Below are 57,013 nucleotides of genomic sequence, written 5' to 3'. Positions count from 1 at the left end.
CGTGGCAAGACGCCCAGCACCTGGTCGGCTTCATCTACCCAGGTGACCAGCTCACGGTCGGAAGCCGCCCGGTGGGCGGCCTCGTCAGGGCTGATAGCCATCATCAACCCTGCGACAGCAGCTGACGCAGGTCGATCACTGCGGCGTTGGCCCGGGAAATGTAGTTGGCCATGACCAGCGAGTGGTTGGCCCACATGCCGAAGCCGCTGCCATTGAGCACCATCGGGCTCCACAGGGCTTCCTGCGAGGCTTCCAGCTCACGGATGATCTGGCGCACGCTGACCGTGGCGTTCTTCTTCGCCAGCACGTCGGCGAAGTCCACCTCGATCGCGCGCAGCAGGTGCGACAGCGCCCAGGCCTGGCCACGGGCCTCGTAGAACACGTTGTCGATCTGCAGCCACGGGGTTTCCACCAGTTCCTCGTCGACCTGCGGCGCCTGGCCGGCGACCACCGACTCGGTCTTCAGCGTGCTGTTGAGCTTGACCCGGCCGACACTCGCCGACAGGCGCTGCGACAGCGAGCCCAGGCGGGTGGCCACGTCACCCAGCCAGTTGTTCAGGTTGTCGGCACGGGTATAGAAGATCGCGCCCTTGTCGCCAGCCGCCAGACGGGTCTGGTAGCGGCTCAGCGACTTGATGCCCTCTTCGAACTCCGATTCGCTCGATGGCAGGATCCAGCTCTTGTTGTCGAAGTTGAAGCGCGGCTCGGCCTTGGCCAGGTCGGCGTCTTCGGTGGACTGCGACTGCGAGCGGGCGAAGTCCTTGCGCAGGGCACGGGACAGGTCGCGCACCTGAACCAGCACGCCGTACTCCCAGCTGGGCATGTTGTCCATCCACAACCCTGGCGGGAAGCGGTCGTTGGAGATGTAGCCACCTGGCTTGTTCAGCAGGGTACCGGCCACGGTCTTGAGGGTTTCGAGGGTGGTGTAGCCCACCACCATCTGCTGGCCGGTACGCTCGGCGGCGGCCTGGGCGTTCTGCTGCACCGGGAACAGCACCGGCTCCTGGCTCCAGTACCAGCCCAGGCCGATGCACACCAGCAGGTACAACCCGATGAGGGTCCCCAGTGCACGGCTCCAGAGGCCGCCAAGGTAGCTACGAGCGGCGGCGCCACGGCCGTCGACACGCTCACGGGGCTCGGCTTGGGCCTCGCGGTTTTTCCAGTCCAGCATGGCTTTGTCCTTAATCAGTCACGACGGTTCAGGGGCTTGGACCACAGGCCTGTGCCAGGGTGCCACGGCAAGCCCGCGTCGCAGCACTATAAAGCAGACACCGCCTTATGCATAAGCGACCAATCGGTCGGCAACTGAATATTCGTTCTGCCCGCTTTGTTGACGCACAGCACTCGCGCACCGGGAAAGAACTGCTAGCATAGAGCCATCATCGCCCCTGCACCTCCCACCCTACAAAGTAGCCAGGTCATGAGCCAAGCAGTCGAGCCGAGCCCGCAGTGCCCCGTCCAACAGCTGACGCGTAGCGGCCTGCGCAAGGATGACCCGCTTGACCAACTGCTGCGGCCGCCGCTGCGCAAGCCGGTGTACATCCTGCTGCAGGACCACGAACGAGCCCAGCGCCTGGCCCAGCAACTGGAATTCTTTGGCCTGGTGGTACAGGCGCTGGACAGCGCGGCGGCCTTTCACGCCTCGATCGAGGAATACCCACCCTCGGCCATCATCATGGATGTCGACTTCACCGGCGCTGGGCAGGGCCTGCTGCTGGCGGCCCAGGTGCAGCAGGGGCTGGCCCGGCACATTCCGCTGCTGTTCTTCAGCCACCATGAAACCGACACCCCGACCCGCCTGGCCGCCGTACGCGCCGGCGCGCAGGACTTTCTCACCGGCACCCTGGAAGCCTCCAGCCTGCTGGAAAAGGTCGAGCGGCTGACCAATGCCGCCCCGCACGACCCCTTGCGCGTGCTGATCATCGACGACTCGCGCACCCAGGCCCTGTATACCGAGCGCGTGCTGGCCGGCGCCGGCATGCTCACCCGCAGCCTGACCGATCCGATCCGCACCATGGCCGAGCTGGCCGACTTCCAGCCCGACCTGATCATCCTCGACCTGTACATGCCCGCCTGCACCGGCCCCGAGCTGGCCAAGGTCATCCGCCACAGCGACCGCTATGTGAGCGTGCCGATCATTTACCTGTCTGCCGAGGACGACCTGGACAAGCAGCTGGATGCCATGAGTGAAGGCGGGGATGACTTCCTGACCAAGCCGTTTCGCTCACGCCAGCTGATCACCACCGTGCGCAACCGGGCCGCCCGTGCCCGGCACCTGAAGTCGCGCATGGTGCGTGACAGCCTGACCGGGCTGTACAACCACACGCACATCCTGCAACTGCTTGAAGATTGCAGCTTCCGCGCCCGCCGTGAGCAACAACCGTTGAGCTTCGCCATGCTCGACATCGACCACTTCAAGAAGATCAACGACCGCCACGGCCACCCGATGGGCGACCGGGTAATCAAGAGCTTGGCCTTGTTCCTCAAGCAGCGCCTGCGCAAGACCGACTTCATTGGCCGCTATGGTGGTGAAGAGTTCGCCATCGTCATGCCCAATACCGCGCTGGACGCGGCGCACAAGGTACTGGACGAAATCCGTCGGCGCTTTGCCGAGATTCTCTACCCGGCCCAGCCGCAGGATCTACGGTGCACCTTCAGTGCCGGGGTGGTCCAGCTGGACGAGGGGCTGGATGCACTGACCATGGCAAGCGCGGCAGACGAGGCGCTGTACCGGGCCAAGCATGCGGGGCGTAATTGCGTGGTGCGGGTAGAGCCCTGAGTGGTTCATCGCCTGTACCGGCCTCTTCGCGGGCTTGCCCGCTCCCACAGGGATTACGCTGCATTCAGGTCTGGTAGATATCCTGTGGGAGCGGGCGAGCCCGCGAAGAGGCCAGCACAGGCAATATAGATACAGGCACAGTGCCACTTTTTCTCTGGCACCAGCCCCTTTCGTCATCACTCCGTCATACAACCGCCATAACTTCAGCCACCGACTCTCCCTCCCGCAGGAAGCTCGTGGCTATGCGCCTGAAGTGGCTGACCAATTTCAACACCCTGTTGCTGGTAACCGTGTGTATCGCCCTGGGCGCGACCCTGTGGTGGTCGCAACGGGCCCTGGAGCGCCCCTATCAATTGATGGAGCACTACCTGGGCCTGTCCCAGCAGTTCCAGCACCAGGCAGCCGGCAACATCCAGGCCTACCTGGCCAGCGGCGATGCCCTGCGCCACGCGGCAGCCATGGAAGCCAACCAGCAGCTGCAAGCGGCGCTGGCCGAATGGCCCGACGAACTGGCCGACAAACTGCGCCCCAGCCTGGACAGCCTGCAAGCCTTCACCACCGAGGAACTGCTGGCCGCCGGCAAGCTGGCAGGCGACCCACAGGCGTTGCTGCTGCAAGCCGAGCGGGAGCTGGGGGCCAACTTCGAACAGCTGGCCGGCTATGCTCGCAACAGCGGCAACGCCGACGCCAACCGCTACCTGCTGCCCCTGCTGGACGCCACCGTGCACCTCGGTCGCCTGTCATTGGCACGGGACAAGCTGGTCAGCAGCAGTCGCCCGGAACTGGCCGATGAAGTTGAACGTGAACTTCAGCTTATTCGCACCCAGGCCCAGATCATCGACAGCCTGCCGCTGCTTGGGGTAACCCGTGCTGCCGAATCCGGCGCCGACGACTTCGCGTCCATGATGGGCCTGGAGACCCAAGCCAGCACCCAGCAGGAAGACGTCGCCATTGGCTTGAAGCGTGAGTTGCAAAGCCTGCTCAGCCGCTACCCGGCAGAGCTGCAACGCACCCGCGACCAGATCGAGCGCCGAGCCGCCCTGGCCGCCAGCACCGGGCAGCGTCTGCAGGCGGTGCAGCAGGCCATTGCGGCACTGGAGCCGGAGGTACGCAGCCAGCACGCGACGATTGCCGCCGAAGTGCGCATCATCCAGAGCCTGATGATTGCCCTGATCCTGCTGATCGCGCTGCTGATCGACACCCTGCAACGGCGCCTGGCGCGTACCCTGACCGGCCTGGCCCCGGCCCTGTCGCGCTGGGCCGAAGGCGACTTCGCCAAGGCCATCGCCCTGGGCAAGACCAACCGCGAACTGCACGACATCCAGGATTCGCTCAACCGCCTGCGCCAGTATCTGGTTGATCTGGTCGGCACCATCCGCCACAACGCCGAACAGGTGGCTGGCAGCAGCCACGCCCTTGCCGGCATGAGCGCCGCTCTGCACGACGGCGCCGAACGCCAGGCTGGCGACACCGGGCAGATCCGCGATGCCCTGGGTGAGCTGGAAGCGACCATCCAGCAGGTGGCCGGTGATGCCAGCGCAGCCGCCGACGCCAGCCGCGATGCCGGCCGCGCGGTGGAACAGGGGCAGGCGGTGATTGGCCAGAGCCTTTCGGGCTTGCGCGAACTGGTCGATGAGGTGCAGGGCAATGCCCGCATGATCGAGCAACTGGCGGAAGAGTCGGCCACGATCGGTGGCGTGCTGACGGTGATTCGCTCGATTGCCGAGCAGACCAACCTGCTGGCCCTGAACGCCGCAATCGAGGCGGCGCGTGCCGGCGAGATGGGCCGCGGTTTTGCCGTGGTGGCCGACGAGGTGCGTTCACTGGCGCAGCGCACCACCGGCGCAACCGGCGAGATCCAGGCGCTGATCGACCGCCTGCAGCAGGCCGCCAGAAGTTCTGTGGCCGGGATGCGTGCGCAGCTCGAACATGCCGAGGCCACCGCCAGCCAGGCCCAGGCCGCGGACGGCGCGCTGGACGAGATCGTCTGCGCCATTCGCACCATCGCCGATACCGCAGTGCGGATTGCCGACGTCACGGCACAGCAGAGTGGCGCGGTGAGCGAAATCCGCGACCACAGCCAACGGATCCACGCGCTGGGCGAGGACAACCTGCAGCGCATTGGCGAGGGGCGCGAGCAAGGCGAGCAGCTGTTGAGTCTGGGCGGTGAACTGAACCGGGCGGTACGGGCCTTCAGAGTCTAGGTGGCTTGTACCGGCCTCTTCGCAAGCATGCCCGCGAAGAGGCCGGTACAGGCTGCACATGAGCCAGCGGCCATGTGTCGCCCCCGCCACCGGCATGGCCCCAACCTGCACCAACTCCGCTATCATGCCCGGCACGTTCGACCTCGCGAGTCCGCCATGCGCCGCCTGTTTTTCCTGCTGTTCCTGCTGCTGGCCAGCCCCGCCTTCGCCACGGGCCTGCTCGACAACCGCCCCAGCGCCACCCTCGGCGCCGCTTCGTTGTCCAACAATGCCGACTTCCTGCCGGTGCACGAAGCGTTCAAGCTCAACCTGGTCCAGGCCGATGTGCAGACCATCAAGCTGCGCTTCGTCGCCACCGACGGCTATTACCTGTACCGCCACCGCTTCCAGTTCCGTACGGAACCGGCCGACGTCGCCCTGGGCACACCGAACATTCCCAAGGGCGAAGCCAAGCACGATGAATTCTTCGGCGATGTCGAGGTATACCACGGCGTGCTCGACATCGAATTGCCGCGCAACGACCCACGCGCCTTCACCTTGCTGGTGGGCTACCAGGGCTGTGCCGACAAAGGCCTTTGCTACCCACCGGAAACCGCACGCCTGAGCATCGATGGCGAAGCCGGCGCGAGTACACCGGCCAGCGCCGAACACGGCTGGAGCTGGAAGTCGTTGCTGCTGTTCTTCCTTGCCGGGGTCGGCCTCACCTTCACCCCCTGCGTGCTGCCCATGCTGCCGATCCTCTCCGGCGTGGTGCTGCGCGGCCAGGCCGGCGGCCTTCGCGGCCTGGCACTGTCGCTGGCCTACGTGCTGCCGATGGCGGCCAGCTTTGCCGTCCTCGGCGCCCTGATGGGCCTGTTCGGCGCCGGCCTGAACCTGCAGGCACGCCTGCAATCGGCCTGGGTACTGGTGCCCTTCGCACTGTTCTTCGTGGTGTTCGCCCTGGCCATGTTCGGCCTGTTCGAGCTGAAGCTGCCGCAGGCCCTCAACCAGCGCCTGAACAATGTCGCCAACCACACCCGCGGTGGCTCGCTGTTGGGCGCAGCGATTCTTGGCGTGCTCTCCAGCCTGCTGGTTTCGCCGTGCGTTTCAGCGCCCTTGGCCGGTGCGTTGCTGTATATCAGCGCCAGCGGCGACGCCCTGGGCGGTGCCCTCAAGCTGTTCGCCCTGGGCCTGGGCATGGGCGCACCGCTGCTGCTGGTGGCCACCGGCGGCGCGGCCTGGCTGCCGAAAAGCGGCCCCTGGCTGAACACGGTGAAAAACGCCATCGGCGTGTTGCTGCTGGGCCTGGCCATCGGCCTGCTCAGCCGAGTGCTGCCGGGGCCGCTGACCTTGCTGCTGGTCGGTTTCCTGGCCGCCGGGGTGGCGCTGTTCCTGGGCGCCCTGGAGTTCGAGGTCAAGTCCCCCCGCCAGCGCCTGGCGCAACTGCTCGGCCTGGCTTTGCTGGTGTATGCCGTGGCCTGCTGGTACGGCGCGCTCAGCGGCCAGGGCGACCCGCTGCGCCCGCTGCCACCGCCGGCCCTTGCCAGTGCTGGCGGCAAACCGGCGGCAGCGGCGGATAGCTGGCACACCGTGACCACCCCGGCTGCACTGGACGCCGCCCTGGCCCAGGCCAAGACTGCCGGTCAACCGGTACTCCTGGACTGGTATGCCGACTGGTGCATCAGTTGCAAGGTGATCGAGCGCGAAGTGCTGACCGCGCCGCAGGTGCAAGCACAACTGGCCGGTTTCAAGCTGCTGCGTTTCGACATCACCGCCAGCAATGCCGAACAACGCGCACTACTCGACCGCTACCAACTGTTCGGCCCCCCTGCCCTGTTGTTCTTCGCTGCGAACGGCAGCGAAATTACCGCTGATCGGGTCATTGGCGAGCTAAACGCCAGTGAATTTGCGCAAATTCTTACACGCGTACGCGGCAGAGTCGGTCTATAACTTCTCGCGCGCGGTAGAAAAACCAAAATCAGTGACTGGATCGAGCTATCTGGTCACATATTTCGCGCGAATCTCGGACAACGTGCTGCCTATTGCCGGGAACTGGACACTTGCGGTCGCTTTACGGCACACTCGCCGCGCTGTGTCGAATTGCCCTACAAATCCAAGGAATCGCAGATGGCAACGCTACTGGTGCTCCACGGCCCCAACCTCAACCTGCTCGGTACCCGCGAGCCTGGCCACTACGGCGCCGTGACCCTGGCCCAGATCAACCAGGACCTGGAGCAACGTGCCCGCGCCGCCGGCCATCATCTGCAATACCTGCAGAGCAATGCCGAGTACGAACTGATCGACCGTATTCACGCCGCACGCAACGAGGGTGTGGACTTCATCCTGATCAATCCGGCTGCTTTCACGCACACAAGCGTTGCATTACGTGACGCGTTGCTTGCGGTGAGCATCCCATTCATCGAAGTGCACCTGTCCAACGTGCACAAACGCGAACCGTTCCGCCACCACTCCTACTTTTCCGATGTTGCCGTAGGGGTGATCTGCGGCCTGGGCGCCAGCGGTTATCGCCTGGCTCTGGAGTCTGCACTGGAACAACTGGCTGCCAACGCACAGCCCAAATGATGAAAACCCTGGCCTCGGTGGGCCAGGGTTCGAGAGAAACGTTTCAGATACGTTTTTTTATATTTCGCCCCCTGACCGAACCTTTGGGAGTTGATGATTAATGGATATCCGTAAAGTCAAGAAACTGATCGAACTGCTGGAAGAGTCTGGCATCGACGAACTGGAGATCAAGGAAGGCGAAGAGTCGGTCCGTATCAGCCGCCACAGCAAGACCCCAGCCGCCCAGCAGTACTTCGCACCGGCCCCGGTAGCCGCTGCGCCTGCCGCTGCCCCGGTTGCCGCTGCTGCTGCCCCGGCCGCCGAAGCCGCTGCTGCTGCGCCAGCCCTGAAAGGCACCGTGATCCGCTCGCCGATGGTCGGCACCTTCTACCGCAAGCCTTCGCCAACTTCGCCGAACTTCGCTGAAGTGGGCCAGAGCGTGAAAAAAGGCGACACCCTGTGCATCGTCGAAGCCATGAAGATGATGAACCACATCGAAGCCGATGTTGGCGGTGTCATCGACGCCATCCTGGTAGAAGACGGCCAGCCGGTTGAGTTCGACCAGCCGCTGTTCACCATCGTTTGAATCGCGGAGAGCCAACGATGTCTGGGAAGCTCGAAAAAGTCCTGATCGCCAACCGTGGGGAAATTGCCCTGCGGATCCTGCGTGCCTGCAAAGAGCTGGGTATCAAGACCGTCGCCGTGCACTCCACTGCCGACCGTGAACTGATGCACCTGGGCCTGGCAGACGAGTCGGTCTGCATCGGCCCTGCATCGTCCAAGGATTCCTACCTGCATATCCCGGCGATCATCGCTGCCGCCGAAGTTACCGGCGCCACCGCGATCCACCCGGGCTACGGCTTCCTGGCGGAAAACGCCGACTTCGCCGAGCAGGTGGAAAAATCCGGTTTCGCCTTCATCGGCCCGAAAGCCGACACCATTCGCCTGATGGGCGACAAGGTTTCGGCCAAGGACGCGATGATCAAGTCGGGCGTACCGACCGTACCGGGCTCCGATGGCCCGCTGCCGGAAGACGAAGAAGTCGCCCTGGCGATTGCCCGTGACGTCGGCTACCCGGTGATCATCAAGGCCGCCGGTGGCGGCGGTGGTCGCGGCATGCGCGTGGTGCACAAGGAAGAGGACCTGATCGCCTCGGCCAAGCTCACCCGTACCGAAGCCGGTGCTGCCTTCGGCAACCCGATGGTCTACCTGGAGAAGTTCCTGACCAACCCACGCCACGTGGAAGTGCAGGTCCTGTCCGACGGCCAGGGCAACGCCGTGCACCTGGGCGACCGTGACTGCTCGCTGCAGCGCCGTCACCAGAAGGTACTGGAAGAAGCGCCAGCCCCGGGCATCGATGAGAAAGCCCGTCAGGAAGTGTTCAAGCGCTGTGTCGATGCGTGCATCGAGATCGGCTACCGTGGTGCGGGTACCTTCGAGTTCCTGTACGAGAACGGCCGCTTCTACTTCATCGAGATGAACACCCGCGTGCAGGTTGAGCACCCGGTGTCGGAGATGGTGACCGGTATCGACATCGTCAAGGAGATGCTGAGCATCGCCGCTGGCAACAAGCTGTCGTTCCGCCAGGAAGACGTGGTTATTCGTGGCCACGCGCTGGAATGCCGTATCAACGCCGAAGACCCGAAGAAGTTCATCCCGAGCCCTGGCAAGGTGAAGCACTTCCACGCCCCGGGTGGCAACGGCGTACGCGTCGATTCGCACCTGTACAGCGGTTACTCGGTTCCGCCGAACTACGACTCGCTGATCGGCAAGCTGATCACCTACGGCAAGGACCGCGACGAAGCCATGGCGCGCATGCGCAATGCCCTGGACGAGATCGTCGTCGACGGCATCAAGACCAACATCCCGCTGCACCGCGACCTGGTGCGTGATGAAGGTTTCTGCAAAGGCGGCGTCAACATTCACTACCTCGAGCACAAACTGGCCAACCAGGAGTGATCGTGTAGTGTGATGCACCAGAACCCCGGACTTGTTCCGGGGTTTTTTATTGTCCGTCTTCAGGGATGTCACAGGCGCTGAAAATGTCGCGGCGACCCCCTGTCAGCCCTCACTCAATCCCCTTCATCCTCGGCATCTCGATCCGGTGCTCATGCACCCGTCGATACAAAGTGGCCCGTGATATGCCCAAGGCCCGCGCCGCTTCCGCCGGTTTCCAGCGATGCCGTATCAAGGCATCGAGCAGCAACTGCCGGGCAGGGCTCGATACCCCCGCGTCAGCCGCCGGCACGGCATCACCCCGCACCTCCAGCGGCAGACTCTCCAGACACACTTGGCCGCCCTCACTGACCGCACAGGCATAACGCAGCACCTGCCGCAGCTGGCGCAGGTTACCCGGCCAGCGGTACAGCAACAGCGCCTGCAGCGCATCATCCGCCAATACCACCTCGACCCCGCAGGCTGCGGCTTCCTCAGCCAGCAGCTGGTGGATCAACCCCAGCCGGTCCTCGCGCTCTCGCAACGGTGGCAGCTCGAAGCGGGCATTGGCCAGGCGGAAATAGAGGTCCTCACGGAAACGCCCCTCCTTGACCATTGCCGCCAGGTCACGATGGGTCGCGCAGATCACCTGGATGTCCACCCGCTCCCGCCGCGCAGCGCCCAGCGGTGCCACCTCGCCTTCGGCCAGTACGCGCAACAGGCGGGTCTGCAGGTTCACTGGCATGTCGCCAATCTCGTCGAGGAACAACGTGCCACCGTCGGCCTGCTGCAACAGCCCTTGCATGCCCTTGCTGGAAGCCCCGGTGAACGCCCCGGCGACATACCCAAACAGTTCGCTCTCGATCAGGCTTTCCGGAATGGCCGCGCAGTTGAGAGTGACGAACGGGCCGTCACGGCGCAGGCTCTGCTGGTGCAACTGGCGGGCGAACACCTCTTTGCCGGCCCCGGTCTCGCCCTGCACCAGCACCGCCAGGTTGCAGTCCTTGACCCGCGTGGCCAGCCGCAGGTGCTGCTCGATGCGGGCGTCCTGGGCCTGGCGCAAGGGCTGCGCGCGCTGGCGCTGCTGTGGCGCGCTGACCCGGCCATACAGCCCACCCAGCCCCGGCAGGCGCTGGGCCGATGCGCCATTGACCCGGCGCAGCTGGTCGATGTCGAACAACTCGCCAATGTGCTCGGGCAACCGCCCCAAGCGCTCCACCAGGCGCTGCCGTGCCAGGCTGTTGATGGCCTGCAGGCGGCCATCGGCATCCCAGGCCAGCAGGTAGTCGGGCTGGCTTTCCACATAGCCCGGCGTGCCATGGGCGCGCATCACCCAATGGCCCTGGGCACTGTGCATGAAGAAGGCGTTTTCGATCTCGCGCGCGGTCTGCTCGACCAACTGGCGGATCAGGTGCTGGCTGCGGCGGTCGTCCGGTGACTGCAAGGCCGACACATCGACCACGCCCAGCAACTCGCCGAGCGGGTCGAACACCGGCGCCGCGGTACAGGTGAGGCCGATGAATGCAGCGCGGAAATGGTCACGCTTGTGCACCGTGACCGGCGCCTTGCTGGTGAGCACCGCCGCCACCCCGCAGGTGCCCTCCTCACCCTCCGACCAGCAAGTGCCCAGGTACAACCCGGCCTTGCGGCAGTCGTTGCGGATGGCCGACTCGACCCGGTAGTCGATGGTGCGCCCCTGGGCGTCGGTGAGCAGTACGCAGTAATCGGCCCCACGCACCCGCTCATGCAGGCGCGCAACAGCATCGCTGGCGATGCGCAGGAACAGCTCGGCCCGTTCGCGGCACTCGTTGAGCAGGCTCTGGGAAAGAATACGCGGCCCCTGCTGGGAAGCGGGGTCGAGACGGTACAGCTCCATGGAACGGCGCCATGAATCGAGGATCAGCGGTGGCACCGGCGCCTGCGGCAGGCGATCGGCATTCTTCAGTACCCTGCTGACGCAATCGACATGGGCTCGGGAGTTCGCGGCAAGCATTCAGGCCCTCCGGTTCTCGTTGCTGTTTTTATCGTTGTCCGGCCATTAAGCGCCTCCGGGCATGCCCCGACAAGCACTGAGTGATTACCGGCCGGCCTGAGACGCAGCGTCTCAGCGTCTCGGCCAAGCCATTGCACGGCTGGCACCCGGCGTCTCGCCGGCGCGGCCATGCACGCCGGCCTTGGCGCGACGAAAACGCTCTGGCCCGGCCATTCCAGGCAACTTCAAGAAAACTGGCACCGCGCTTGCTCCGGCACTGGCAAACAAGAAACGAGGTGCGCCATGCCGCTACCCGCCCCGACTGTCGGGATCATTGCCAACCCTGCCTCTGGCCGCGACCTGCGCCGCCTGACTGCCAATGCCGGGCTCTATTCGAGCACCGACAAGGCCTCGGCGATCCAGCGCCTGCTCGCCGCCTTCGGTGCCACCGGTATCGGCCAGGTGCTGCTGCCCAGCGACATGACCGGCATCGCCGCTGCCGTGCTCAAGGCCAGCCAGGGCCCGGTCGCCCTTGACCAGCACTGGCCCACCCTCGAGATCCTCGACCTGCCGCTGACCCAGACCGTTGCCGATACCCGTCTGGCCACCCGACACATGGTCGACCGCGGCGTAGCGATGATCGCCGTGCTCGGTGGCGATGGCACGCACAAGGCGGTCGCCGCCGAAGCCGGCGACGTGCCGCTGCTGACCCTGTCCACCGGCACCAACAATGCCTTCCCCGAGCTGCGCGAAGCCACCAGTGCCGGCCTGGCCGGCGGCCTGCTCGCCAGCGGCCGGGTGCCCGCCAGCATCGGCCTGCGCCGCAACAAGCGCCTGCTGGTGAAAGTGCCCGAACAACGGCTTGCCGAATGGGCCCTGGTGGAAGTGGCGGTGTCGCCCCAGCGTTTCATCGGCGCGCGCGCGCTCAGCCGCAGCGAAGACCTGAGCGAAGTGTTCGCCTGTTTCGCCGAGCCGCATGCCATCGGCCTCTCGGCGCTGTGTGGCCTGTGGTGCCCGGTTTCCCGCCGGGACCCGCACGGCGCCTGGGTGCGCCTGAACCCCGCTGCCGACCAGGCATTGCTGGCGCCGTTGGCGCCCGGCCTGCTGCAAGGCTGTGGCATTACCGCCAGCGGCACCCTGACGCCCGGTGTCGCCCATCGCCTGAGCCTGGCCAGCGGCACCCTGGCCCTGGACGGCGAGCGCGAGATCGAATTCGCCGAGCACGACAGCCCCACCATCACCCTCGACCACCAAGGCCCATTGAGCGTGGACGTCGAGGCCGTACTGGCGCACGCCGCCCGCCATCACCTGCTGGCCGTGCCCCGTGGCCACCGGCTGCACCCTGCAAACCCGTGTTGAGACAACCCCGGAGAACAACAAGATGTCCAATCAACTCAGTACCGAACAACTGCTGCATGCCTATGAAGTGATGCGCACCATCCGTGCCTTCGAAGAACGCCTGCACGTCGAGTTCGCCACCGGCGAAATCCCTGGCTTCGTGCACCTGTATGCCGGCGAAGAGGCGTCCGCCGCCGGGGTCATGGCCCACCTGCGCGACAGCGATTGCATCGCCTCGACCCACCGCGGCCACGGCCACTGCATCGCCAAGGGCGTGGACGTGTACGGCATGATGGCCGAGATCTACGGCAAGAAGACCGGCGTGTGCGGCGGCAAGGGCGGCTCGATGCACATCGCCGACCTGGAAAAAGGCATGCTCGGTGCCAACGGCATCGTCGGTGCCGGCGCACCGCTGGTGGCCGGGGCGGCGCTGGCGGCCAAGCTCAAGGGCCGCGACGATGTCTCGGTGGCGTTCTTCGGTGATGGCGCCTCCAACGAAGGTGCGGTGTTCGAGGCCATGAACATGGCGTCGATCATGAACCTGCCATGCATCTTCGTGGCCGAGAACAACGGCTACGCCGAAGCCACCGCCTCCAACTGGTCGGTGGCCTGCGACCATATTGCCGACCGCGCCGCCGGCTTCGGCATGCCCGGTGTCACCATCGACGGTTTTGACTTCTTCGCCGTCTACGAGGCCGCCGCTGCTGCCGTCGAGCGCGCCCGTTCCGGGCAAGGCCCGTCGTTGATCGAGGTCAAGCTCAGCCGTTACTACGGCCACTTCGAGGGCGATGCGCAAACCTATCGCGCCCCCGATGAAGTGAAGAACCTGCGCGAAACCCGCGACTGCCTCATGCAGTTCCGCAACAAGACCACCCGCGCCGGCCTGCTCACGGCCGCGCAACTGGACGCCATCGACGCCCGCGTCGAGGACCTGATCGAAGACGCCGTGCGCCGCGCCAAGTCCGATCCCAAGCCACAGCCCGCCGACCTGCTCAGCGACGTCTACGTCGCCTACCCCTGAGCTGCGGATTACAAGAACAACAGGAGAACCACCATGGCAAGAAAGATCAGCTACCAGCAGGCCATCAACGAAGCCCTGGCCCAGGAAATGCGCCGCGACGACACCGTGTTCATCATTGGCGAAGACGTGGCCGGCGGTGCCGGCGCACCGGGCGAGGACGACGCCTGGGGTGGCGTACTGGGCGTGACCAAGGGCCTGTATCACCAGTTCCCGGGGCGCGTGCTCGACGCCCCGCTGTCGGAAATCGGCTACGTCGGTGCCGCCGTCGGCGCGGCCACCCAGGGCCTGCGCCCGGTGTGCGAACTGATGTTCGTCGACTTCGCCGGCTGCTGCCTGGACCAGATCCTCAACCAGGCTGCCAAGTTCCGCTACATGTTCGGCGGCAAGGCGGTCACCCCGTTGGTGATGCGCACCATGTACGGTGCCGGCCTGCGCGCGGCGGCCCAGCACTCGCAGATGCTCACCTCGCTGTGGACCCACATCCCCGGCCTGAAGGTGGTGTGCCCGTCCTCGCCCTACGATGCCAAGGGCCTGCTGATCCAGGCGATCCGCGACAACGACCCGGTGATTTTCTGCGAGCACAAGCTGCTCTACGGCATGCAGGGCGAGGTGCCGGAAGAGGTGTATACCGTGCCGTTCGGTGAGGCCAACTTCCTGCGCGATGGCGACGACGTGACCTTGGTCACCTATGGCCGCATGGTGCACGTGGCGCTGGAAGCCGCCAACAACCTGGCCCGCCAGGGCATCGACTGCGAGGTGCTGGACCTGCGCACCACCAGCCCGCTGGACGAAGACAGCATTCTGGAGAGCGTGGAAAAGACCGGCCGCCTGGTAGTGATCGACGAAGCCAACCCCCGCTGCTCCATGGCCACCGACATCAGCGCCCTGGTCGCGCAGAAGGCCTTCGCCGCGCTCAAGGGGCCGATCGAAATGGTCACCGCGCCGCACACCCCCGTGCCGTTCTCCGACGCCCTGGAAGACCTGTACATCCCTGACGCGGCGAAGATCGAGGCCGCCGTGCGCAAAGTGATCGATGCTGCAAGGAGTGCCGCATGAGCCAGATCCATACCCTGACCATGCCCAAGTGGGGCCTGTCGATGACCGAAGGCCGGGTGGACGCCTGGCTCAAGCAGGAAGGTGACGCAATCAACAAGGGTGACGAGGTGCTGGACGTCGAGACCGACAAGATCAGCAGCAGCGTCGAAGCCCCGTTCAGCGGCGTGCTGCGCCGCCAGGTGGCCAGGCCCGATGAAACCCTGCCGGTCGGCGCACTGCTGGCGGTGGTGGTGGAAGGCGAAGCCGAGGAAGCCGAGATCGATGCGGTGGTGCAACGCTTCCAGGCCGAGTTCGTCGCCGACGGTGGCGCCGAGCAAGCCCAGGGCCCGGCACCGCAGAAGGCTGAAGTGGCTGGCCGGCAACTGCGCTGGTTCGAGCTGGGCGAAGGCGGCACACCGCTGGTGCTGGTGCACGGCTTCGGTGGCGACCTCAACAACTGGCTGTTCAACCACCCGGCGCTGGCTGCCGAGCGCCGGGTAATCGCCCTCGACCTGCCAGGGCATGGCGAGTCGGCCAAGGCGCTGCAACGCGGCGACCTGGATGAGCTGAGCGAAACCGTGCTGGCCCTGCTCGACCACCTGGATATCGCCAAGGCGCACCTGGCCGGCCACTCCATGGGTGGCGCGGTCAGCCTGAACGTGGCGCGCCTGGCACCGCAGCGGGTCGCCAGCCTGAGCCTGGTGGCCAGTGCCGGCCTGGGCGAAGCGATCAACGGCCAGTACCTGCAAGGCTTCGTCGCCGCCGCCAACCGCAACGCGCTCAAGCCACAGATGGTGCAGCTGTTTGCCGACCCGGCGCTGGTCACCCGCCAGATGCTCGAAGACATGCTCAAGTTCAAGCGCCTGGAAGGGGTCGACCAGGCCCTGCAGCAGCTGGCAGCGGCACTCGCTGACGGTGACCGGCAGCGCCACGACCTGCGCGGGGTGCTGGGGCAACACCCGGCATTGGTGGTGTGGGGCGGCAAGGACGCGATCATCCCGGCCAGCCATGCCGAAGGGCTGGAAGCCGAAGTGCTGGTGCTGCCGGAGGCCGGCCACATGGTGCAGATGGAGGCGGCCGAACAGGTCAACCAGCAACTGCTCGCCTTCCTGCGCAAGCACTAAGCCCATTCCGTGAGCCTGGAGACAAACACAATGAACGACCTGAGCCACACCCACATGCGCGCGGCCGTCTGGCATGGCCGCAACGACATCCGCGTCGAACAGGTACCCCTGCCAGCCGACCCCGCACCCGGTTGGGTGCAGATCAAGGTGGACTGGTGCGGCATTTGCGGCTCCGACCTGCATGAGTATGTCGCCGGCCCGGTGTTCATCCCGGTCGAGGCACCGCACCCACTGACCGGCATCCAGGGCCAGTGCATCCTCGGCCACGAGTTCTGCGGCCAGATCGCCAAGCTGGGCGAAGGCGTGCAGGGCTTCGCCGTCGGTGACCCGGTGGCGGCGGATGCCTGCCAGCATTGCGGTACCTGCTATTACTGCACCCATGGCCTGTACAACATCTGCGAACGCCTGGCCTTCACCGGCTTGATGAACAACGGCGCCTTTGCCGAGCGGGTCAACGTGCCGGCCAACTTGCTGTACCGGCTGCCGCAGGGTTTCCCGGCCGAAGCCGGGGCGCTGATCGAGCCGCTGGCAGTGGGCATGCATGCGGTGAAAAAGGCCGGCAGCCTGCTGGGCCAGACAGTGGTGGTGGTCGGCGCCGGCACCATCGGCCTGTGCACCATCATGTGCGCCAGGGCGGCCGGTGCAGCGCAGGTGATCGCCCTGGAAATGTCTTCGGCGCGCAAGGCCAAGGCCAAGGAAGTCGGCGCCAGCGTGGTGCTCGACCCCAGCCAGTGCGACGCCCTGGCGGAGATCCGCGCGCTTACCGCCGGGCTGGGTGCGGATGTGAGTTTCGAGTGCATTGGCAACAAGCACACCGCCAAGCTGGCCATCGACACCATCCGCAAGGCCGGCAAATGCGTGATGGTGGGCATCTTCGAAGAGCCCAGCGAGTTCAACTTCTTCGAGCTGGTGTCCACCGAGAAGCAGGTGCTGGGGGCGCTGGCCTACAACGGCGAATTCGCTGATGTGATTGCCTTCATCGCCGACGGCAGGCTGGACATCCGCCCGCTGGTAACCGGGCGGATCGGGCTGGAGCAGATCGTCGAGCTGGGCTTCGAGGAGTTGGTGAACAACAAGGAGGAGAACGTGAAGATCATCGTTTCGCCGGGCCTGCGCTGAGCCGCACTGGCAGCTCACAACCCTGTGGTAGCGGTTTTTTTGTCGCTACCACAGGAACCGCTCAGGGCTTCAAGGATGTAAGACATTTCCGAACCTGAAACCAAATGCTTCAGCCCGGACCATCTCGCGAATTATCCTACGAGGCTGTCGGAAGTCACTCCATTGTCGGGGAAACATCTCAGGGATACCGTCTCGGGGTCGCCATGTTTGGTGACCGGGTGTGAGAAACCCGAAAACACGACTTACGGCAGTACGTTATGGCAGCCGTACGCAGGCAGGCTTCGGTCTGGCCGAGTGCTCGTGTCTCGGATTTCTCACCCTCGTACGGCTGCCGCCTTTATCCCGTGAGAAAGGATGAGGTGGTTGCTTACAGCAAACCACACGAGGCCTGATCATGAAAAAAATCGTCCCCGATCCACCCAGAATCCTGACTTCCCGCCCCTTCTACACCATAAACCACGACATGCCCTCGCTCGACGCTGTGATCCACGCGCTGCAATTGATGACCGGCATCGAAGACACCCTGGACGAGTACATCTGCGCCAATGCCGGTGAGCCTGGGATCAACATGCTGGTCAATGCGGCCCATCACGTGCAGATGACCAAGGCACTGGCCGAGTTGCTGTTGCACCGACAGACCGGCGATATCACCTGGCATTGAGCCGAGCCGACCGGCGACGGGGCCATGGCAGGCAACACGATAGCGTTGGCCCCACGGAGGAATGCCCCGGCTCATGCGCTCGCTGTTTCAGGATCCCATTCTGCGGCATACTCGGCAGACCTATTGCCCGGTCTTCGCCATGCGTCTACTGCTCCCCCTCTCCCTGGTCCTGCTACTCGCCGCCTGTGGCGATGGCGAATCGCTGCTACCACCCGACGCGCGCTTGCCTGACGGCGGACGCTACCGGGGGCAGGTAGTCGATGGCCTGCTGCAAGGCGAGGGCCGTATCGACTACCCCAACGGCAGCTGGTACGCCGGCGGCTTCAAGGACGGCCAATGGCATGGCCAGGGCGAATGGCACGGCCAGAATGGCGAGGTCTACCGTGGCCAGTTCGCCGCCGGGCTGTTCCAGGGGCTGGGCGAGCTGACTACCCCGGGCAGCCACTATTCCGGCACCTTCCGCCAGGGCCGGCGCGACGGCGAAGGCACGCTCAAGCAGGCCGACCAGACCTACCGCGGCCAGTTCAAGGACGACCTGTACGACGGCGCCGGCGAACTGGAACTGGCCGACGGCAGCCGCTACCAGGGCCTGTTCGCCAAAGGCAAGCCCAATGGCGCCGGCGTGCGCAGCGATGCCAGCGGCAACCAGTTCAGCGGCCGCTTCGTCAACGGCCTGCTGCAAGGCGCCGGCACCTACGACAGCGTCGACGGCGAGCAATACATCGGCGAATTCAAGGACAACCGCCTGGAAGGCCGAGGCCGCTACGAAAATGCCGATGGCGATGTGTGGATCGGCCAGTTCAAGGATGGCGTACTGGTCGGCGAAGGCGAACTGCTGGGCAGCGATGGCAGCCACTACAAGGGCACTTTCAGCGAGTGGCGCCTGTCAGGCCAGGGCAGCCTGCAGCTGGCCGATGGCAGCAAGTACATCGGCGGTTTCCTCGACGATGCCTACCATGGGCAAGGTCGGCTGATCCTGCCCAGCGGCAAGGTGCTGAGCGGCACCTGGGCCAACGGGGTGCGTGTGCGCGACCAGAATGGCAAGCTGCTGCCCGACCCGTTGGACCTGGCCTTGCTCAGCCAGGGTCGGCTGCTGGAGCAGGCGCTGGCCCGTGTGCCACCCTCGGCGCCGTCTGTCCAGCTGTACAGCCTGGTAGTGGCCGGCGATGGCCAGCAGAGCGTGTTCCTGCGTGAAGCCGACTACGTCAGCAACATGCTCAAGGTACGTTTCGGGGCTTCGGGCCAGGTCACCCTGGTCAACCACCGCGACCAGATGGCCAGCCGCCCCATGGCCACCCGCGAGAACCTCACCCGTGCCGCCCGCACCCTGGCCGAGCGCAGCGGCCCCGAGGACCTGGTGTTCATCTACCTCACCAGCCACGGCAGCCAGGACCACCAACTGGTGCTCGACCAGCCACGCCTGCAACTGGCCGACCTGTCCGCCGACGAGCTGGCCAGCGCCCTGGCACCGCTGAAGAACCGCGACAAAGTGATTGTCATATCTGCCTGCTATTCAGGGGGCTACATCGCCCCGCTCAAGGATGAGCGCACGCTCATCATGACGGCCGCGCGGGCCGACCGGGTGTCCTTCGGCTGCTCGGAAGAAGCGGATTTCACCTACTTTGGCGACGCGTTGTTCGCCGAGGCGCTGAACCAGACCGACGACCTGAAACAGGCGTTTGAACTGGCCCGCAACAGTGTTGCCGAAAGAGAACAAAGGGAAGGTTTCGAGGCCTCCGAACCGCAGCTGTGGGCACCGCCGGCGGTACTCGCACGCTGGCAGCAGCTGCGTCGGCAACAGGCCGAAGAAGCATTGCGTAACGCCGCCCAGGCCAACGTGGGGGAACAGGCAGAAACGCCTGGCAGCCACTAAGCTTGTGTGTAACAAGGGAGAGACATCATGTATTTGACGCCTCAGCATGTCCTGCTTGCCGGTGCCACGGGTCTGACAGGTGAGCACCTGCTCGACCGCCTGCTCAACGAGCCCACCATCACCCGCGTACTGGCACCAACCCGCCGGCCACTGGCCGAGCACCCGCACCTGGAAAACCCGGTGGGTGACCCGGCGATGTTTCTTCCGCAGCTGGCCGGGCGCGTGGATATCGCTTTCTGCTGCCTGGGCACCACGTTGAAGCAGGCCGGCTCGGAATCGGCCTTCCGTGCGGTGGACCTGGACATGGTGGTGGCTTTCAGCAAGCGTGCCCGGGAAATGGGGGCGCGGCACTTGCTGGTGGTCAGTGCGCTGGGCGCCGACCCGAAATCGCCGATCTTCTACAACCGGGTCAAAGGCGAGATGGAAGAGGCGCTCAAGGCTCAGGACTGGCCGCAATTGACCATCGTGCGGCCGTCATTGCTGCTGGGCGAGCGCATAGAGCCGCGGCTGGGCGAGCAGCTGATTTCGCCGTTTTCCAGGCTGATACCCGGGAAGTATCGAGGTATCGAGGCCTGCACCCTGGCGCGGGCGTTGTGGCGCCTGGCCCTGGAAGAAGAGGACGGGGTGCGGATTGTGGAGTCGGATGAATTGCGCCGGCTGGGCAAATAATCACCCTGCAGCTGCGCGGTACCATTGTGGGAGCGGCCTTGTGTCGCGATGGGCTGCAAAGCAGCCCCTGAGGTTGCAGCGCAGATGCACAAATTGCTGGGGCCGCTTCGCGGCCCATCGCGACACAAGGCCGCTCCCACAGGGGCCGGTGTTGCCTAGAGCCCGCCGGTGGCCTGAAAGCCCACCCCTGCCGCGGTCAGCAACGACAATGGCAGCAGCAGGGTATCGAGCAGCATGCTCCCGGGCAGGTCCAGCCCCGGATACGCCGGCGCATCAGCCCCGTAATGATCGCGTGGGCAACAGCCGCCATTCATGACATACAAGTCCAACCGGGTACCGGCATACACCACCGGCGCCCCAGGCTTGTTGGCATCCAGCGTCCGCACCGTGGCGCAACCACTCAGCAGCCCCAGCGCCAGCACGCCGCACACCAGGCGCCTCAATCATCCACTCCGTAGTGGTGCTCGCCCCAACGCGGCAACATGTCCTGGGGAATGTTCAGCAGGTTGAGAATGCGCGCGACGACAAAGTCGACCAGGTCGTCGATGGTCTGCGGCTGGTGATAGAAGCCTGGCGCGGCCGGCAGGATGATTGCGCCCATCTGCGACAACTTGAGCATGTTCTCCAGGTGAATGGTGGAGAACGGCGCCTCGCGCGGCACCAGGATCAGCTGACGACGCTCCTTGAGGGTAACGTCGGCGGCACGCTCGATCAGGTTGTTGCAGCCACCGGTAGCAATCGCCGACAGGGTACCGGTGGAACAGGGCACCACCACCATCGCCGCTGGCGCGCCGGAGCCCGAGGCTACCGGCGACATCCAGTCTTCCTTGCCATATACCCGGATCTGCCCGTTGGCGGCACCTGTGTATTCGGTAAGGAATGCCTGCATTGCCTGGGGTTTGGCCGGCAGCACCACGTCGGTCTCGGTGGCCATCACCAGTTGCGCGGCCTTGGAGATCAGAAAGTGCACCTCGCGATCCTCGCGCACCAGGCAATCGAGCAGGCGCAGGCCATACTGCACGCCCGAAGCCCCGGTCATCGCCAGTGTGATGCGTTCCGGCCCGTTCACTGCAAGGCCTCGGCCAGCTTGCCGTGCAGGCCACCGAAACCGCCGTTGCTCATGATCACCACATGGGTGCCCGGGCGCGCCTGGCCCTTGACCCGCTCGATGATCGCCTCGAGGCTGTCGGCCACCACGCTCGGCACCTTGCACTGCGCGGCAGTCGCGGCCAGGTCCCAGCCGAGGTTGGCCGGGGCGTACCAGATGACCTGGTCGGCGTCGTTGACGCTTTCCGGCAAGCCATCACGGTGGGCACCGAGCTTCATCGAATTGGAGCGCGGCTCGATCACGGCGATGACCGGGGCCTCGCCAACGCGCTTGCGCAGGCCGTCGAGGGTGGTGGCGATGGCGGTCGGGTGGTGGGCGAAATCATCGTAGATGGTCACCCCTTGCACCTCGGCGACCTTCTCCATGCGCCGCTTGACGCTCTTGAATGCGCTCAGGCCTTCGATGCCCATGGCTGGCACCACGCCGACGTGGCGGGCTGCCGCCAGGGTGGCCAGGGCATTGGCGACGTTGTGCTGGCCGGTCAGCGCCCAGTCCACCACGCCCTGTACTTCGCCTTCGAACAGCACTTCGAAGCGCGAACCGTCCGGGCTCAGCAGGCGGGCCTGCCACTGGCCACCTTCACCGGTGGTTTGCACCGGGGTCCAGCAGCCCATGCCGATCACGCGTTCCAATGCCTGCTCGGTGGTCGGATGGATTACCAGCCCTTCGCTGGGAATGGTGCGTACCAAGTGATGGAACTGCCGCTCGATAGACGCCAGGTCGGGGAAGATGTCCGCGTGGTCGAATTCGAGGTTGTTGAGGATCGCGGTGCGCGGGTGGTAGTGGACGAACTTCGAGCGCTTGTCGAAGAAAGCGCTGTCGTACTCATCGGCCTCGACCACGAAGAACGGGGTATTGCCCAGGCGCGCCGATACCGAGAAGTTCTGCGGTACACCGCCGATCAGGAAGCCCGGGCTCATGCCGGCGTGCTCCAGTACCCAGGCCAGCATGCTGCTGGTGGTGGTCTTGCCATGGGTACCGGCAACAGCCAGTACCCAGCGGCCTTGCAGCACATGATCGGCCAGCCACTGCGGGCCGGAAACATACGGCAGGCCTTTGTTCAGCACGTACTCCACCGCCGGGTTGCCACGCGACATGGCATTACCAATCACCACCAGGTCCGGTGCCGGCTCCAGCTGGGCCGGGTCATAGCCTTGGGTCAGCTCGATGCCCTGGGCTTCGAGCTGGGTGCTCATCGGGGGATAGACGTTGGCGTCAGAGCCGGTGACACGGTGGCCAAGTTCCTTGGCCAGCACCGCCAGCGAGCCCATGAAAGTGCCGCAAATACCGAGAATGTGAATATGCATGGTCGACCTCGCAAAACATCGAGGCAGGGTAGCCTAGGGCGAGAAAAATCGCACACGATGTTTCGCTCAATCGGCCCTGGTGATCCCGTGCTTGCGCAGTTTTCGATATAAGGTATTGCGGCTGATGCCCAAGTGCTCGGCGACCCGAGTCAGGTGCCAGTGTTTTGCCTCCAGGGTTTCCAGAAGTGCTTGCCGTTCCGCATCTTGCAGAAGCGGCCTTGTGTCGCGATCAGGCTGCGACGCAGCCTCTGCAAGCTGGGTAGCGGTGTTGAGATCCCGGGGCCGCTCTGCGGCCCCTTCGCGACACAAGGTCGCTCCCACAGGGACTGTGCTGCTGCGGAAGATGGCAGGGAGGTCCGCGAGTTCGATGCAACCGTTTTCACACAGCGCCACCAGCGTGCGCAGCACGTTGCGCATTTGCCGCACGTTGCCGGGCCAGGCAAAGTCGAGTAGCGCCTGCCGCGCCCTGGGTTCGATGTCGATCAACTGCCCTTGCGCTTCCTGGCGCAGCAGGAAGTCCAGCAACTGCGCCTTGTCACTGCGCTCGCGCACCGCCGGCAACGCCACTTCCAGGCCATTCAGGCGGTAATACAGGTCTTCACGGAAACTACCCTGCGCCACCCGCTCCAGCAGGTCGCGGTGGGTGGCACTGACGATGCGCACGTCAACTGCCTGCGGCTCGCCACCGATCGGCACTACCTGGCGCTCTTCAAGTACCCGCAGCAGGCGGGTTTGCAGGGCCAGCGGCATGTCGCCGATCTCGTCCAGGAGCAAAGTGCCACCGTCGGCCTGCAACAGCTTGCCGCGCATGCCTTCCTTGCGCGCGCCGGTAAAACTGCCACCGCGATAGCCGAACAGCTCGCTCTCGATCAGGCTCTCCGGGATCGACGCGCAGTTGATGGCAACGAACGGCTTGCCGCGCCGCTCGCTGGCCTGGTGCACGGCCTGGGCGAAAGCCTCCTTGCCGCAACCTGTCTCGCCGCGCAACAGCAATGGCACGTCGCGCTCGAATACGCGCACGCTGCGCCGGAAGTCGTTCTGCAAGGCCGGGTCGAGCAGGCAGATAAGCGGCTCGACCTCGCGCGCCGGGCGCGGCTGGGCGGCCGGCACCGACCACACCGGGGCGCGGGCTTGGCCACGCAGGCTGGCGAACACCTGGCGCCCGTCCAGGGTATGCAACGGCCAGGCCGTGCTGCCGGTGGGCGTGGCACGGCTGAACAGTTCGTCGTGGCTGCAGACGAAGAAACGCTCCAGCGGTTTGCCCAGCACGCCGCCACGCACCGTGCCCAACAGGTTCAGTGCGCTCTGGTTGGCCGCGCAGATGCGTCCGTCGCCATCAAAGGCCAGCAGGCCTTCGCTGAACAGGCCGACCGATTCCGCCTGCAGGTGAAAACGCAGCAGCCATTGCTGCTCGAAATGGCGCAGGAAATAACAGCTCTCGATCATCTTCGCCGACAGGTTGACCAGGGCCATGGTGTGGAACTGGCTCTGCCGGGAAACATCGGGCCGTGCCGAAGACACGTCCAGCACCGCCAGCAACTCGCCATGCGGGTCGAACACCGGGCTGGCCGAGCAGGTCAGGCCGGTGTGGCGGCCGCGAAAATGTTCGTTCTGATGAATGGTCAGCGCCTGGCGCTCGACCAGGCACGTGCCGATGCCGTTGGTACCTTCGCGGGCTTCGCTCCAGTCGGCGCCCAGCCACAGGCCGGCGCGCTCGAAGCTGCGCCGCTCGGTCGGTGCGCTGACGCAGTTGAGGATGACCCCACGCGCATCGGTCAGCAGCACCGCGTGGCCAGCCCCGGAAAGTTGCTGGTGCAGGCTGTTCATCTCATGGTCGGCAATCTGCAGCACCTGGCGCAGGCGCTCGCGGCTTTCCAGCAGGCGCCCATGCTCGAGCACCACCGGCGCCTCGATCACCGCCGGGTCGAGGTGATAATCCTCCAGGCAGCGCAGCCAGGAGCGGGCAATGGAAGGGTCACTGCCCTCCCCGGCACCGCCATGGGCGACGGTGTGGACTTGCTGGGCATGACGACTGAAATGATTGCTCTGCATTGTTGTAGTTCTCCGCAGATGGAGCGTCCCGCCAGCATCCTCCACCCGGGTGGCCTTTGCAATGCATCCCCGGGTTACGTGTCGCAAATGGCACAAACTGTCACCCCGGTGCGTACCGGCGCTGGCACAACGGCGCTGGCCCAGGCCCTGAAACGCAGGCCAAGCCCTTGATTTGCCTGGCACTGGCAACGCTGGCCCAACCTTTGCTCTACGCTTTTCAACTCCCTAACAAGCACAATAGCCAGGAGACACACCATGCGTTACGCACATCCCGGTACCGAAGGCGCGAAGGTTTCCTTCAAGAGCCGCTACGGCAACTACATCGGTGGTGAGTTCGTTCCTCCGGTAAAGGGTGAGTACTTCACCAACACCTCGCCGGTGAACGGCCAGCCGATCGCCGAATTCCCCCGTTCCACTGCCGAAGACATCGAAAAAGCCCTGGACGCCGCCCATGCCGCTGCCGACGCCTGGGGCCGTACCTCGGTGCAGGACCGCTCCAACGTCCTGCTGAAGATCGCCGACCGTATCGAACAGAACCTCGAACTGCTGGCCATCACCGAAACCTGGGACAACGGCAAGCCGGTGCGTGAAACCCTGAACGCCGACATCCCGCTGGCGGTCGACCACTTCCGCTACTTCGCTGGTTGCATCCGTGCCCAGGAAGGCGGCGCTGCCGAGATCAACGAAGGCACCGTGGCCTACCACATCCACGAGCCACTGGGCGTGGTCGGGCAGATCATCCCGTGGAACTTCCCGATCCTGATGGCCGCCTGGAAGCTGGCCCCGGCCCTGGCCGCCGGCAACTGCGTGGTGCTCAAGCCGGCCGAGCAGACCCCACTGGGTATCACCGTGCTGCTGGAACTGATCGGCGACCTGCTGCCCAAAGGCGTGCTCAACGTGGTGCAGGGCTATGGCCGCGAAGCCGGCGAGGCGCTGGCCACCAGCAAGCGCATCGCCAAGATCGCCTTCACCGGCTCGACCCCGGTGGGTTCGCACATCATGAAATGCGCCGCCGAGAATATCATTCCATCCACCGTGGAGCTGGGCGGCAAGTCGCCGAACATCTACTTCGAAGACATCATGCAGGCCGAACCGAGCTTCATCGAGAAGGCCGCCGAAGGCATGGTGCTGGCGTTCTTCAACCAGGGTGAAGTGTGCACCTGCCCGTCGCGCGCCCTGGTCCAGGAGTCGATCTACCCGCAGTTCATGGAAGCGGTGATGAAGAAGGTGAAGCAGATCAAGCGTGGCGACCCGCTGGACACCGACACCATGGTCGGTGCCCAAGCCTCGCAGCAGCAGTTCGAGAAGATCCTGTCGTACCTCGACATTGCCCAGGAGGAAGGCGCCGAGCTGCTGACCGGCGGCAAGGTGGAAAAACTCGAAGGCTCGCTGGCCACCGGTTACTACATCCAGCCGACCCTGCTCAAGGGCAACAACCGCATGCGCGTGTTCCAGGAGGAAATCTTCGGGCCGGTGGTCAGCGTCACCACGTTCAAGGACGAAGCCGAAGCGCTGGCGATCGCCAACGACACCGAGTTCGGCCTGGGCGCTGGCGTGTGGACCCGCGACATCAACCGCGCCTACCGCGTGGGCCGTGGGATCAAGGCCGGCCGGGTGTGGACCAACTGCTACCACCTGTACCCGGCGCATGCGGCGTTTGGTGGCTACAAGAAGTCCGGCGTGGGCCGTGAAACCCACAAGATGATGCTCGACCATTACCAGCAGACCAAGAACCTGCTGGTGAGCTACGACATCAATCCGTTGGGCTTCTTCTAAACCGCGTCGCGGCCTTCACGGGCTCGCCCGCCCCCACAGGGATTGAACTGGTCTTGAAACTTGTGCAGTCCCTGTGGGAGCGGGCAAGCCCGCGAAGAGGCCAGGCCCGCCTATACAAAACTCAGAGCGGTCATCGTGCACCAGCTGCTCTGGCTCGCTTCCTGCAATACCTATCACCATCGGCCCGGAACCCTTCCGGCCACCAAGAAAAACAACAGGTGAATCTATGCCAAGCGATCATTCCGCCGGCTCTCCGGCAGGTTCTTCCGTCGACTTCGAAAAGGTCGGCTCGGACTATTTCCAGCAACGTGAACTGAAAAAAGGCGCCGCCGGCTGGGTACTGCTGGTCGGCCTGGGCGTGGCCTATGTCATTTCCGGCGACTACGCCGGCTGGAACTTCGGCCTGGCCCAGGGCGGCTGGGGCGGGATGTTCCTCGCCACCCTGCTGATGGCCACCATGTACCTGTGCATGTGTTTCTCGCTGGCCGAACTGTCGTCGATGATCCCCACCGCAGGCGGCGGCTACGGCTTTGCCCGCAGCGCCTTCGGCCCGTGGGGCGGCTTCCTCACCGGCACGGCAATCCTCATCGAATACGCCATCGCCCCTGCTGCCATCGCGGTGTTCATCGGCGCTTATTGCCAGTCGCTGTTCGGTATCGGCGGCTGGATGATCTACCTGGCGTTCTACATCGTATTCATCGGTATCCACATCTTCGGCGTGGGTGAGGCACTGAAGCTGATGTTCATCATCACCGCCATCGCCGCCATTGCCCTGGCTGTGTTCCTGGTGGGCATGGTGCCCCATTTTGATGCAGCCAACCTGTTCGACATCGCCAAGACGGACGCCGTGGGCGCCAGCAGCTTCCTGCCGTTCGGCTACGTCGGCGTGTGGGCAGCCATACCCTACGCCATCTGGTTCTTCCTGGCTGTCGAAGGCGTACCGCTGGCCGCAGAAGAAACCAAGAACCCCAAGCGCGACCTGCCACGCGGGCTGATCGGCGCCATGCTGGTCCTGCTGGCGTTCGCCCTGCTGATCCTGGTGGTCGGCCCGGGCGGCGCAGGCTCCGAGGCGTTGAAAGCCTCCGGCAACCCGCTGGTGGAAGCCTTGTCCAAGGCCTATGGCGGCTCCACCTGGATGGGTGGCTTCGTCAACCTGGTCGGGCTGGCCGGGCTGATCGCCAGCTTCTTCTCGATCATCTACGCCTATTCCCGGCAGATCTTCGCCCTGTCGCGCGCCGGCTACCTGCCGCGCAAGCTGTCGGAAACCAACAAGAGCAAGGCCCCGGTCATGGCCCTGGTGATCCCCGGCATCATCGGCTTCGCCTTGTCGCTGACCGGCCAGGGCGACCTGCTGATCCTGGTGGCGGTGTTCGGTGCCACACTGTCCTACGTGCTGATGATGGCCGCGCACATTACCCTGCGTATCCGCCGGCCGAAGATGGAGCGCCCGTATCGCACCCCCGGTGGCATCGTCACCTCGGGCGTGGCCCTGGTACTGGCCTGCATCGCCGTGGTCGCCGGTTTCCTGGTCGACCCACGGGTGGTGATTGGGGCCGCAGTGATCTATGCGGTATTAATTGCCTACTTTGCTTTGTACAGCCGCCACCACCTGGTAGCGGGCACACCGGAAGAGGAATTCGCCGCGATCCAGAAAGCCGAAGAGGCCCTGCACTGATCGCCGCCACCCGCCGCGGGGCGACCCGCGGCTCTGGAGAGTCTGTATGGCAAGTTTCGTACACACGGTGGGCCACCTGGTCTACCGCTTCGACAGCCTCAAGGAAGTGATGGCCAAGGCCAGCCCCGCCCGCTCGGGGGACTACCTGGCGGGCGTCGCCGCCAGCAACGACGGCGAACGGGTCGCCGCGCAGATGGCCCTGGCCAATATTCCGCTGACGCATTTCCTCAATGAAGCACTGATCCCTTACGAAGAAGACGAAGTCACCCGGCTGATCATCGACAGCCACGATGCCCAGGCGTTTGCCACTGTCAGCCACCTGACCGTCGGCGGCCTGCGCGACTGGCTGCTCAGCGATGCAGCCAACGAGGACAGCTTGCGCGCGTTGGCTCCCGGGCTGACGCCGGAAATGGCCGCAGCAGTGTCGAAGATCATGCGCGTGCAGGACCTGGTGCTGGTGGCGCAGAAGATCCGCGTGGTCACGCGCTTCCGCGGCACCATGGGCCTGCGCGGGCGGCTGTCGACCCGGCTGCAGCCCAACCACCCGACCGACGAACCGGCCGGCATCGCCGCCAGCATCCTCGACGGCCTGCTGTACGGCAACGGCGACGCCATGATCGGCATCAACCCGGCCACCGACAGCATCGCTTCGATCTGCGCGCTGCTGGAAATGCTCGACGCCATCATCCAGCGCTACGACATTCCTACCCAGGCCTGCGTTCTGACCCACGTGACCACGTCGATCGAGGCGATCAACCGTGGCGTGCCGCTGGACCTGGTGTTCCAGTCCATCGCCGGCACCGAAGCGGCCAACGCCGGCTTTGGCATCAACCTCAGTGTGCTGCAGGAAGGCTACGAAGCGGGCCTTTCGCTGAAGCGCGGCACACTCGGGCAGAACCTGATGTACTTCGAAACCGGCCAGGGCAGCGCGCTGTCGGCCAACGCCCACCACGGCGTCGACCAGCAAACCTGTGAAACCCGCGCCTATGCCGTGGCCCGCCATTTCAAGCCGTTCCTGGTCAACACCGTGGTCGGCTTCATCGGCCCGGAATACCTGTACAACGGCAAGCAGATCATCCGCGCCGGCCTCGAGGACCACTTCTGCGGCAAGTTGCTGGGTGTGCCGATGGGTTGCGACATCTGCTACACCAACCACGCCGAAGCCGACCAGGACGACATGGATACGCTGCTGACCTTGCTGGGCGTGGCCGGGATCAACTTCATCATGGGCATTCCCGGTTCCGACGACATCATGCTCAACTACCAGACCACCTCGTTCCACGATGCGCTGTACGCGCGCCAGACCCTGGGCCTGAAACCCGGGCCGGAATTCGAGGCCTGGCTGGCCCGCACCGGCATCTTCACCCAGGCCGATGGCCGGGTACGCTTTGGTGACAACCTGCCGCCGGCCTTCCGCCAGGCCTTGGCACAGCTTGCATAGGGATGACCATGGACCATCGCACGCCTACCCCCGACAACCCCTGGCTGGCCCTGCGCAACCTTACCCCGGCGCGCATCGCCCTGGGCCGAGCCGGCACCAGCCTGCCAACCGGCGCGCAGCTGGACTTCCAGTTCGCCCATGCCCAGGCGCGCGACGCCGTGCACCTGGCCTTCGATCACGCCAGCCTGGCTGCCCAGCTGGCTGACCGCGGCCGCGAAAGCCTGGTGCTGCACAGCGCTGCCAGCGACCGCAACCAATACCTGCAGCGCCCGGACCTGGGGCGCCGCCTGAACGAGGATTCGGTAACGGCGCTGCGCCAGCACGCCCAGGCCAACCCCGGCGGGGTCGACCTGGCCATCGTCGTGGCTGACGGCCTCTCGGCCCTGGCCGTGCACCGCCATACCCTACCGTTCCTGGCCCGCTTCGAGGAGCAGGCCGCCGCCGACGGCTGGACCAGCGCACCGGTGGTGCTGGTGCAGCAGGGTCGTGTGGCCGTGGCCGACGAGGTCGGTGAACTGCTGGGTGCGCGCATGACGGTGATGCTGATTGGCGAACGCCCGGGGCTCAGCTCACCCGACAGCCTCGGCCTGTATTTCACCTACGCGCCGAAGGTCGGCCTGACCGATGCCTACCGCAACTGCATTTCCAACATCCGCCTGGAGGGGCTGAGCTACGGCATGGCGGCGCACCGCCTGCTGTACCTGATGCGCGAAGCCTGCCGGCGCCAGCTTTCCGGAGTGAATCTGAAGGACGAAGCCGAAGTCCATAGCCTTGAGAGTGAACATGGCGCCGACCAGAAGGGCAACTTCCTGCTCGGCAAAGGGTAAGAAACCTGTAACGCAAGGCGGATTGCACTTGCGCCGCGCATTGGGCAGCATGCCCAGGAAAGCTGCTGGCAATCCGCTGTTTCCCCTAATGGACTCTGAGGGCCGCACATGCGCATCATCAAGGCAACCCTGGAACACCTCGACCTGCTCACGCCGATGTTCGTCAAATACCGTGAGTTCTACGGGCAGCTTCCCTACCCCGACAGCTCGCGCAGCTTTTTGGAAAAGCGCCTGAAGCGGGACGAGTCGGTAATCTACCTGGCCTTGCCGGATGACGACGACAGCAAACTGCTGGGTTTCTGCCAGCTCTACCCGAGCTATTCGTCACTGTCGCTGAAGCGGGTGTGGATCCTCAACGACATCTATGTGGCCGAGGATTCGCGGCGCATGCTGGTGGCCGACCACCTGATGCGCGAGGCGAAGAAGATGGCCAAGGACACCAACGCGGTGCGCATGCGGGTGTCAACCAGCGCGGACAATGAAGTAGCGCACAAGACTTATGAGTCCATCGGGTTTCGTGAGGATCACGAGTTCAAGAGCTATATCCTGCCGATCAACCAGGATTGACTGTGCTGGCCGTTTCGCGGGCACGCCCGCTCCCACAGGGATATCGCCGCTTTCCAAGGCTGTGCTGTACCTGTGGAAGCGGGCGTGCCCGCGAAGAGGCCGGAACAGGACTACCCCTGCCGTAACCCCCCGCTACAAACTCCCCGGGCATGTTCCCGACTTCGCCGTATAATGCCCCACCTGTCATGTGTGAAATTTTACCCATCGCCCGGTAACCGAGCCTTCGCCCCAAGAACACAGGTGCTGTACATGGATTTCAACCCGCTGGACCTTATCCTGCATCTCGATGCCTACCTCGATCTGCTGGTCACCAACTATGGTCCCTGGATCTACGCCATCCTCTTCACCGTGATCTTCTGCGAAACCGGGCTGGTGGTGATGCCCTTCCTGCCAGGCGATTCGCTGCTGTTCATCGCTGGTGCCGTAGCCGCTGGTGGCGGCATGGACCCGTTGCTGCTGGCCGGCCTGCTGATGGCTGCGGCGATCCTCGGCGACAGTACCAACTACGTGATCGGCCGTACGGTCGGCGAGCGCCTGTTCAACAAGCCCAACTCGAAGATCTTCCGCCGCGACTACCTGCAGCGCACCCATGACTTCTACGAACGCCACGGCGGCAAGACCGTGACCATGGCGCGCTTCCTGCCGATCCTGCGCACCTTCGCGCCCTTCGTCGCCGGCATCGCCCACATGCACTACCCGCGCTTCCTCGGCTTCAGTGTTGCCGGTTCGCTGCTGTGGGTCGGTGGCCTGGTAACCCTGGGTTACTTCTTCGGCAACGTGCCATTCATCAAGCAACACCTGTCACTGATGGTGGTGGGCATCATCATCCTGTCGCTGGTGCCGATGATCCTCGGCCTGCTGCGTGGCCGCCTGGGCCGCACGGCCAAGGCCCACTGACGCCGGCCGATGTGGTCGTTCAGCGCCTGGCGGCGCAAGCGCACCCTGGCGCGCTACCCCATCGCCCCCGAGCAATGGCAGGCCGTGCGCGCACGCCTGCCGATGCTGGACGGCATCACTGACGACGAGGACCGCTGGCTGCGTGAAGCCTGCATCCTGTTCCTGCTCGACAAACACCTCACCTGCCTGCCCGGCGTCGAACTGGACGACGAGCAACGCCTGCTGCTGGCCGCCCAGGCACAGTTGCCGTTGCTTCATCTGGGCGAGCTGAACTGGTACCAGGGTTTCCACGAGATCATCCTCTACCCCGACGACTTCAAGAGCCCCCAGCGCCACCGCGATGCCACTGGCGTGGAGCATGTCTGGGATGGCGAACACAGCGGCGAAGCCTGGCAGCAAGGCCCGGTCATCCTGGCCTGGAATGGTGTGTTGGCCAGTGGTGGCTGGGAAGCCTACAACCTGGTCATCCATGAGCTGGCGCACAAGCTCGACATGCTCAATGGCGATGCCAACGGCCTGCCGCCACTGCACAGCGGCATGCCTGTGGAGGAATGGGCAAGCGCCATGCAACAGGCCTATGACGACCTCAACCGCCAGCTGGACAACGACCCCGGTGCCGAAACCGCCATCGACCCCTATGCGGCGGAAAACCCGGCCGAGTTCTTCGCCGTCACCAGCGAGTACTTCTTTAGTGCCCCCGACCTGCTGCAGCAGGCTTATCCAAAGGTCTACCACCAGTTGTCGCAGTTCTACCGCCAGGACCCGCTGGCACGCCTTTGCCGGCTGCAGGCCGAACACCCGGAGTACCGCGAAAGCCACGCCTGACGGGGCCGCACATCAGGCCAGGCGTGGCATGCCCCGGCAGAATGTGCCTATAATCGCCGCCACTTTTTTGGTCAAACACGGGGGCACTGCCCAATGAGCTACAGCAAGATTCCGGCGGGCAAAGACCTGCCGAACGACATCTACGTCGCCATCGAGATCCCGGCCAACCACGCGCCGATCAAATACGAGATCGACAAGGACAGCGATACCCTGTTCGTCGACCGTTTCATGGCTACCCCGATGTTCTACCCAGCCAACTACGGCTTCATCCCGAACACCCTGGCTGACGACGGTGACCCGCTGGACGTGCTGGTTGTTACGCCTTACCCGGTAGCCCCAGGTTCGGTTATCCGCGCCCGTCCGGTTGGCGTACTGAACATGACCGACGACGGCGGCGGCGACGCCAAGGTCATCGCTGTGCCTCACGACAAGCTGTCGCAGCTGTACGTCGACGTGAAGGAATACACCGACCTGCCAGCCCTGCTGATCCAGCAGATCGAGCACTTCTTTGCCAACTACAAAGATCTCGAGAAGGGCAAGTGGGTCAAGATCGAAGGCTGGGAAGGCGCCGACGCCGCCCGTGCTGCGATCACCAAATCGGTAGCTGCCTACAAGGGCTGATACCGGTTGCTTGAAGAACCCCGCCCTGGCGGGGTTTTTTATGGGCAATCGCAATCAGCCGGTTGTCGCGCGCTCCTGTAAAAAATCCTACAGCGTCCTACTCCAACGCCCTACAAATCTTGGGTTTCGTACAAACCTCATCAACATCCGGTTGATATCCTTGCTGGCACCCCGCCGCTACACTCGCCGCCATGAACACATCCGGTGACCGCCTCAAGGCCCTCCTCCACGAATGTGGCCTGACCCCATCCGATTTCGCCGCCCTGCGCAGCGTCACCCCCCAGCACGTCAACAACTGGTTCAACCGCGGCGTGCCGCTGGCCCGGCTGGACGAATTGGCCGACCTGTTCTGCGTGCACCGGCGCTGGCTGCATACCGGCGAAGGGCCCAAACATGTCAACCCGATCCCGCGCAGCCATGCCCCGCTGTCGCTGCCCGTCGACTCGTCCACGCCACTGTCGGCGCAGGGTGGCCGGGCCTTGAAGGTTCCCTTTTACCAAGTGCGCAACGGCCTGCTCTCGCCCGAACCCAACAAGCACCTGTGCCTGCCCGTCAACGCCCTGAAAAGCCTGGGTGTGCGGGCCGACAACGCCATCTGCCTGGCCATGCCCGGCAACAACATGGCCCCGCTGATTCCACCGCAGGCCACGCTTGCCGTCGACCTGGGGATGATCCGTGTGGTCGAGGGCGAAACCTATGCCCTGCTGCATAACGGAGCGCTCAGGGTCAACAACCTCAGCCTCGGCCAACACGGCACGCTGTACCTGCACAGCCATGACCGGCGCAGCTATGCCGTCGAACGCTATACCCCCGCACAGCGCCAGGCGCAGGGGCTGGAAATTCTGGGCTGGGTCTTCCACTGGTCGCATTTCCGCCAGCAACGTCCGGGCTGAAACAACCTGTGCCATTTTTTGCTGGGCATCCCGTGCGCGCCCTTGTATGCTACGCCGCACATTCAGCCCCGACCGGCGCATGCCGCGGTCCAGAGGGCTCGGCGATATCCCACACGGGCATCTGCCATTCTTTCAGGCCCTTGATGGCCACACAGTTAAGGCGATTGCGGCTTACCATAAATTAGCCGGAAGCGTCCCCGAGAAGCCGGCCACAAGCCGGCTTTTTAATGCCTGGACCAAAGCGATTCTTACCTCCCTCTGCAGAGGAACCTGCCCGAAACGCCGGTTATCTGACGCTAGCCTGGTGCGCACATGGGGTTCGTCGGATAAATGACGTTTTGCGTTGAGCTTTGCCCTGCCTGATCTAGGCTCAAGCCATGTGGGGAGGAGGTGTAGTCCATGCGCAAAATATTGATTGGCTCCTCGATGCTGGCCTGCCTGGTGGTACTGGGCGGCTGGTTGAGCCGGCCCCAGCCATTGCCGGTCAGGCTGCTGCAGGTAGAACGGGGACCGGTGGAGACGCTGGTGGCCAATACCCGCGCGGGGACCCTCAAGTCGTGTCGACGCTCGCACCTCTCCTTCAATGTCGGTGGCCAGGTTGCCGAGCTGCTGGTCGGCGAGGGCCAGCGGGTGCAGCCAGGCCAGGTGCTGATGCGCCTGCGGCAGGACGAGCAACAGGCCCGCCTGCAGGAAGCCGAGGCGCGGCTGGAAGCCCAACGCAACGCCCGTGAGCAGCGTTGCCAGCAAGCTCACCTGGACCGGCGCGACCTGGACCGCCTGGGCCAGCTGGCCGACCGCAAGCTGATTGCCGCCGATCGTCTTGACCAGGCCGAGACCAAGGCCCAGCTGGCAAAGCTGATGTGCAATGCCAGTGCCGTGCTCATTCGCGAGGCTGACGCCAGCCTGCAGCTGCAGCGTTCACTGCTGGAACAGACCACCTTGCGTGCGCCTTTCGCCGGCATCGTGGCAGAAATCAACGGCGAGCTCGGCGAGTTCGTCACCCCTTCGCCACCGGGTATCCCGACACCGCCGGCGGTCGACCTGATCGACGACAGTTGCCTGTATGTCGAAGCGCCGATCGACGAGGTGGACGCCGCCCGGGTGCGCCCTGGAACGGCCGTACGAATCAGCCTGGATGCCTTCCGTGGCGAGCATTTCACCGGCCGCGTCAGCCGCATCGCACCTTATGTGCGTGAATTGGAAAAGCAGGCGCGCACCGTCGATGTCGAGGTGCGCTTCGACCAACCGCCGGCCGGTCTGGTCCTGCTCACTGGCTATAGCGCCGATGTCGAGATTCTGCTGGAGCAGCACGCAGCGGCCTTGCGTATCCCCACCGAGACCTTGCTGGAGGGGCAGCGGGTACTGCGCTACGACCCGAGCGCCCGGGTGTTGCGTGAGGTGCAGGTGCACACCGGGTTGAGCAACTGGCGCTGGACCGAAGTGCTTTCAGGGCTGGACGAAGATGCGCGCATCGTCGCCAGCCTGGAGCAGGAAGGGCTCAAGGACACTGCGGCAGTCATTCCGCTGGATACCCAGGAGCCCGGGCAATGATCCGCCTGCGCGGTGGCAGCCGCAGCTTCCAGCTGGGCGGCCAACAGGTGATGGGGCTGGATGGCCTGGACCTGGATATCGCCGCTGGCGACTACATGGCAGTGATGGGCCCGTCGGGCTCGGGCAAATCGACCCTGCTCAACATCCTCGGCCTGCTCGACGCACCGAGCGCCGGCGAGTACTGGCTGCAAGGCGAGGCCACGGCGGCGCTGAGCGAAGCGCGCCGCGCCCAGCTGCGCAGCCAGTTGATTGGTTTCGTGTTCCAGTCCTATCACTTGATCGCCCGGCTGACGGTGCTGGAGAACATCGAGCTGCCGATGGTGCTGGCCGGCATCGGTGCGGCGCAACGGCGCAAGCGCAGCAGCCAGTTGGTGGCGCGCCTGGGGCTCGGCGAGCGCATAGCCCATCGCCCGGCCGAGCTGTCCGGCGGTCAGCGCCAGCGCGTCGCCATCGCCCGGGCGATGGCCATGCAACCGGCGTTGTTGTTGGCTGACGAGCCCACCGGCAACCTCGACAGCCAGGCCGGTGCCGAGGTCTTCAGCTTGCTGGAAGAGCTCAATGACGAAGGCCTGACCCTGATCGTGGTGACCCACGACGCCAGCCTGGGCGCCCGCGCACAGCGCCAACTGCACATGCGTGACGGTCGGGTTCAGCACGCCGCGCAGCAGCAGGCACCGGCCTGATGCGTGCTGCCGATGCCCTGGGCTTCTGGCTCGGCGCCCTGCGCGGGCATCGCTCGCGCAGCCTGATGCTACTACTGGCCATCGCTATCGGGGTGGTTGCGGTCAATCTGCTTACCGGCCTCGGTAACGGGGCGCGGGCCTTCGTCCTGAACGAGTTCTCGTTGCTCGGGCGCGACATCCTGATCGTGTTCCCGGGCCGCAAGGAAACCACTGGGCGCATGCCGCCACTCACCGGCCTGACGCCACACGCGCTGACCTTGCAGGACGTCCAGGCCATCACCCGCTTGCCGGGCATCCGCCGGGCAGCGCCGCTGCAGGCCGGGCAGATGGAGGTGAGCGTTGGCAACCGCAATCGTGAAGTGCTGACCCTGGGCACCACCCGCGACTTCTTCGCCATTCGCCAACTGGCGGTCATTCAGGGCCAGCCGTTGCCGACGCTGGACCCTGAGCAGGCCGAGGCCGTCTGCGTGATCGGTGGCAAGCTGCGACGTGAACTGTTCGGTACGCGCCCGGCCCTGGGTGAATGGTTGCGCGCTGGCGACCGGCGTTTTCGCGTGGTCGGCGTCCTCGGCGAGCGAGGCGAATCGCTGGGCATGGATTTCGCCGAAATGTTGATCATCCCGGTTGCCAGTGCCCAGGCCCTGTTCAATAGCGAGGGCTTGTTGCGGGTGTTTGTCGAAGTGCATGGGCCGAGCGTTCTCGACCGCAGCAAGCGGCTGATACTGGCCGCGCTCAAGGAACGCCACGACGGTGAGGAGGACATTACCCTGGTCAGCCAGGACAGCCTGCTCAGCGCCTTCGACCAGATACTCAAGGTACTGACCCTGGCGGTGGCCGGGATTGCCGCAACCAGCCTGCTGGTGGCTGGCATCCTGATCATGAACGTGACCTGGATCGCGGTGAGCCAGCGCAGCGCCGAAATCGGCCTGCTCAAGGCCATAGGGGTGACAGCGGTGCAACTGCGCCTGCTGTTCCTCGGTGAGGCGGCGTTGCTCGCCCTGACCGGGGCCCTGGCAGGACTGCTGCTGGCCGAGAGCGTGCTCTGGCTGGGGCGCCTGGCGTTCGCTGTGCCGCTCTATGCGCCCTGGTGGGCGCGGGTGGGTGCGGTGCTGCTGGCACTCGGCACGGCAGTGCTGTTCGCCTGGTTACCCGCTGCTCGGGCCGCGGCACTGGAACCGGTGGCGGCACTACGCCCGCCGGGGGCGCATTGATGCACTGGCAGGATGGCTTGCGGCTGACTTGCTCGGCGCTGGTCTGCCGCCCCTTGCGCAGCCTGCTGACCTTGCTCGGCGTAGCGATCGGGATAGCCGCCGTGGCACTGCTCACGGCCATCGGCGAAGGCGTGCGCGGCTATGTGCTGGAGAACTTCGCGCAGTTCGGCACACGGATCATCACCGTGCGCCCAGGCAAGACCCAGACCAGCGGCCTCGGCGGCCTGCTTGGCAGTGTGCGGCCACTGACGATCGCGGATGCCGACGCCCTGCGGCGCTTGCCGCATGTCGAGGCGGCAGTGCCGATCATTCAGGGCAGCGGGGATATCCAGTTCGGTCAGCTCGACCGGCGCAGCGACATACTGGGTAGTGGTCACCAGCTGGCGCAAGCCTGGCACATGCAGCTGAGCCTTGGCGAGTACCTGCCTGCGTCCCGTGACGGCCGTTCGCCGCCCTATGTGGTGCTGGGCCACCAGCTGCGTACCGAACTGTTCGGCGCGCGCAATCCATTGGGCGAGCTGGTCCGCGTTGGCGGCGTGCGTTTCCGCGTGATTGGCGTGATGGCAAAGAAAGGCCAGCTGCTCGGTTTCAACCTCGATGATATCGCCTACATCCCGGTGGATTGGGCGGAAAGCCTGTTCAACCGCACCGGGGTAGTCAAAGCCCATGTGGTGTTCGACAGCGGCACCAGCTCACAGGCGTTGGCCCGGCAGATTCGCCAGGTGCTCGGCGAACGGCACGGTGTGGAGGATTTCAGCCTGACCACCCAGGACGACATGCTGCGCAGCTTCAACCGCGTGCTCGGCACCCTGAGCCTGGCCATCGGTGCCTTGGGGGGCATTTCCCTGCTGGTCGGCGGCGTGGGCATTCTCACCATCATGACCACCACCGTGGGCGAGCGCACGGCGGAAATCGGCCTGCTGCGGGCGATTGGTGCCAGCCGGCGACAGGTACTCGGGCTGTTTCTCGCCGAAGCCACGCTGCTGTCCCTGGCCGGCGGCCTGCTTGGCCTGCTGTTGATGGGCCTGCTGCTCGGTCTGCTGCACCTGGCCATGCCGAGCCTGCCCTTGGCCCTGCAACCGCTGTTTCTGCTGTTGGCGCTGCTATTGGCGGCGCTACTTGGCATCCTCGCCGGCCTGGCTCCGGCACTGCAGGCGGCGCGCCTGCATCCGGTGGTGGCGCTGCGCAGTGAATAGCTGCCAGGCCATGCGCTTCGCCAGGCACATCGCCACCCGAAGCTGACAGAAAAGTAATCTGCGATTCAGCCGGTTGACAGTGCAGGTTGGCTAGCCTGATCGCTGTGGCTGCTTTTCAGCGCCACCGGCTGGGGCATTGAACCGCCTGATACCAGCGACTTATCGACTGACTGGACGCAACGGCATGCAAAGCAAAACCACGAGACGCTCCTTCGTCAAAGGCCTGGCCGCCACCGGACTGCTTGGCGGGTTGGGCATGTGGCGCACGCCGGTCTGGGCCGTGACCAGCCCTGGCCAGGCGAATGTGCTGACAGGCACCGAGTTTGACCTGTACATCGGCGAACTGCCGGTGAATTTTACCGGCGCGAAGCGCACGGCGATGGCCATCAACGGCTCCGTGCCCGGGCCCATCCTGCGCTGGCGCGAAGGCGACACTGTCACCCTGCGTGTGCGTAACCGTTTGCAGCAGGACACCTCCATCCACTGGCATGGCATCATCCTGCCGGCCAACATGGACGGCGTGCCGGGCCTGAGCTTCCATGGCATCGCCCCCGACGGCATGTATGAGTACAAGTTCAAGGTCCAGCAGAACGGTACCTACTGGTACCACAGCCATTCCGGTTTCCAGGAGCAGGTCGGGGTGTACGGCGCCCTGGTCATCGACGCGAAAGAGCCCGAGCCGTTCACCTATGACCGGGATTACGTGGTGATGCTCAGTGACTGGACAGATGAAGACCCTGCCCGGGTGCTGTCCAAGCTCAAGAAGCAGTCGGACTACTACAACTACCACAAGCGTACGGTGGCTGATTTTGTCCACGACGTGAGCGAAATGGGCTGGTCTGCCGCGCTGGCCGACCGGAAGATGTGGGCCGAAATGAAGATGAGCCCCACCGACCTCGCCGACGTCAGCGGCTACACCTATACCTACCTGATGAATGGCCAGGCCCCGGATGGTAACTGGACGGGCGTGTTCAGGCCGGGCGAGAAAATCCGCCTGCGCTTCATCAATGGCTCTGCCATGAGCTATTTCGATGTGCGCATTCCTGGCCTGAAAATGACGGTTGTCGCGGCAGACGGGCAACACGTCGAGCCGGTTTCAGTCGACGAATTCCGCATTGCCGTTGCCGAAACCTACGATGTCATCGTCGAACCCGAAAGCGAGCAGGCCTATACCATTTTTGCCCAGTCCATGGACCGTACAGGGTATGCCCGCGGCACCTTGGCAGTTCGCGAAGGCCTTCAGGCCCCTGTCCCGGCCGTGGACCCACGTCCCGTCATTTCCATGAACGATATGGGCATGGACCATGGCGACATGGCCGGCATGGACCACGGCAGCATGACTGGCACGGATCACAGCAGCATGACTGGCACGGATCACAGCAGCATGGCTGGCACGAACGGGGCCATGCAGCGTCACCCGGCCTCCGAGACCGACAACCCGCTGGTAGACATGCAGACGATGTCACCAACGCCAAAGCTGAGCGATCCCGGCATCGGGCTACGCAACAATGCCCGCCGCGTGCTCACGTATGCCGACCTGCGCAGCAGCTTCCCTGACCCGGACGGCCGCGCGCCAGGCCGCACCATCGAACTGCACCTCACCGGGCACATGGAAAAGTTCGCCTGGTCCTTCGACGGCATCAAGTTTTCCGACGCCGAGCCACTGCGCCTGAAATATGGCGAGCGCCTGCGCATCACCCTGGTCAACGACACCATGATGACTCACCCCATCCACCTGCATGGCATGTGGAGCGACCTGGAGGATGAGCACGGCAATTTCATGGTGCGCAAGCACACCATCGATATGCCGCCTGGCTCGAAACGGAGCTACCGCGTCACTGCTGATGCCTTGGGGCGTTGGGCCTATCACTGTCACCTGCTGTTCCATATGGAAATGGGCATGTTCCGAGAAGTCCGTGTGGACGAATGAACTGGAGATCCGAGATGAGCAAACCGATGAATCGAAGCGCGTTTTTCCTCTCTGCCGCGATGGCAGGCCTGTTTGCCGTTTATGCACCATCCTCGTGGTCCGGCGACACCAGCAAACAGCCGGCCAGCGCTGAAAGCCGCAAGGGCGCACAAGGCATGGATCACGGCAACATGAAGGGCATGAACCACGACGCCATGAAAGGTATGGACCACAGCACCATGAAGGGCATGAACCATGACGACATGAAAAGCATGGACCATGGTGCGATGAAAGGCATGGACCACGGCAAGATGATGGAATCGCATGGCAGCGACAAAGCTAAGGCAGGGAAAGATGCTCAATAGCCTGGCACGACCACCGCTGCTGGCATTGGGCGTTGCCTTCGGCGTACTGGGCATTGCGCCCAGTTTCGCCGCTGGCGAAATGGACCATTCAGCCATGGGTCACGAGTCGATGCCAGGCATGGATCACGGCACGATGGACCACGGCACCATGCAGGGCATGGACCATGGCAAGATGGACCACGGCAGCATGCAGGGCATGAACCACGGCGAGATGGACCACGGCACCATGCAGGGCATGGACCATGGCAAGATGGACCACGGCAGCATGCAGGGCAAGGACCACGGCAAGATGGACCACGGCAGCATGCAGGGCATGGACCATGGCGCCATGGACCATTCGTCGATGAACCACGGCTCGGCAGATGCCCCGACGACGACCAGCCGTACCCCGATCCCGGTGCTGACGGATGCAGACCGCCAGGCAGCCTTCCCTCCGTTGGGTGGGCACCAGATGCATGACAGCGCAATCAACAGTTTCCTGCTGCTGGATCAGCTGGAGTACCAGGATGCAGACGAAGGCAGCACGCTGGCCTGGGATGCATCCGGCTGGATAGGCGGCGATATCAACCGGCTGTGGATCCGCTCCGAAGGCGAACGCACCAACGGCGTGACCGAAGATGCCGAACTGCAGCTGCTATATGGCCGCTCGGTCAGCCCCTGGTGGGATGTGGTTGCCGGGGTGCGCCAGGACTTCAAGCCCGAATCACCCCAGACCTGGGCGGCGTTCGGTATCCAGGGCATGGCGCTGTACGATTTCGAAGCCGAAGCCACCGCATTCATTGGCGAGAACGGCCAGACGGCTGCCCGGCTGGAAGGCGACTACGACATCCTGCTGACCAACCGCCTGATCCTGCAGCCAACCGCTGAAGCCAATTTCTATGGCAAGAACGACCCTGCGCGCGGCGTGGGTTCCGGCCTGGCCAACACCGAGGTCGGGCTGCGCCTGCGCTATGAGATTGTCCGCCAGTTCGCCCCCTATATTGGCGTCACCTGGAACCGCTCCTACGGTAAGACCGCCGATTTCATCCGCGATGAAGGTGGCGATGTGGATGAAGCGCGTTTCGTCGCCGGTATCCGTATGTGGTTTTGAGAACCTGACATGAAAAAAACAATAACAACGCTTGTTCTGGCTGGCGCGCTAACCAGCGCAGCGGTACTCGGTGCCGCTTACTCCGGCCTGGTCAACGTCGGGGCCGACGATCCGCACTTCCCCGCCGTGCAGGCCTTCCTGGCCATGGCACGGGACCGCTCGATTGCGGTACGTGCCAGGGACATTGACGTACCTGACCTGCAGGACGAAACGCTGATTCGCACCGGTGCGGGTAATTACAACGCCATGTGCATCGGTTGCCACCTGGCCCCGGGCGTGGAAAAAACCGAGCTCAGCCAGGCGCTGTACCCCTCGCCGCCCAACCTGGCCACCGGCGGCATCGGCGGCATCGGCGGCGACCCTGCCGCAGCATTCTGGACCATCAAGCACGGCATCAAGGCCACCGGCATGCCGGCTTGGGGCAAGAGCATGGGCGATGAATACATCTGGGGCATCGTGGCCTTCCTCGACCAGTTGCCCAAGCTCGACACCCAGCAGTACAACGCGCTGGTAGCGAGCAGCAGCGGCCACCAGCATGGCGGTGGCGAAAGCGGAATGCACAACCATGAAGGCCAGCATGGCAACCACGCGCCTGAGCGCACGGGCCACCCTGCGATGAGCGGTTCACAAGCGCATCATCCGGCGCCCACAAACCTGGCTCCGAAGACACATACGCACCGTGATGGGAAAGAGCACGTCCATGGCAACTGAAGGCCGCTCGGTCCGAACCAGGCCGCTCGTCTCAGTGCTTCATGCCTAGCTCGGCATCATCCATCAGCGCCTTGGCCATCGCACTCAGGTAGTGCGCCGCCCAGATCATCAACGGTTTTTCATCCATCAGGCCGGTGATGGTCAACTCGCGAACATAGCCCATCAATTCCGAGGCCTGCTCGCGGGCGTCCTTGCAAGGGATGCCGGGCTCGATGCGGAACAGTGGGTGGGTGCCGTTTTCGCCTTGGTAGAAGGTGGTCTTGCCGACGGTGAACCGGGTGTCGTCGCTAGTCATTTTGGAGTTCCCCCTGAAGAATCTTGAGTGCCTGAACGGGCTTCATCGCGGGTAAACCCGCTCCTACAGGTACTGTGCAAGTCTTTAGACTGTTGTGATTCCGTGGGAGCGGGTTCACCCGCGAAGGGGCCGAGCCAGGCGACACATCAATCAAGCCCTAGTGTAAATTCCGCGGCTCTTTAGGCGTCTGCACTTGAACCAGTGCCGTCTCCAGCAGCGCCCGCAGCGTCTCCAGTTCATGCATCGAGGTCATCATCAGGATCGATGCCGGTGACTTGGGGTGCAGCAGCATTGCCTGGTGCACGACGGTCGCAGCGCACAGCGCATAGTCCGTGGCCTGGATCAGGGTGTCTTCAAGGGAATGAACATCGTGGGGTGGATCGGGGACAATCTTGAGCATGGTGTAATCTCGTCTGTTCCGAAGGGACAGCCACCACATCACTTGCAGTTGATGGGTGGCGGCTACGTACGGGTCTGCAAGACCGGACAGACGATAAACCGGCAGATCCGAAGATCTCCCGCACGCAGCCACCATTGACCGAAATCGCCGACACGCGGCAACTTGGAAAGCGGTACTGAATCGTCTGCGGGCTTGCAGGCCCGGTCGCTGATTTGGCAACGACGGGGCCAGACTAGGCCGCTGAGAACACCACCGCAATGGCGCAAAGGCGGTAGGAAGCTATTTCAGAAATGGCCTACGCGCAACGGGAAAAATCTGATTATCAGAAGTCATACCGCGCCCCAACCATCATGCTTCGCGACGGCCCGTAGAAATTGAACGTCGAGGTCGACCCCACCCGCGACAGGTAGTCCCGGTCGAACAGGTTGTTGATGTTGAAGGTGGCCGTCAGCTTCGAGGTAACCGGATAAGACAGCATTGCATCCACGGTCGCATAGCCTGGCGCGTCGATGCGCACACCGCCGTTCTCGGAATGGAAGTTGCTCATCGCCGAAATGCCGCCACCAATGGCCAGGCCGTTCAGCAACCCTTGGCTGATGGTGTACTTGCTCCACAGCGATGCCTGGTTGCGCGGCATGATGAAGAAGGTGGTTTCGGCATCGCCCTTGAGGGTTTCGGTTTCCATCCAGGTGTAGCCGGCCAGCACTTCCCAGTTTGGCGTCAGTTTGCCGCTCACTTCCACTTCGGCGCCCTTCACACGGGTCTTGCCGGATGCAACAGAGTCGGTGGTAGCCACACCGTCGGCGTCATACACGGTGGTCGCGCGGTTCTTGTCGGTCAGGCGGAACACCGAAAGGCGCGTATTCAGGTCGCCGCCGAAGTAGCTGCTCTTGAGACCGAACTCGTACTGCTCGCCCTCACGCGGCTTGAGCACCCGGCCATTGCTGTCGGTGTCGGACTGCGGCTTGAACACCTGCGAATAGCTGGCGTACAGCGCATGGTTCTCGGTCAGGTCGTAGACCAGGCCGCCATACGGGGTGAAATGGCCATCCACGCGCTTGCTGTCGTTGGTGGTGGCGCCACTACTGAGGGTGGTGGTGTAGAAATCACCGCGATACCAGCTGAAGCGGCCCCCGGCGATCAGCGCCAGGCGCTCGACCGGGCGCAAGGTGACCTTGGAGTACAGGCCGTATTCCTCTTCCTGCGTACCGGTCTCGGTGCTGTAGTTCGGCGCTGGCTTGGCGAACTGCTTCGGCGAGTAGGTGTTGACGTTGATGGCGCCCAGGTTGGTTGTGCCGTTGAGGTACTCGGTGTCGTAGTTCTTGTAGTCGCTGCCGACCACGAACTCGCTGACCTGGCCGAAGGTTTCGAACGGCTGGCTGTAGCTGGCGTCCAGCGAGTAGGTGTCCTGGGTGAAATCGCGGGCGCTGGCGCGCTCGGAGTTGGCGCCAGTGGTGGCGTTGGTCGCGGTGAAGGCGTACAGGTAATTGGTGTCGCGGTGCGAGCCACGGGCAGCGACACGGCCATAGCCGCCGTTGTCGAAGCGGTGGGTCAGCTCGGCGACCAGATCAGTGGTCTTGCCGTCGAAGTAGTTCCAGTCGGCTCCCAGGAACTTCGAGTGGCTGAAGTCGGGCACTTCGCCGGACAGCGTTGCCGGATAGCCGTTGTGCGGGGTGATGTTCTTCACTTCATGAATCAGGCCGAACGACAGGGTGGTGGCGTCGTCCAGGTCGACGTCCAGTGCACCGTAGTAGCTGTTGCTGGTGTTGGCGTTGTAGTCGACCTCGCCATTGCTGTCGTCACGCGAGGCGATGAAGCGCCCGCGCACGCGGCCGGCATCATCCAGCGGCCCGCTCAGGTCGATTTCCTCGTGGTTGGTGTCCCAGGTGCCATAGCTGCCTTCGACGTGGCCCTGGAACTCGGCGGTCGGGCGCTTGCGCACCATGTTGACGATGCCGCCCAGCTCGCTGGTGCTGCTGAACAGCCCGGCCGGGCCACGCATGATCTCGACACGGTCGAACGCCGCCAGCGACGGTACTGTACCGAAGATGCTGGCCATGGGCGCCGGCAGGCCGTCGATATTGAACTCGCTGTACTCGTAGCCACGGGCGTAGATCGATGAGCGGCCACTGTCGTTGGTCAAGGTACGCAGGCCGGCGGTGTACTTGGCCAGGTCATCGAGGTGCACGAACCGACGGTCCTTGACGTAGTCCTGGGTGTAGACCGTGATCGATTGCGGGATGTCCTTGAGCGCTGCGGGGGTCTTGGTGCCCACAGTGGCGGCATCCACGCTGTAGCCACCGGTTTCTTCCGACGGCAGCATGTCGTACAGGCGGTTGCCTTCGATGGTCAATGCCGGCAGGTCAAGCGCGCTGTCCTCGGCAGCCGCCTGGGTCGCTACCGTCTCGGCCAGGGCCGACAATGAAAACGGCGCCAGCAGCCCCAGCACCAGCCAGCCCCGAACCCGTCGCGGGTCCCCCAACCTTTTGAAACTGCTCATGACACGCCCTTTCCCCAAATGGTATTAATTCGCAAACGAAACAAGTTGCTTTTTGCGAACGATACCGAAGGGAACCCAGGGGTGCAGCAGGATTAACCTTCTTAACACATCCAGGCGTTGCCCTCGCCCTGCCGGCAATGGGATGATTCGCAACTGATACAAATTCTCATTCAAGGCTCGCCGTGCCCACCTCACTCCTCCTCGCCGAAGACGATCAACGCCTGCGTCAGGACCTGGAAAGCCATTTCCTCCACCGCGGTTTTTCGGTGCATACCTGCGCCACTGGCGCCCAGGCCCTGGATGCCATTCAGCAATCACGGTTCGAGCTGGTGCTGCTGGACATCATGCTGCCGGGCATCGACGGCCTCAGTCTGCTCGACGCGTTGCGTCGGCAGCAGGCGGTGCCGGTCATGCTGATGTCGGCGCTAGGGGCCGAGCAGGATCGCATCACTGGCTTTACCCGTGGCGCGGACGATTACCTGCCCAAGCCCTTCAGCCTGGCCGAGCTGGACGCCCGGGTCGATGCATTGCTGCGGCGGGTGGCGTTCGATCGCGGCACGGCGCTGCGTGCTGACGTCGGCGGGGTGATACTCGACCAGGATCGCCAGGACGTTATCCACAACGGCAAGGCTGCCGGCCTCACCGCATCCGAATTCCGCTTGCTGGCCACCCTGCGGGCCCACCCCGGCGAAGCCTTGAGCAAACCATTTCTCTACCAGACCGTGCTGCACCGGGCCTACACCCGCCTGGACCGCGGCCTGGATGTACATGTGTGCAACCTGCGCCGCAAGCTGGCCGACGTCGCTGCCCAGCACCTGCAGATCCAGGCCGTACGCGGCCAAGGGTACATGCTGATCGATACGGAACACGCCTGATGCGCCGTCATCCGTTGCTATGGAAACTGGCCGTACTGCAGGTCGGCTTCTGCCTGTTGCTGACCTGGCTGATCTGGACCTGGGGCCTGTCGGTGGAGCGCAGTACCTACTTCCTGTCCCAAGCCGACCAGGACTACCTGGCGCGCTTTGCACAGCAAGCCGAACAGGCCTGGGAGCAAGGCGGCGCGGAGGCTGCCGAGGCCTGGCGCAGGCAACTGGAACAGGCCGAGGGCACTTGGGTGGCGCTGGTCGGGCCGCACCTGCAGAGCCTTGGCAGCACCCCACTGAGCGCTGAGGAAGCCAGCCACCTGACCTTCATGCGCAAGCTCGACTGGCCGATGAGCCGGCGCCTGCAGGATGAACTGCCCTACGTCAGCATCGAGTTTCCGCAACACCCCGAGCACGGCCGCCTGGTAATGCAACTGCCCGAGCGCCTGCTGCCCACCGGGCTGACCCCATGGACCCATGTGATTACCCATGGCGTTGCCCCCACGCTGTTCGCCCTGCTGCTGGTTGTGGCGCTGTACCGCCACCTTGTGGTGCCACTGAACCGCCTGCGCGACCGCGCCGACGCTCTGCGTGCCGACGACCTCGACAGCCCGGCCCTGCCCCTGCAGGAGCGGCGCGATGAGCTTGGTGAGCTGGCGCAGGCCTTCGAGCACATGGCCGGGCGCCTGCGCCAGAGCCTGGAGCAACAGCGCCTGTTGCTGCGCACGCTGTCTCACGAACTACGCACGCCGCTGGCGCGGCTGCGCATCGCCCATGACAGCAGCTTGCCGCCGGCCCAGTTGCGCGAGCGCCTGGACCGCGAGGTGACCGACATGCAGAAGTTGCTGGAGGACACGCTGGACCTGGCCTGGATGGACACCGAACAGCCCAGCTTGCCGACCGAACCGGTGTTGATGGTTTCGGTGTGGGAAGCCTTGTGCCAGGACATCTGCTTCGAAAGCGGCTGGGACCGCGCCCGCCTGCCCTGCTCGCTCGGCACCGACTGCGTGGTGCAAGCGCACCTGGACAGCCTGGCCCAAGCCCTGGAAAACCTGATGCGCAATGCCATCCGCCACTCCCCGGTCGAGGGCCGGGTCAGTCTGGATGGCTGGCCCGAGGGCGACTGCTGGCACCTGCGCCTGAGTGACCAGGGGCCCGGGGTGCCGCACGCCGAGCTCGAACGCATCTTCAAGCCCTACCAGCGGCTTACCGACAGCGGCGCGGGCTTCGGCCTGGGCCTGGCCATCGCCCGCCGCGCCATCGAACTGCAAGGCGGTCGCTTGTGGGCCAGCAATGGTCACCCGGGCCTGTGCCTGCACATGACCTTGCCGATGGGCCAGGACTGTTTAGAAAGTTAAGGCGCTTTACGCTCAATCAGGACTGATTATCATCTGGGCGCTCCAGCCTTGCGCTCCTTGCAACGCCCTGACGAGACACCTGATGAGCAAGATGACCCTGACGCTGGCTTTGGCGCTGGCCCTTGCGGCCCCGGCTGCCCTCGCGCAGCCCGAGCATCAACAAAGGATGGATACCTCGCTGCTGCAGCGACAGGACCTGGCCTACCGCTTCAGCCAGCTCGACCTGGACTCGGCCGATGGCCAGCGCCATTACCGCTTGTGGGTCGGCAAACCAGACAGCCCAGCGCCAGCGGCGGGTTACCCGGTGCTGTGGATGCTCGATGGCAACGCCGCGCTGGGGGCGCTGGACAGCCGGCTGCTGGGCAAGCTTGCCGCCGGCCAGGCGCCATTGCTGGTGGCCGTGGGGTACCAGACCGATCAGCGGATCGAGCGGGTCGGGCGTACCTATGACTACACCCCGGCGGTGCCTGGGCAGGCTGAGCAGTTGGACCCGCTGACCGCGCAACCGAGCGGTGGCGTGGATGCGTTCCTCGATCTGCTGAACGAGCGCATGCGGCCGCTGGTGGCGGGTGTGGCACCGATCGACCTGCAGCGGCAGACGTTGTGGGGGCATTCCTATGGTGGCTTGGCTGTGCTGCATGCACTGTTCACCCGGCCTGGGGCTTTCAGTGACTATGTGGCGGCCAGCCCATCGCTATGGTGGCAAGACGGTGCGATCGTGCATGAGGCGCAGGGGCTTGGCCAGCGCTTGGGTAGCAGCCGGCCTCGGTTGTTGCTGATGCGCGGGAGTGAGGAGCCGGCCAACCCGCGCATGCCGGTGCAAGGTGATGGCGAACAGGCGGCGCGGGAGCTGCTGGCGGACCTGGCCAAGGTGCCGGGGTTGCAGGTACGGTTCGAGCGCTTTGACGGGCTGGGGCATGGGCCGATGTTAGCGGCCTCGCTGAAGCAGGTGATTGAAGGGATGTCCCGATAATTTCGCACTGGCCTCTTCGCAGGTTTACCCGCGCATGGGCAGGCACAGGCGATACCCCCGTCAGCCCTTCACACACACCACCTGGCGCAAGGTGTGCACCACCTCCACCAATTCCTGCTGTGCGCGCATCACCGCATCGATGTCCTTGTAGGCCATCGGGATCTCGTCGATCACCTCCTTGTCCTTGCGGCATTCCACATGCGCCGTGGCCCGTCGCTGGTCCTCAACGGTGAAGCGGCTCTTGGCCTTGGTCCGGCTCATCACCCGCCCGGCGCCATGGCTGCAGGAACAGAACGACTCCTCGTTACCCAGCCCACGCACGATGAAGCTCCTGGCCCCCATCGAACCAGGAATGATGCCCAGCTGCCCTTTTTGCGCCGACACCGCGCCCTTGCGCGTCACCAGCACCTCGCGGCCAAAATGCTGCTCGCGCTGCACATAGTTGTGGTGGCAGTTCACCGCTTCCAGGCTGGCCTCGAACGGCTTGCCCAATACCTTGCGGGCGGCACCGACCACCGCCAGCATCATCAACTCGCGGTTCTGCCGGGCATAGTCCTGCGCCCATTGCACCGCTTCGACGTAGTCGGCGAAATGCCGGCTGCCTTCCTCGAAGTACGCCAGGTCCTTGTCTGGCAGGTTGGCCAGGTGTTGGCGCATGTCGGCCTGGGCCAGTTCGATGAACAGGTTGCCAATGGCATTGCCCACCCCCCGCGAGCCGCTGTGCAGCATGAACCAGACACGGTCGGCCTCGTCCAGGCACACCTCGATGAAGTGGTTGCCACCGCCCAGCGTGCCCAGGTGCTGGCGGTTGTTGCTCTTCGCCAGGCGTGGGTACTTGTCGGTAATGGCCTTGAAGCGCCCGGCCAACCGCCCCCAGGCCTGGTCGGCCTGGGCCGGCACATCGGCCCAGGCGCCTTGGTCATGTTTGCCGAACGTCTTGCCATGCGGCACCGCCTGCTCGATGGCGCTGCGCAGGCCATGCAGGTGGTCCGGCAGGTCGCGGGCGTGCAGCGAGGTGCGCGCGGCGATCATGCCGCAGCCGATGTCTACCCCTACCGCTGCGGGGATGATCGCGCCAACGGTCGGGATCACGCTGCCGATGGTCGAACCTTTGCCCAGATGCACGTCCGGCATCACCGCCAGGTGCTTGAAGATGAACGGCATCCTGGCGGTATTGAGCAATTGCCGGCGGGCGTCGTCCTCGACCGGCACGCCGTCGGTCCATAACTTGACCGGCTTGCCGCCGGCGACCTGGAGAATGTCCATGGGGCTGTTCCTTAAGGGCCATGCCGGCATGATACCGCCAAAGGTCGTAGGGCCGTGGGTTGCCAGCGGGGTGGCGAGGTGCGGTATGCTTGGCCGGTCTTCAGGGCGGGGTGAAAGTCCCCACCGGCGGTAAATCGAAAGATGAGCCCGCGAGCGCCCCGGCCATGCCGGGGGTCAGCAGACCTGGTGCAATTCCAGGGCCGACGGTCATAGTCCGGATGAAAGAAGGCGTCAGGCAGGGGCCATCCGGGCGCCCCTGCGCACGCATTTTGTTCGCCCCGAGACGTTCATCGATCATTCACGAGGAGCGTTTCATGTCCACCCAGCACCACCTGCAATTCCCCAACGTCAGCGCCGCCATCGCCGCGTTCCAGGCCGGGCGCCCGGTACTGCTGCTCGACGATGACGACCGCGAGGACGAAGCGGACATCATTGCCGCCGCCGAGAACATTTCGCTGCAGACCATGGCCATGATGATTCGCGATTGCAGCGGCATCGTCTGCCTGTGCCTGGACGAAGCCACCGTCGACGAGCTGCAGCTGGCACCGATGGTGCAAAACAACCAGGCCCGTCATGGCACCGGGTTCACCGTCACCATCGAGGCAGCCGAGGGTATCAGCACCGGGGTTTCCGCCCAGGACCGCATCACCACCATCGCCGCGGCACTGCGTTCTACCGCCGGGCAGCGCCATATCGTCAGCCCGGGCCATGTATTCCCGTTGCGCGCGCGCAATGGCGGAGTGCTGACCCGCCGTGGCCACACCGAAGGTTCGGTGGACCTGGCGCGCCTGGCCGGCCTGCGCCCGGCGGCGGTGCTGTGCGAGCTGATGAACCCCGATGGCAGCATGGCGCGCGGCGAGCAGGTGGCGGTGTATGCGCGGCAGTACAATTTGCCGGTGCTGACCATCGAGGAGCTGGCGCAGTACCGTGAAGCGCTGCTGGAGCGGGAAGCCGAGCCAGCCTGACCACCGCATGGGGCCGCTTTGCGGCCCATTTTGCGGATAAGCCCGCTCCTACCAGGTACGGCTTCAACTGTAGGAGTGGATTCATCCGCGAAGCAGGCGACGCGGTGGATGGCACGGGCTTCGCCCGTGTTCGCGGGCAAGCCCGCTCCCACAGCGACCGCGCCAGCTTTTAGAAATTGAGCAAGACAGTTGCTCCTACCAGGTACGGCGTCAATTGTAGGAGCGGATTCATTCGCGAAGCAGGCGACGCGGTGGATGGCACGGGCAAGCCCGTGTCGCGGGCAAGCCCGCTCCCACAGCGACCGCGCCAGCATTTAGAAATTGAGCAAGACAGTTGCCCCTACAGGGTGCGCACCGTATTCGAAACCCGTGCAATACCGCGAAGAGGCCGGCAAATACGACCTCAGGCTGCCGGAAGTTTGCTCCCCCCGCCCCGCTCTGCTAGTGTCGCGCCGTTCTGAATGCCACCGAGACAGTCGCCATGGCCCGCAAAAAAGCCTCCCTCGATTTCGAGCAATCCCTCGCAGACCTGCAAGCCCTGGTCGAGCGCCTGGAGAACGGCGAATTGTCGCTGGAAGAGTCGCTGGCCGCCTTCGAACAAGGCATCGCCCTGACCCGTGATTGCCAGGGCGCCCTGGCTCAGGCTGAGCAGAAGGTGCAGATCCTGCTGGAACGCGATGGCGAGCTGGCCGCCCAGCCCTTCGACGCGGAGCCGGAAGCATGATCGGCACCTACCAGGCCAGTTGCCAGGCACGGGTCGACGCCGCACTCGAGCCGTTGTTCGTCGCCCCGACCCGGGAACTCGAGCGCCTCTACGCGGCCATGCGCTACAGCGTGATGAACGGTGGCAAGCGCGTGCGCCCGCTGCTGGCCTATGCCGCCTGCGAAGCCCTCGGCGCCCCGGCCGAACAGGCCAACGGCGCTGCCTGTGCGGTGGAACTCATCCACGCCTATTCGCTGGTGCATGATGACCTGCCGGCGATGGACGACGACGACCTGCGCCGGGGCCAGCCAACCACCCACAAGGCATTCGACGAAGCCTGTGCCATTCTCGCCGGCGACGGTTTGCAGAGCCTGGCCTTCGGTGCCCTGCTCGACCCGCGCCTGAGCCCACAGGCCGACAGCATCCGCCTGGCCATGGTCCAGGCACTGGCCAAGGCTGCCGGCCCGGCGGGCATGGTCGGCGGCCAGGCCATCGACCTCGGCTCGGTCGGCCTGAAGCTGGACCAGCAGGCGTTGGAACTCATGCACCGGCACAAGACCGGCGCGCTGATCGAAGCCAGCGTGCGCCTGGGCGCCCTGGCCAGCGCCCGCGCCGAACAGGCGCAACTGGATGCCCTGCAGGCCTACGCCCAGGCCATTGGCCTGGCGTTCCAGGTGCAGGACGATATCCTCGACGTGGAAAGCGACACTGCCACCCTCGGCAAGCGCCAGGGCGCCGACATCGCCCGCGACAAACCGACCTACCCGGCGCTGCTGGGCCTGGACGCGGCCAAGGCCTATGCCATCGAACTGCGCGACCAGGCGCTGGTCGCCCTGCAAGGGTTTGACGACAAGGCCGAACCACTACGCGCGCTGGCGCGTTACATTGTCGAACGGCGCAACTGATTGCCTGGGGCCGCCGTGCGGCCTGTGCAACACCCGTCTGAATGGGCAGTATTTCCTACAATGGGGTAAACTGCCGCGTCTTACACACCTATAACGACTCGCCTGATGCCCACGACGTTTCAAGAGATCCCCCGCGAACGCCCGGTCACGCCGTTGCTCGACCGCGCTGACACGCCTGCCGGCCTGCGCCGGCTGGCCGAAGCCGACCTGGAGACCCTGGCCGACGAGCTGCGCCAGGAACTGCTCTACACCGTGGGCCAGACCGGTGGGCATTTTGGTGCCGGCCTGGGCGTCATCGAGCTGACCATCGCCCTGCACTACGTCTTCGACACCCCGGACGATCGGCTGGTGTGGGACGTCGGCCACCAGGCCTACCCGCACAAGATCCTCACCGGGCGTCGCAAGCGCATGCTCAGCCTGCGCCAGAAAGACGGCATCGCCGCCTTCCCGCGCCGCAGCGAGAGCGAGTACGACACCTTTGGCGTCGGCCATTCCAGCACCTCGATCAGCGCCGCGCTGGGCATGGCCATTGCCGCCCGTCTGCAGAACAGCGCGCGCAAGTCGATCGCGGTGATTGGTGACGGCGCGCTGACCGCCGGCATGGCCTTCGAGGCGTTGAACCACGCCCAGGAAGTCAACGCTGACATGCTGGTGATCCTCAACGACAACGACATGTCGATTTCGCGCAACGTAGGCGGCCTGTCCAACTACCTGGCCAAGATCCTCTCCAGCCGCACCTACGCGAGCATGCGCGAGGGCAGCAAGAAAGTGCTGTCGCGCCTGCCAGGCGCCTGGGAGATCGCCCGCCGCACCGAAGAGTACGCCAAAGGCATGCTGGTGCCGGGCACGCTGTTCGAAGAGCTGGGCTGGAACTACATCGGCCCGATCGACGGTCATGACCTGCCAACCATGATCGCCACCCTGCGCAACATGCGTGACCTCAAGGGCCCGCAGTTCCTCCACGTAGTGACCAAGAAGGGCAAAGGCTTCGCCCCGGCCGAACTCGACCCGATCGGCTATCACGCCATCACCAAGCTGGAGCCGGCAGACAAGCCAGCGGCGCCGAAAAAAGCCAGCGGCCCCAAGTATTCCGCCGTGTTCGGCCAGTGGCTGTGCGACATGGCCGCTGCCGACAACCGCCTGGTGGGCATTACCCCGGCGATGAAGGAAGGTTCCGACCTGGTCGCTTTCAGCGAACGCTACCCGGAGCGCTACTTCGATGTGGCGATTGCCGAACAGCATGCCGTGACCTTGGCGGCCGGCATGGCCTGCGAGGGCAGCAAGCCGGTGGTGGCGATCTATTCCACCTTCCTGCAGCGCGCCTATGACCAGCTGATCCACGATGTGGCGGTGCAGAACCTCGACGTGCTGTTCGCCATCGACCGCGCCGGCCTGGTCGGCGAAGATGGCCCGACCCATGCAGGCAGCTATGACCTGTCGTACCTGCGCTGTATCCCGGGCATGCTGGTGATGACCCCGAGCGACGAGAACGAGCTGCGCAAGATGCTCAGCACCGGCCACCTGTACAACGGCCCTGCGGCGGTGCGCTACCCGCGCGGCACCGGCCCCAACGCGCCGATCAGCGGTGACTTGGAACCGCTGGAGATCGGCAAGGGTGTGGTGCGGCGCCAAGGCGAGAAAGTCGCCTTGCTGGTGTTCGGCGTACAGCTGGCGGAGGCCATGCAAGTGGCTGAGCAGATCAACGCTACCGTGGTCGACATGCGCTTCGTCAAACCGCTGGACGAGGCGCTGGTGCTGGAGCTGGCCGCTGGCCATGAGCTGCTGGTAACCATCGAAGAAAACGCCATCATGGGCGGTGCGGGTGCTGCCGTCGGCGAGTTCCTGGCCAGCCAGGCGATCGTGAAACCACTTTTGCATCTGGGCCTACCGGACATTTATGTCGAGCATGCCAAGCCGGCGCAGATGCTGGCCGAGTGCGGGCTGGATGCAGCCGGCATCGAGGCTTCGGTGAAGGCTCGAATGGCCTGGCTCGGGTTGTAATCCCTTGGGGCCGCTTTGCGGCCCATGGCTTCGATCGCCTGCCCACCGGGCCCTGCGGCAGGCGTCAGCCGAGCTGGCGCGGAATGCGGTAGAGGTACAGCACCACCACGGTGGACAACGCCAGCAGAATCTGCGGCACCGCCTCAAGGCCGACCAACACCGACAGCGCAGCGACCCAGGCCGGGAAGCAGGCATACAGCATGGCCAGGCGCCGCACCCGCGCCAGCTCGATCCAGGCGGCGGGTTCGTCGCCAGTGCCCAGTACCTGCGAGGTGGCAATCAACGCGCGCTTGTAGGCAGCAAAACGCGGCAGGCTGAGGAACATGGTCGCCGCCCCGGCAATGAATAGCGGCATGGCCAGCACGGGCACCAGCGCATCACCACCGCCAAAGGCCCAGGCCATGACCGGCAGCGGCACCAGGCCCACCGCCAGGTATTGCCACCACGCCAGCGCCAGACGCCGCTTGACCTCGGCGCGAGTCACGCCTGGGGCACCTCGCCCTGGTGCTCGTTACCCAGCATGTGACCGAGCTTGCCGGCCTTGGTTGCCAGGTAATAGCGGTTGTGCGGGTTGTGCCCGGTGTGCAGCGGCACGCGCTCGGCGACGACGATGTTCATGTCGGTCAGGGCTTTCACCTTGCGCGGGTTGTTAGTCATCAGGCGCAGCGACTTCACGCCCAGGTGCTCCAGCATCGGCAGGCACATGGCGTAGTCGCGCTGGTCGGCGGCAAAGCCCAGGCGCTCGTTGGCTTCGACGGTATCGGCGCCACCATCCTGCAGCTCATACGCGCGAATCTTGTTCAGCAGGCCGATACCACGGCCTTCCTGGCGCAGGTACAGCAGCACGCCACGGCCCTCGCGGGCGATGGCCTGCAATGCCGCTTCCAGTTGCGAGCCACAGTCACAGCGCTGGCTGAACAGGGCGTCGCCGGTCAGGCACTCGGAGTGCAGACGCCCCAGCACCGGCTGGCCATCTGCGATGTCACCCAAGCTGAGCACCACATGCTCACGCCCCGTGGCTTCGTCGAGGAAACCATGCATGGTGAAGGTCGCGAAGGGAGTCGGGAGTTTAGAGGCGGCAACAAAGACGACGGGCACGTTGTGCTCCTGGAATAAGTAGGAAATTTCTAGTGGGCCGATTGTATCAGCAGGTTGGCGGCTGTGCGCTGGCTGAATACCGTGGGGTAAGATCGAAAAGTTCGATGCTTAGAGATCAGCACCCGGTAGCGCTGCCGCAGGCGACCCATGCATGCCATTTGGCGAGCCTTATTGTGGTTTGCTGCCCGGCGTGAACGGATACGGCTGCTGCCAGTGTTCGAAAATCGGCTTCAGTTCACCACTGCGTACCAACTCGGCCATGCGCTTGTCGAACAGATCACGCAGGGCCTTGGCCCGGTCGTTGCGGGCGAAGGCCAGGTACAACGGCAGTTCGGCTACATGGGTGCGGCGGAAACGCTCGGGCTGGGAAGTCTGGGCGAGCACGTGATCGACCTCGGTCCGCGCATCAATATAGAAGTCCACCCGATCATGTTCGAGCATCGGCAGGATGCCTTCGCGGCGTTGCACCTCCCGGGAATCACGCACATCAGGCAGGTAATGGCCGAAATTGTAGCCACGCACCCAGACCAGACGGTATTGGCCGATCGTGTCCCGGGTAGGTACAGGTTTGCTGGCCAGGCCCAAGGCGTAGATGTGGTCCATGTCGAAGTGCCAGCGCGGATACAGGTTGTCGGCGTCCTCTTCCTTGTACGAACCCACCCAGGCATCCGCTTCGCCACGTTTGACCAGGCCGACCGCACGGCTGTAGG

52 protein-coding genes and 1 riboswitch (2 of these 53 running past the window's edge) are annotated in these 57,013 nt (G+C 64.6%); of the genes, 38 read left to right on the top strand and 14 right to left on the bottom strand.

The features are described from left to right. Positions 1–101, bottom strand: partial view of an NUDIX hydrolase gene (locus QSV36_RS02235; RefSeq protein WP_289129411.1) — the start only. It extends 436 nt beyond the left edge of the window; 101 of the gene's 537 nt are visible here — the first part of the coding sequence; it begins with the start codon at positions 99–101; its stop codon lies beyond the left edge, outside the window. A gap of 2 nt (positions 102–103) precedes the next feature. Next, the gene (locus QSV36_RS02230; protein ID WP_289129408.1) at positions 104–1,171 is read right to left on the bottom strand and encodes a DUF2333 family protein; all 1,068 of its coding nucleotides are present in this window, start codon (positions 1,169–1,171) and stop codon (positions 104–106) included. Between the two features lie 249 nt (positions 1,172–1,420). Between QSV36_RS02230 and QSV36_RS02225 the strand changes: the two genes are divergently transcribed. From QSV36_RS02225 to accC, 6 genes are all read left to right on the top strand, one after another. Next, on the top strand, positions 1,421–2,779 hold the full coding sequence (locus tag QSV36_RS02225; protein ID WP_289129404.1) for a diguanylate cyclase: 1,359 nt from the start codon (positions 1,421–1,423) through the stop codon (positions 2,777–2,779). Between the two features lie 242 nt (positions 2,780–3,021). Further along, a complete protein-coding gene (locus tag QSV36_RS02220; RefSeq protein ID WP_289129401.1) occupies positions 3,022–4,983 on the top strand; it encodes a methyl-accepting chemotaxis protein in 1,962 nt (653 codons plus the stop codon). 156 nt (positions 4,984–5,139) lie between these two features. After that, on the top strand, positions 5,140–6,912 hold the full coding sequence (locus tag QSV36_RS02215; RefSeq protein WP_289129397.1) for a protein-disulfide reductase DsbD: 1,773 nt from the start codon (positions 5,140–5,142) through the stop codon (positions 6,910–6,912). Between the two features lie 177 nt (positions 6,913–7,089). Next, positions 7,090–7,545, top strand: a complete 456-nt coding sequence (gene aroQ / locus QSV36_RS02210; protein WP_003255330.1) for a type II 3-dehydroquinate dehydratase — start codon at positions 7,090–7,092, stop codon at positions 7,543–7,545. Positions 7,546–7,645: 100 nt separating this feature from the next. Then, entirely contained in the window at positions 7,646–8,110 is a 465-nt protein-coding gene (gene accB, locus QSV36_RS02205) for an acetyl-CoA carboxylase biotin carboxyl carrier protein (RefSeq protein WP_170028096.1), read from the top strand. A 17-nt stretch (positions 8,111–8,127) separates the two neighbouring features. Continuing rightward, complete coding sequence (gene accC, locus QSV36_RS02200; RefSeq protein ID WP_170028095.1) at positions 8,128–9,483, top strand: acetyl-CoA carboxylase biotin carboxylase subunit; 1,356 nt, start codon at positions 8,128–8,130, stop codon at positions 9,481–9,483. A 109-nt stretch (positions 9,484–9,592) separates the two neighbouring features. On the opposite strand, the gene QSV36_RS02195 is transcribed toward accC, so the two are convergent. Next, complete coding sequence (locus QSV36_RS02195; RefSeq protein WP_289129393.1) at positions 9,593–11,452, bottom strand: sigma-54-dependent Fis family transcriptional regulator; 1,860 nt, start codon at positions 11,450–11,452, stop codon at positions 9,593–9,595. A 282-nt stretch (positions 11,453–11,734) separates the two neighbouring features. Between QSV36_RS02195 and QSV36_RS02190 the strand changes: the two genes are divergently transcribed. The 8 genes from QSV36_RS02190 to QSV36_RS02155 all read left to right on the top strand — a co-directional run bounded on the left by QSV36_RS02190 (position 11,735) and on the right by QSV36_RS02155 (position 20,271). Then, positions 11,735–12,790 carry an ATP-NAD kinase family protein gene (locus tag QSV36_RS02190; protein WP_289129390.1) on the top strand — a complete coding sequence of 352 codons (1,056 nt, stop codon included), beginning with the start codon at positions 11,735–11,737 and terminating at the stop codon, positions 12,788–12,790. A 22-nt stretch (positions 12,791–12,812) separates the two neighbouring features. Further along, positions 12,813–13,790 carry a thiamine pyrophosphate-dependent dehydrogenase E1 component subunit alpha gene (locus QSV36_RS02185; RefSeq protein ID WP_289129389.1) on the top strand — a complete coding sequence of 326 codons (978 nt, stop codon included), beginning with the start codon at positions 12,813–12,815 and terminating at the stop codon, positions 13,788–13,790. A 33-nt stretch (positions 13,791–13,823) separates the two neighbouring features. Continuing rightward, positions 13,824–14,846, top strand: a complete 1,023-nt coding sequence (locus QSV36_RS02180) for an alpha-ketoacid dehydrogenase subunit beta (RefSeq protein ID WP_289129387.1) — start codon at positions 13,824–13,826, stop codon at positions 14,844–14,846. Next, the gene (locus QSV36_RS02175; RefSeq protein WP_289129384.1) at positions 14,843–15,949 is read left to right on the top strand and encodes an acetoin dehydrogenase dihydrolipoyllysine-residue acetyltransferase subunit; all 1,107 of its coding nucleotides are present in this window, start codon (positions 14,843–14,845) and stop codon (positions 15,947–15,949) included. Before QSV36_RS02180 ends, QSV36_RS02175 begins: the two co-directional genes overlap by 4 nt. Positions 15,950–16,003: 54 nt before the next feature. After that, complete coding sequence (locus QSV36_RS02170) at positions 16,004–17,068, top strand: 2,3-butanediol dehydrogenase (protein WP_289129484.1); 1,065 nt, start codon at positions 16,004–16,006, stop codon at positions 17,066–17,068. A 394-nt stretch (positions 17,069–17,462) separates the two neighbouring features. Continuing rightward, positions 17,463–17,729 carry a hypothetical protein gene (locus QSV36_RS02165; RefSeq protein WP_225780236.1) on the top strand — a complete coding sequence of 89 codons (267 nt, stop codon included), beginning with the start codon at positions 17,463–17,465 and terminating at the stop codon, positions 17,727–17,729. A gap of 139 nt (positions 17,730–17,868) precedes the next feature. Continuing rightward, positions 17,869–19,602, top strand: a complete 1,734-nt coding sequence (locus QSV36_RS02160; RefSeq protein ID WP_289129381.1) for a C13 family peptidase — start codon at positions 17,869–17,871, stop codon at positions 19,600–19,602. Between the two features lie 27 nt (positions 19,603–19,629). Then, positions 19,630–20,271: an oxidoreductase gene (locus tag QSV36_RS02155; protein ID WP_289129379.1), complete on the top strand. Its 642-nt coding sequence runs from the start codon at positions 19,630–19,632 to the stop codon at positions 20,269–20,271. 155 nt (positions 20,272–20,426) lie between these two features. Here the strand turns inward: QSV36_RS02155 and QSV36_RS02150 are convergent, their stop codons facing one another. The 4 genes from QSV36_RS02150 to QSV36_RS02135 all read right to left on the bottom strand — a co-directional run bounded on the left by QSV36_RS02150 (position 20,427) and on the right by QSV36_RS02135 (position 24,738). Then, entirely contained in the window at positions 20,427–20,714 is a 288-nt protein-coding gene (locus QSV36_RS02150) for a YceK/YidQ family lipoprotein (protein ID WP_289129377.1), read from the bottom strand. Then, entirely contained in the window at positions 20,711–21,340 is a 630-nt protein-coding gene (gene ubiX, locus QSV36_RS02145; protein WP_289129374.1) for a flavin prenyltransferase UbiX, read from the bottom strand. Before ubiX ends, QSV36_RS02150 begins: the two co-directional genes overlap by 4 nt. After that, entirely contained in the window at positions 21,337–22,686 is a 1,350-nt protein-coding gene (gene mpl / locus QSV36_RS02140) for a UDP-N-acetylmuramate:L-alanyl-gamma-D-glutamyl-meso-diaminopimelate ligase (RefSeq protein ID WP_170028084.1), read from the bottom strand. The genes ubiX and mpl overlap by 4 nt, the downstream gene beginning before the upstream one ends. 66 nt (positions 22,687–22,752) lie before the next feature. Then, positions 22,753–24,738, bottom strand: coding sequence for a sigma-54-dependent Fis family transcriptional regulator (locus QSV36_RS02135; protein WP_289129371.1), 1,986 nt, complete (start codon positions 24,736–24,738; stop codon positions 22,753–22,755). 255 nt (positions 24,739–24,993) lie between these two features. Here QSV36_RS02135 and exaC point away from each other — a divergent pair, with 255 nt between their 5' ends. From exaC to QSV36_RS02050, 17 genes are all read left to right on the top strand, one after another. After that, the gene (gene exaC, locus QSV36_RS02130; RefSeq protein WP_225780229.1) at positions 24,994–26,514 is read left to right on the top strand and encodes an acetaldehyde dehydrogenase ExaC; all 1,521 of its coding nucleotides are present in this window, start codon (positions 24,994–24,996) and stop codon (positions 26,512–26,514) included. A gap of 226 nt (positions 26,515–26,740) precedes the next feature. Beyond that, positions 26,741–28,189, top strand: coding sequence for an ethanolamine permease (eat, locus tag QSV36_RS02125; protein ID WP_170028081.1), 1,449 nt, complete (start codon positions 26,741–26,743; stop codon positions 28,187–28,189). A gap of 46 nt (positions 28,190–28,235) precedes the next feature. Next, positions 28,236–29,630: an ethanolamine ammonia-lyase subunit EutB gene (locus QSV36_RS02120; protein ID WP_289129366.1), complete on the top strand. Its 1,395-nt coding sequence runs from the start codon at positions 28,236–28,238 to the stop codon at positions 29,628–29,630. Positions 29,631–29,638: 8 nt separating this feature from the next. Further along, the gene (gene eutC, locus QSV36_RS02115; protein WP_289129364.1) at positions 29,639–30,457 is read left to right on the top strand and encodes an ethanolamine ammonia-lyase subunit EutC; all 819 of its coding nucleotides are present in this window, start codon (positions 29,639–29,641) and stop codon (positions 30,455–30,457) included. Between the two features lie 108 nt (positions 30,458–30,565). Next, positions 30,566–31,024 (top strand): GNAT family N-acetyltransferase, encoded by a 459-nt coding sequence (locus tag QSV36_RS02110; protein ID WP_289129361.1) that lies wholly within the window; start codon positions 30,566–30,568, stop codon positions 31,022–31,024. Positions 31,025–31,273: 249 nt separating this feature from the next. Further along, positions 31,274–31,921, top strand: coding sequence for a DedA family protein (locus tag QSV36_RS02105; RefSeq protein ID WP_289129359.1), 648 nt, complete (start codon positions 31,274–31,276; stop codon positions 31,919–31,921). A gap of 9 nt (positions 31,922–31,930) precedes the next feature. Beyond that, on the top strand, positions 31,931–32,746 hold the full coding sequence (locus tag QSV36_RS02100) for a M90 family metallopeptidase (protein WP_289129357.1): 816 nt from the start codon (positions 31,931–31,933) through the stop codon (positions 32,744–32,746). 93 nt (positions 32,747–32,839) lie between these two features. Next, complete coding sequence (gene ppa, locus QSV36_RS02095; protein WP_003255365.1) at positions 32,840–33,367, top strand: inorganic diphosphatase; 528 nt, start codon at positions 32,840–32,842, stop codon at positions 33,365–33,367. Between the two features lie 191 nt (positions 33,368–33,558). Then, the gene (locus tag QSV36_RS02090; protein WP_289129355.1) at positions 33,559–34,260 is read left to right on the top strand and encodes a LexA family transcriptional regulator; all 702 of its coding nucleotides are present in this window, start codon (positions 33,559–33,561) and stop codon (positions 34,258–34,260) included. A gap of 399 nt (positions 34,261–34,659) precedes the next feature. Continuing rightward, on the top strand, positions 34,660–35,811 hold the full coding sequence (locus tag QSV36_RS02085; RefSeq protein WP_289129353.1) for an efflux RND transporter periplasmic adaptor subunit: 1,152 nt from the start codon (positions 34,660–34,662) through the stop codon (positions 35,809–35,811). Continuing rightward, positions 35,808–36,494: an ABC transporter ATP-binding protein gene (locus QSV36_RS02080; protein WP_289129351.1), complete on the top strand. Its 687-nt coding sequence runs from the start codon at positions 35,808–35,810 to the stop codon at positions 36,492–36,494. The genes QSV36_RS02085 and QSV36_RS02080 overlap by 4 nt, the downstream gene beginning before the upstream one ends. Beyond that, complete coding sequence (locus tag QSV36_RS02075; protein WP_289129348.1) at positions 36,494–37,705, top strand: ABC transporter permease; 1,212 nt, start codon at positions 36,494–36,496, stop codon at positions 37,703–37,705. Before QSV36_RS02080 ends, QSV36_RS02075 begins: the two co-directional genes overlap by 1 nt. Further along, positions 37,705–38,901, top strand: coding sequence for an ABC transporter permease (locus QSV36_RS02070; protein WP_289129345.1), 1,197 nt, complete (start codon positions 37,705–37,707; stop codon positions 38,899–38,901). The genes QSV36_RS02075 and QSV36_RS02070 overlap by 1 nt, the downstream gene beginning before the upstream one ends. Before the next feature lie 184 nt (positions 38,902–39,085). Next, positions 39,086–40,831: a copper resistance system multicopper oxidase gene (locus QSV36_RS02065; RefSeq protein ID WP_289129342.1), complete on the top strand. Its 1,746-nt coding sequence runs from the start codon at positions 39,086–39,088 to the stop codon at positions 40,829–40,831. Then, on the top strand, positions 40,828–41,175 hold the full coding sequence (locus QSV36_RS02060) for a hypothetical protein (RefSeq protein ID WP_289129339.1): 348 nt from the start codon (positions 40,828–40,830) through the stop codon (positions 41,173–41,175). Before QSV36_RS02065 ends, QSV36_RS02060 begins: the two co-directional genes overlap by 4 nt. Continuing rightward, positions 41,165–42,265, top strand: coding sequence for a copper resistance protein B (locus QSV36_RS02055; protein WP_289129336.1), 1,101 nt, complete (start codon positions 41,165–41,167; stop codon positions 42,263–42,265). The genes QSV36_RS02060 and QSV36_RS02055 overlap by 11 nt, the downstream gene beginning before the upstream one ends. 9 nt (positions 42,266–42,274) lie before the next feature. Then, entirely contained in the window at positions 42,275–42,976 is a 702-nt protein-coding gene (locus QSV36_RS02050) for a c-type cytochrome (protein WP_289129334.1), read from the top strand. Between the two features lie 31 nt (positions 42,977–43,007). Here the strand turns inward: QSV36_RS02050 and QSV36_RS02045 are convergent, their stop codons facing one another. The 3 genes from QSV36_RS02045 to QSV36_RS02035 form a co-directional block, all read right to left on the bottom strand. Beyond that, positions 43,008–43,271, bottom strand: coding sequence for a DUF3077 domain-containing protein (locus QSV36_RS02045; protein ID WP_289129332.1), 264 nt, complete (start codon positions 43,269–43,271; stop codon positions 43,008–43,010). A 157-nt stretch (positions 43,272–43,428) separates the two neighbouring features. Next, entirely contained in the window at positions 43,429–43,671 is a 243-nt protein-coding gene (locus tag QSV36_RS02040) for a hypothetical protein (RefSeq protein ID WP_289129330.1), read from the bottom strand. Between the two features lie 322 nt (positions 43,672–43,993). After that, entirely contained in the window at positions 43,994–46,171 is a 2,178-nt protein-coding gene (locus QSV36_RS02035; protein ID WP_289129328.1) for a TonB-dependent siderophore receptor, read from the bottom strand. Positions 46,172–46,353: 182 nt separating this feature from the next. On the opposite strand from QSV36_RS02035, the gene QSV36_RS02030 reads away from it, so the two are divergent. The 3 genes from QSV36_RS02030 to QSV36_RS02020 all read left to right on the top strand — a co-directional run bounded on the left by QSV36_RS02030 (position 46,354) and on the right by QSV36_RS02020 (position 49,365). After that, positions 46,354–47,046, top strand: a complete 693-nt coding sequence (locus QSV36_RS02030; RefSeq protein WP_289129327.1) for a response regulator transcription factor — start codon at positions 46,354–46,356, stop codon at positions 47,044–47,046. Beyond that, positions 47,046–48,392, top strand: coding sequence for a HAMP domain-containing sensor histidine kinase (locus tag QSV36_RS02025; RefSeq protein WP_289129326.1), 1,347 nt, complete (start codon positions 47,046–47,048; stop codon positions 48,390–48,392). Before QSV36_RS02030 ends, QSV36_RS02025 begins: the two co-directional genes overlap by 1 nt. Positions 48,393–48,474: 82 nt before the next feature. After that, entirely contained in the window at positions 48,475–49,365 is an 891-nt protein-coding gene (locus QSV36_RS02020; protein WP_289129325.1) for an alpha/beta hydrolase, read from the top strand. Positions 49,366–49,425: 60 nt separating this feature from the next. Here the strand turns inward: QSV36_RS02020 and QSV36_RS02015 are convergent, their stop codons facing one another. Beyond that, complete coding sequence (locus tag QSV36_RS02015; protein ID WP_289129323.1) at positions 49,426–50,631, bottom strand: RtcB family protein; 1,206 nt, start codon at positions 50,629–50,631, stop codon at positions 49,426–49,428. Positions 50,632–50,723: 92 nt separating this feature from the next. Continuing rightward, positions 50,724–50,865: riboswitch (FMN riboswitch) on the top strand. A gap of 80 nt (positions 50,866–50,945) precedes the next feature. Here QSV36_RS02015 and ribB point away from each other — a divergent pair. The 4 genes from ribB to dxs all read left to right on the top strand — a co-directional run bounded on the left by ribB (position 50,946) and on the right by dxs (position 55,205). After that, entirely contained in the window at positions 50,946–51,596 is a 651-nt protein-coding gene (gene ribB, locus QSV36_RS02010) for a 3,4-dihydroxy-2-butanone-4-phosphate synthase (protein WP_289129320.1), read from the top strand. 481 nt (positions 51,597–52,077) lie between these two features. Then, positions 52,078–52,320 (top strand): exodeoxyribonuclease VII small subunit, encoded by a 243-nt coding sequence (locus tag QSV36_RS02005; RefSeq protein ID WP_003255380.1) that lies wholly within the window; start codon positions 52,078–52,080, stop codon positions 52,318–52,320. Next, positions 52,317–53,204 (top strand): (2E,6E)-farnesyl diphosphate synthase, encoded by an 888-nt coding sequence (ispA, locus tag QSV36_RS02000; protein WP_289129318.1) that lies wholly within the window; start codon positions 52,317–52,319, stop codon positions 53,202–53,204. The genes QSV36_RS02005 and ispA overlap by 4 nt, the downstream gene beginning before the upstream one ends. 105 nt (positions 53,205–53,309) lie before the next feature. Then, complete coding sequence (gene dxs, locus QSV36_RS01995; protein WP_289129316.1) at positions 53,310–55,205, top strand: 1-deoxy-D-xylulose-5-phosphate synthase; 1,896 nt, start codon at positions 53,310–53,312, stop codon at positions 55,203–55,205. 64 nt (positions 55,206–55,269) lie between these two features. On the opposite strand, the gene QSV36_RS01990 is transcribed toward dxs, so the two are convergent. From QSV36_RS01990 to QSV36_RS01980, 3 genes are all read right to left on the bottom strand, one after another. Next, positions 55,270–55,689, bottom strand: coding sequence for an MFS transporter (locus QSV36_RS01990; RefSeq protein WP_289129314.1), 420 nt, complete (start codon positions 55,687–55,689; stop codon positions 55,270–55,272). Continuing rightward, positions 55,686–56,303 carry a GTP cyclohydrolase II gene (gene ribA / locus QSV36_RS01985; protein ID WP_003260612.1) on the bottom strand — a complete coding sequence of 206 codons (618 nt, stop codon included), beginning with the start codon at positions 56,301–56,303 and terminating at the stop codon, positions 55,686–55,688. The genes QSV36_RS01990 and ribA overlap by 4 nt, the downstream gene beginning before the upstream one ends. Before the next feature lie 168 nt (positions 56,304–56,471). Beyond that, a protein-coding gene (locus QSV36_RS01980; RefSeq protein WP_289129481.1) for a substrate-binding periplasmic protein crosses the window boundary here: on the bottom strand, positions 56,472–57,013 show its 3' portion. 175 nt of this gene lie beyond the right edge of the window; only the last 542 of its 717 coding nucleotides appear in the window; its start codon lies beyond the right edge, outside the window; the stop codon is at positions 56,472–56,474.

This window comes from Pseudomonas sp. BCRC 81390 (assembly GCF_030341915.1).
Classification (GTDB): domain Bacteria; phylum Pseudomonadota; class Gammaproteobacteria; order Pseudomonadales; family Pseudomonadaceae; genus Aquipseudomonas.
This window is presented reverse-complemented; position numbering and strand designations above follow the sequence as displayed.

Excerpts from the sequence above, each read along its gene's own strand:
- QSV36_RS02135 (WP_289129371.1), bottom strand. The coding sequence starts at position 24,738 with ATGCAGAGCAATCATTTCAGTCGTCATGCCCAGCAAGTCCACACCGTC.
- QSV36_RS02065 (WP_289129342.1), top strand. The coding sequence starts at position 39,086 with ATGCAAAGCAAAACCACGAGACGCTCCTTCGTCAAAGGCCTGGCCGCC.
- QSV36_RS02080 (WP_289129351.1), top strand. The coding sequence starts at position 35,808 with ATGATCCGCCTGCGCGGTGGCAGCCGCAGCTTCCAGCTGGGCGGCCAA.
- accC (WP_170028095.1), top strand. The coding sequence starts at position 8,128 with ATGTCTGGGAAGCTCGAAAAAGTCCTGATCGCCAACCGTGGGGAAATT.
- QSV36_RS02060 (WP_289129339.1), top strand. The coding sequence starts at position 40,828 with ATGAACTGGAGATCCGAGATGAGCAAACCGATGAATCGAAGCGCGTTT.
- QSV36_RS02025 (WP_289129326.1), top strand. The coding sequence starts at position 47,046 with ATGCGCCGTCATCCGTTGCTATGGAAACTGGCCGTACTGCAGGTCGGC.
- aroQ (WP_003255330.1), top strand. The coding sequence starts at position 7,090 with ATGGCAACGCTACTGGTGCTCCACGGCCCCAACCTCAACCTGCTCGGT.
- QSV36_RS02105 (WP_289129359.1), top strand. The coding sequence starts at position 31,274 with ATGGATTTCAACCCGCTGGACCTTATCCTGCATCTCGATGCCTACCTC.
- QSV36_RS02160 (WP_289129381.1), top strand. The coding sequence starts at position 17,869 with ATGCGTCTACTGCTCCCCCTCTCCCTGGTCCTGCTACTCGCCGCCTGT.
- ribB (WP_289129320.1), top strand. The coding sequence starts at position 50,946 with ATGTCCACCCAGCACCACCTGCAATTCCCCAACGTCAGCGCCGCCATC.
- QSV36_RS02175 (WP_289129384.1), top strand. The coding sequence starts at position 14,843 with ATGAGCCAGATCCATACCCTGACCATGCCCAAGTGGGGCCTGTCGATG.
- QSV36_RS02180 (WP_289129387.1), top strand. The coding sequence starts at position 13,824 with ATGGCAAGAAAGATCAGCTACCAGCAGGCCATCAACGAAGCCCTGGCC.
- QSV36_RS02215 (WP_289129397.1), top strand. The coding sequence starts at position 5,140 with ATGCGCCGCCTGTTTTTCCTGCTGTTCCTGCTGCTGGCCAGCCCCGCC.
- dxs (WP_289129316.1), top strand. The coding sequence starts at position 53,310 with ATGCCCACGACGTTTCAAGAGATCCCCCGCGAACGCCCGGTCACGCCG.
- QSV36_RS02230 (WP_289129408.1), bottom strand. The coding sequence starts at position 1,171 with ATGCTGGACTGGAAAAACCGCGAGGCCCAAGCCGAGCCCCGTGAGCGT.
- ppa (WP_003255365.1), top strand. The coding sequence starts at position 32,840 with ATGAGCTACAGCAAGATTCCGGCGGGCAAAGACCTGCCGAACGACATC.
- QSV36_RS02055 (WP_289129336.1), top strand. The coding sequence starts at position 41,165 with ATGCTCAATAGCCTGGCACGACCACCGCTGCTGGCATTGGGCGTTGCC.
- QSV36_RS02035 (WP_289129328.1), bottom strand. The coding sequence starts at position 46,171 with ATGAGCAGTTTCAAAAGGTTGGGGGACCCGCGACGGGTTCGGGGCTGG.
- QSV36_RS02050 (WP_289129334.1), top strand. The coding sequence starts at position 42,275 with ATGAAAAAAACAATAACAACGCTTGTTCTGGCTGGCGCGCTAACCAGC.
- QSV36_RS02170 (WP_289129484.1), top strand. The coding sequence starts at position 16,004 with ATGCGCGCGGCCGTCTGGCATGGCCGCAACGACATCCGCGTCGAACAG.
- QSV36_RS02165 (WP_225780236.1), top strand. The coding sequence starts at position 17,463 with ATGAAAAAAATCGTCCCCGATCCACCCAGAATCCTGACTTCCCGCCCC.
- QSV36_RS02015 (WP_289129323.1), bottom strand. The coding sequence starts at position 50,631 with ATGGACATTCTCCAGGTCGCCGGCGGCAAGCCGGTCAAGTTATGGACC.
- QSV36_RS02195 (WP_289129393.1), bottom strand. The coding sequence starts at position 11,452 with ATGCTTGCCGCGAACTCCCGAGCCCATGTCGATTGCGTCAGCAGGGTA.
- QSV36_RS02045 (WP_289129332.1), bottom strand. The coding sequence starts at position 43,271 with ATGACTAGCGACGACACCCGGTTCACCGTCGGCAAGACCACCTTCTAC.
- eutC (WP_289129364.1), top strand. The coding sequence starts at position 29,639 with ATGGACCATCGCACGCCTACCCCCGACAACCCCTGGCTGGCCCTGCGC.
- QSV36_RS02110 (WP_289129361.1), top strand. The coding sequence starts at position 30,566 with ATGCGCATCATCAAGGCAACCCTGGAACACCTCGACCTGCTCACGCCG.
- eat (WP_170028081.1), top strand. The coding sequence starts at position 26,741 with ATGCCAAGCGATCATTCCGCCGGCTCTCCGGCAGGTTCTTCCGTCGAC.
- QSV36_RS02155 (WP_289129379.1), top strand. The coding sequence starts at position 19,630 with ATGTATTTGACGCCTCAGCATGTCCTGCTTGCCGGTGCCACGGGTCTG.
- QSV36_RS02190 (WP_289129390.1), top strand. The coding sequence starts at position 11,735 with ATGCCGCTACCCGCCCCGACTGTCGGGATCATTGCCAACCCTGCCTCT.
- QSV36_RS02085 (WP_289129353.1), top strand. The coding sequence starts at position 34,660 with ATGCGCAAAATATTGATTGGCTCCTCGATGCTGGCCTGCCTGGTGGTA.
- QSV36_RS02070 (WP_289129345.1), top strand. The coding sequence starts at position 37,705 with ATGCACTGGCAGGATGGCTTGCGGCTGACTTGCTCGGCGCTGGTCTGC.
- mpl (WP_170028084.1), bottom strand. The coding sequence starts at position 22,686 with ATGCATATTCACATTCTCGGTATTTGCGGCACTTTCATGGGCTCGCTG.
- QSV36_RS02185 (WP_289129389.1), top strand. The coding sequence starts at position 12,813 with ATGTCCAATCAACTCAGTACCGAACAACTGCTGCATGCCTATGAAGTG.
- QSV36_RS02075 (WP_289129348.1), top strand. The coding sequence starts at position 36,494 with ATGCGTGCTGCCGATGCCCTGGGCTTCTGGCTCGGCGCCCTGCGCGGG.
- QSV36_RS02120 (WP_289129366.1), top strand. The coding sequence starts at position 28,236 with ATGGCAAGTTTCGTACACACGGTGGGCCACCTGGTCTACCGCTTCGAC.
- QSV36_RS02100 (WP_289129357.1), top strand. The coding sequence starts at position 31,931 with ATGTGGTCGTTCAGCGCCTGGCGGCGCAAGCGCACCCTGGCGCGCTAC.
- accB (WP_170028096.1), top strand. The coding sequence starts at position 7,646 with ATGGATATCCGTAAAGTCAAGAAACTGATCGAACTGCTGGAAGAGTCT.
- QSV36_RS02090 (WP_289129355.1), top strand. The coding sequence starts at position 33,559 with ATGAACACATCCGGTGACCGCCTCAAGGCCCTCCTCCACGAATGTGGC.
- QSV36_RS02225 (WP_289129404.1), top strand. The coding sequence starts at position 1,421 with ATGAGCCAAGCAGTCGAGCCGAGCCCGCAGTGCCCCGTCCAACAGCTG.
- ispA (WP_289129318.1), top strand. The coding sequence starts at position 52,317 with ATGATCGGCACCTACCAGGCCAGTTGCCAGGCACGGGTCGACGCCGCA.
- QSV36_RS02005 (WP_003255380.1), top strand. The coding sequence starts at position 52,078 with ATGGCCCGCAAAAAAGCCTCCCTCGATTTCGAGCAATCCCTCGCAGAC.
- QSV36_RS02040 (WP_289129330.1), bottom strand. The coding sequence starts at position 43,671 with ATGCTCAAGATTGTCCCCGATCCACCCCACGATGTTCATTCCCTTGAA.
- QSV36_RS02020 (WP_289129325.1), top strand. The coding sequence starts at position 48,475 with ATGAGCAAGATGACCCTGACGCTGGCTTTGGCGCTGGCCCTTGCGGCC.
- exaC (WP_225780229.1), top strand. The coding sequence starts at position 24,994 with ATGCGTTACGCACATCCCGGTACCGAAGGCGCGAAGGTTTCCTTCAAG.
- QSV36_RS02220 (WP_289129401.1), top strand. The coding sequence starts at position 3,022 with ATGCGCCTGAAGTGGCTGACCAATTTCAACACCCTGTTGCTGGTAACC.